49 protein-coding genes and 1 other RNA gene (1 of these 50 running past the window's edge) are annotated in these 57,671 nt (G+C 48.0%); 39 read left to right on the top strand and 11 right to left on the bottom strand.

The genetic code is table 11. The features are described from left to right. The 10 genes from FC20_RS01750 to FC20_RS01705 all read left to right on the top strand — a co-directional run. A protein-coding gene (locus FC20_RS01750) for a 3-oxoacyl-ACP reductase family protein (RefSeq protein ID WP_008463028.1) crosses the window boundary here: on the top strand, positions 1 to 415 show its 3' portion. The gene continues 317 nt to the left of window position 1, outside the view; the window shows 415 of its 732 coding nt (coding positions 318-732); its start codon lies off the left edge, out of view; its stop codon occupies positions 413 to 415. 13 nt (positions 416 to 428) lie between these two features. Beyond that, positions 429 to 1,658: a beta-ketoacyl-ACP synthase II gene (gene fabF, locus FC20_RS01745; protein WP_008463029.1), complete on the top strand. Its 1,230-nt coding sequence runs from the start codon at positions 429 to 431 to the stop codon at positions 1,656 to 1,658. Between the two features lie 2 nt (positions 1,659 to 1,660). After that, complete coding sequence (gene accB, locus FC20_RS01740; protein WP_008463030.1) at positions 1,661 to 2,128, top strand: acetyl-CoA carboxylase biotin carboxyl carrier protein; 468 nt, start codon at positions 1,661 to 1,663, stop codon at positions 2,126 to 2,128. Further along, on the top strand, positions 2,129 to 2,554 hold the full coding sequence (gene fabZ, locus FC20_RS01735; RefSeq protein ID WP_008463031.1) for a 3-hydroxyacyl-ACP dehydratase FabZ: 426 nt from the start codon (positions 2,129 to 2,131) through the stop codon (positions 2,552 to 2,554). It begins immediately after the preceding gene. 9 nt (positions 2,555 to 2,563) lie between these two features. Further along, complete coding sequence (gene accC, locus FC20_RS01730; protein WP_008463032.1) at positions 2,564 to 3,940, top strand: acetyl-CoA carboxylase biotin carboxylase subunit; 1,377 nt, start codon at positions 2,564 to 2,566, stop codon at positions 3,938 to 3,940. After that, positions 3,927 to 4,781, top strand: a complete 855-nt coding sequence (locus FC20_RS01725; protein ID WP_008463033.1) for an acetyl-CoA carboxylase carboxyltransferase subunit beta — start codon at positions 3,927 to 3,929, stop codon at positions 4,779 to 4,781. Before accC ends, FC20_RS01725 begins: the two co-directional genes overlap by 14 nt. After that, positions 4,765 to 5,532 carry an acetyl-CoA carboxylase carboxyltransferase subunit alpha gene (gene accA, locus FC20_RS01720; protein ID WP_056945286.1) on the top strand — a complete coding sequence of 256 codons (768 nt, stop codon included), beginning with the start codon at positions 4,765 to 4,767 and terminating at the stop codon, positions 5,530 to 5,532. Before FC20_RS01725 ends, accA begins: the two co-directional genes overlap by 17 nt. Positions 5,533 to 5,540: 8 nt before the next feature. Then, entirely contained in the window at positions 5,541 to 6,305 is a 765-nt protein-coding gene (fabI, locus tag FC20_RS01715) for an enoyl-ACP reductase FabI (protein WP_008463035.1), read from the top strand. Beyond that, on the top strand, positions 6,305 to 6,997 hold the full coding sequence (locus FC20_RS01710) for a biotin--[acetyl-CoA-carboxylase] ligase (RefSeq protein WP_008463037.1): 693 nt from the start codon (positions 6,305 to 6,307) through the stop codon (positions 6,995 to 6,997). Before fabI ends, FC20_RS01710 begins: the two co-directional genes overlap by 1 nt. 291 nt (positions 6,998 to 7,288) lie before the next feature. After that, the gene (locus tag FC20_RS01705; RefSeq protein ID WP_008463039.1) at positions 7,289 to 7,639 is read left to right on the top strand and encodes a hypothetical protein; all 351 of its coding nucleotides are present in this window, start codon (positions 7,289 to 7,291) and stop codon (positions 7,637 to 7,639) included. A gap of 80 nt (positions 7,640 to 7,719) precedes the next feature. Here the strand turns inward: FC20_RS01705 and fni are convergent, their stop codons facing one another. From fni to mvk, 4 genes are read right to left on the bottom strand one after another with little or no spacing between them, the layout of a single operon-like run. Then, positions 7,720 to 8,742 (bottom strand): type 2 isopentenyl-diphosphate Delta-isomerase, encoded by a 1,023-nt coding sequence (gene fni, locus FC20_RS01700; protein ID WP_008463041.1) that lies wholly within the window; start codon positions 8,740 to 8,742, stop codon positions 7,720 to 7,722. 10 nt (positions 8,743 to 8,752) lie between these two features. Next, complete coding sequence (locus tag FC20_RS01695; protein WP_008463043.1) at positions 8,753 to 9,835, bottom strand: phosphomevalonate kinase; 1,083 nt, start codon at positions 9,833 to 9,835, stop codon at positions 8,753 to 8,755. Between the two features lie 57 nt (positions 9,836 to 9,892). Continuing rightward, positions 9,893 to 10,852 carry a diphosphomevalonate decarboxylase gene (gene mvaD, locus FC20_RS01690; protein WP_008463045.1) on the bottom strand — a complete coding sequence of 320 codons (960 nt, stop codon included), beginning with the start codon at positions 10,850 to 10,852 and terminating at the stop codon, positions 9,893 to 9,895. A gap of 36 nt (positions 10,853 to 10,888) precedes the next feature. After that, the gene (mvk, locus tag FC20_RS01685; RefSeq protein ID WP_008463046.1) at positions 10,889 to 11,797 is read right to left on the bottom strand and encodes a mevalonate kinase; all 909 of its coding nucleotides are present in this window, start codon (positions 11,795 to 11,797) and stop codon (positions 10,889 to 10,891) included. Positions 11,798 to 11,930: 133 nt separating this feature from the next. Between mvk and FC20_RS01680 the strand changes: the two genes are divergently transcribed. From FC20_RS01680 to nth, 7 genes are all read left to right on the top strand, one after another. After that, positions 11,931 to 15,452, top strand: coding sequence for a PD-(D/E)XK nuclease family protein (locus FC20_RS01680; protein ID WP_008463049.1), 3,522 nt, complete (start codon positions 11,931 to 11,933; stop codon positions 15,450 to 15,452). Between the two features lie 2 nt (positions 15,453 to 15,454). Next, positions 15,455 to 19,192 (top strand): helicase-exonuclease AddAB subunit AddA, encoded by a 3,738-nt coding sequence (addA, locus tag FC20_RS01675; protein WP_008463050.1) that lies wholly within the window; start codon positions 15,455 to 15,457, stop codon positions 19,190 to 19,192. A gap of 14 nt (positions 19,193 to 19,206) precedes the next feature. Then, positions 19,207 to 21,990: a helicase C-terminal domain-containing protein gene (locus FC20_RS01670; RefSeq protein WP_008463052.1), complete on the top strand. Its 2,784-nt coding sequence runs from the start codon at positions 19,207 to 19,209 to the stop codon at positions 21,988 to 21,990. A 6-nt stretch (positions 21,991 to 21,996) separates the two neighbouring features. Further along, complete coding sequence (locus tag FC20_RS01665) at positions 21,997 to 22,494, top strand: hypothetical protein (protein WP_008463054.1); 498 nt, start codon at positions 21,997 to 21,999, stop codon at positions 22,492 to 22,494. Positions 22,495 to 22,547: 53 nt separating this feature from the next. Then, the gene (gene asnS / locus FC20_RS01660) at positions 22,548 to 23,846 is read left to right on the top strand and encodes an asparagine--tRNA ligase (RefSeq protein WP_008463055.1); all 1,299 of its coding nucleotides are present in this window, start codon (positions 22,548 to 22,550) and stop codon (positions 23,844 to 23,846) included. Positions 23,847 to 23,965: 119 nt separating this feature from the next. After that, the gene (locus tag FC20_RS01655) at positions 23,966 to 24,610 is read left to right on the top strand and encodes a DnaD domain protein (protein WP_008463057.1); all 645 of its coding nucleotides are present in this window, start codon (positions 23,966 to 23,968) and stop codon (positions 24,608 to 24,610) included. Positions 24,611 to 24,634: 24 nt separating this feature from the next. Then, complete coding sequence (nth, locus tag FC20_RS01650) at positions 24,635 to 25,312, top strand: endonuclease III (RefSeq protein ID WP_008463058.1); 678 nt, start codon at positions 24,635 to 24,637, stop codon at positions 25,310 to 25,312. A gap of 66 nt (positions 25,313 to 25,378) precedes the next feature. Here the strand turns inward: nth and FC20_RS01645 are convergent, their stop codons facing one another. Both FC20_RS01645 and recU read right to left on the bottom strand, forming a co-directional pair. After that, on the bottom strand, positions 25,379 to 27,682 hold the full coding sequence (locus FC20_RS01645; RefSeq protein ID WP_008463060.1) for a PBP1A family penicillin-binding protein: 2,304 nt from the start codon (positions 27,680 to 27,682) through the stop codon (positions 25,379 to 25,381). Between the two features lie 2 nt (positions 27,683 to 27,684). Further along, a complete protein-coding gene (gene recU, locus FC20_RS01640; protein WP_008463061.1) occupies positions 27,685 to 28,296 on the bottom strand; it encodes a Holliday junction resolvase RecU in 612 nt (203 codons plus the stop codon). 127 nt (positions 28,297 to 28,423) lie between these two features. On the opposite strand from recU, the gene FC20_RS01635 reads away from it, so the two are divergent. The 13 genes from FC20_RS01635 to FC20_RS01580 all read left to right on the top strand — a co-directional run bounded on the left by FC20_RS01635 (position 28,424) and on the right by FC20_RS01580 (position 42,001). Further along, a complete protein-coding gene (locus tag FC20_RS01635) occupies positions 28,424 to 28,987 on the top strand; it encodes an SLOG family protein (protein ID WP_008463063.1) in 564 nt (187 codons plus the stop codon). Positions 28,988 to 29,062: 75 nt separating this feature from the next. Further along, on the top strand, positions 29,063 to 29,542 hold the full coding sequence (locus FC20_RS01630) for a DivIVA domain-containing protein (RefSeq protein ID WP_008463065.1): 480 nt from the start codon (positions 29,063 to 29,065) through the stop codon (positions 29,540 to 29,542). Between the two features lie 29 nt (positions 29,543 to 29,571). After that, positions 29,572 to 29,931, top strand: an RNA gene (gene rnpB / locus FC20_RS09945) — RNase P RNA component class B. Between the two features lie 127 nt (positions 29,932 to 30,058). Then, entirely contained in the window at positions 30,059 to 31,183 is a 1,125-nt protein-coding gene (locus tag FC20_RS01625) for a THUMP domain-containing class I SAM-dependent RNA methyltransferase (RefSeq protein ID WP_008463068.1), read from the top strand. Between the two features lie 28 nt (positions 31,184 to 31,211). Then, positions 31,212 to 32,438: a metallophosphoesterase family protein gene (locus FC20_RS01620; protein ID WP_008463070.1), complete on the top strand. Its 1,227-nt coding sequence runs from the start codon at positions 31,212 to 31,214 to the stop codon at positions 32,436 to 32,438. A 154-nt stretch (positions 32,439 to 32,592) separates the two neighbouring features. Next, positions 32,593 to 32,949, top strand: coding sequence for a hypothetical protein (locus FC20_RS01615; protein WP_008463072.1), 357 nt, complete (start codon positions 32,593 to 32,595; stop codon positions 32,947 to 32,949). Beyond that, positions 32,942 to 34,621: a formate--tetrahydrofolate ligase gene (locus FC20_RS01610; RefSeq protein ID WP_008463074.1), complete on the top strand. Its 1,680-nt coding sequence runs from the start codon at positions 32,942 to 32,944 to the stop codon at positions 34,619 to 34,621. The genes FC20_RS01615 and FC20_RS01610 overlap by 8 nt, the downstream gene beginning before the upstream one ends. Before the next feature lie 11 nt (positions 34,622 to 34,632). Beyond that, entirely contained in the window at positions 34,633 to 35,085 is a 453-nt protein-coding gene (lspA, locus tag FC20_RS01605) for a signal peptidase II (protein ID WP_008463075.1), read from the top strand. A gap of 2 nt (positions 35,086 to 35,087) precedes the next feature. After that, entirely contained in the window at positions 35,088 to 35,996 is a 909-nt protein-coding gene (locus FC20_RS01600) for an RluA family pseudouridine synthase (RefSeq protein ID WP_008463077.1), read from the top strand. 3 nt (positions 35,997 to 35,999) lie between these two features. Then, positions 36,000 to 37,055, top strand: coding sequence for a carbamoyl phosphate synthase small subunit (locus FC20_RS01595; protein WP_056945285.1), 1,056 nt, complete (start codon positions 36,000 to 36,002; stop codon positions 37,053 to 37,055). After that, a complete protein-coding gene (locus FC20_RS01590; protein ID WP_008463087.1) occupies positions 37,055 to 40,240 on the top strand; it encodes a carbamoyl phosphate synthase large subunit in 3,186 nt (1,061 codons plus the stop codon). Before FC20_RS01595 ends, FC20_RS01590 begins: the two co-directional genes overlap by 1 nt. A 136-nt stretch (positions 40,241 to 40,376) precedes the next feature. After that, positions 40,377 to 40,658, top strand: a complete 282-nt coding sequence (locus tag FC20_RS01585) for an ACT domain-containing protein (protein ID WP_008463089.1) — start codon at positions 40,377 to 40,379, stop codon at positions 40,656 to 40,658. After that, positions 40,658 to 42,001 (top strand): PFL family protein, encoded by a 1,344-nt coding sequence (locus FC20_RS01580; protein WP_008463091.1) that lies wholly within the window; start codon positions 40,658 to 40,660, stop codon positions 41,999 to 42,001. The genes FC20_RS01585 and FC20_RS01580 overlap by 1 nt, the downstream gene beginning before the upstream one ends. A gap of 91 nt (positions 42,002 to 42,092) precedes the next feature. On the opposite strand, the gene FC20_RS01575 is transcribed toward FC20_RS01580, so the two are convergent. Beyond that, positions 42,093 to 43,781, bottom strand: a complete 1,689-nt coding sequence (locus FC20_RS01575) for an Rqc2 family fibronectin-binding protein (RefSeq protein ID WP_008463092.1) — start codon at positions 43,779 to 43,781, stop codon at positions 42,093 to 42,095. Between the two features lie 188 nt (positions 43,782 to 43,969). Between FC20_RS01575 and FC20_RS01570 the strand changes: the two genes are divergently transcribed. Further along, positions 43,970 to 44,848 (top strand): DegV family protein, encoded by an 879-nt coding sequence (locus FC20_RS01570; protein WP_008463094.1) that lies wholly within the window; start codon positions 43,970 to 43,972, stop codon positions 44,846 to 44,848. 91 nt (positions 44,849 to 44,939) lie between these two features. Here FC20_RS01570 and FC20_RS01565 read toward each other — a convergent pair whose 3' ends face one another. Further along, the gene (locus tag FC20_RS01565; protein WP_008463095.1) at positions 44,940 to 46,112 is read right to left on the bottom strand and encodes a phosphoglycerate dehydrogenase; all 1,173 of its coding nucleotides are present in this window, start codon (positions 46,110 to 46,112) and stop codon (positions 44,940 to 44,942) included. A 79-nt stretch (positions 46,113 to 46,191) separates the two neighbouring features. Then, positions 46,192 to 47,274 (bottom strand): 3-phosphoserine/phosphohydroxythreonine transaminase, encoded by a 1,083-nt coding sequence (serC, locus tag FC20_RS01560; RefSeq protein WP_008463098.1) that lies wholly within the window; start codon positions 47,272 to 47,274, stop codon positions 46,192 to 46,194. A gap of 329 nt (positions 47,275 to 47,603) precedes the next feature. Here serC and FC20_RS01555 point away from each other — a divergent pair, with 329 nt between their 5' ends. Continuing rightward, positions 47,604 to 48,224 (top strand): histidine phosphatase family protein, encoded by a 621-nt coding sequence (locus FC20_RS01555; protein ID WP_008463100.1) that lies wholly within the window; start codon positions 47,604 to 47,606, stop codon positions 48,222 to 48,224. Between the two features lie 122 nt (positions 48,225 to 48,346). Here the strand turns inward: FC20_RS01555 and FC20_RS01550 are convergent, their stop codons facing one another. Beyond that, positions 48,347 to 48,802 carry a nitroreductase family protein gene (locus FC20_RS01550; RefSeq protein ID WP_236697617.1) on the bottom strand — a complete coding sequence of 152 codons (456 nt, stop codon included), beginning with the start codon at positions 48,800 to 48,802 and terminating at the stop codon, positions 48,347 to 48,349. 451 nt (positions 48,803 to 49,253) lie between these two features. Here FC20_RS01550 and FC20_RS01545 point away from each other — a divergent pair, with 451 nt between their 5' ends. Both FC20_RS01545 and FC20_RS01540 read left to right on the top strand, forming a co-directional pair. Further along, the gene (locus FC20_RS01545) at positions 49,254 to 50,261 is read left to right on the top strand and encodes an aspartate carbamoyltransferase catalytic subunit (protein ID WP_008463107.1); all 1,008 of its coding nucleotides are present in this window, start codon (positions 49,254 to 49,256) and stop codon (positions 50,259 to 50,261) included. After that, positions 50,261 to 51,538, top strand: a complete 1,278-nt coding sequence (locus FC20_RS01540; RefSeq protein ID WP_008463109.1) for a dihydroorotase — start codon at positions 50,261 to 50,263, stop codon at positions 51,536 to 51,538. The genes FC20_RS01545 and FC20_RS01540 overlap by 1 nt, the downstream gene beginning before the upstream one ends. A gap of 71 nt (positions 51,539 to 51,609) precedes the next feature. Here FC20_RS01540 and xerS read toward each other — a convergent pair whose 3' ends face one another. After that, positions 51,610 to 52,692 (bottom strand): tyrosine recombinase XerS, encoded by a 1,083-nt coding sequence (gene xerS, locus FC20_RS01535; protein ID WP_008463111.1) that lies wholly within the window; start codon positions 52,690 to 52,692, stop codon positions 51,610 to 51,612. A 162-nt stretch (positions 52,693 to 52,854) separates the two neighbouring features. Here xerS and FC20_RS01530 point away from each other — a divergent pair, with 162 nt between their 5' ends. The 5 genes from FC20_RS01530 to FC20_RS01510 all read left to right on the top strand — a co-directional run bounded on the left by FC20_RS01530 (position 52,855) and on the right by FC20_RS01510 (position 57,387). Beyond that, on the top strand, positions 52,855 to 54,000 hold the full coding sequence (locus tag FC20_RS01530; RefSeq protein WP_056945287.1) for a glycerate kinase family protein: 1,146 nt from the start codon (positions 52,855 to 52,857) through the stop codon (positions 53,998 to 54,000). A gap of 27 nt (positions 54,001 to 54,027) precedes the next feature. Continuing rightward, positions 54,028 to 54,621 (top strand): tetratricopeptide repeat protein, encoded by a 594-nt coding sequence (locus FC20_RS01525; protein ID WP_008463123.1) that lies wholly within the window; start codon positions 54,028 to 54,030, stop codon positions 54,619 to 54,621. A 388-nt stretch (positions 54,622 to 55,009) separates the two neighbouring features. Beyond that, on the top strand, positions 55,010 to 55,744 hold the full coding sequence (locus tag FC20_RS01520) for a helix-turn-helix domain-containing protein (RefSeq protein ID WP_236697616.1): 735 nt from the start codon (positions 55,010 to 55,012) through the stop codon (positions 55,742 to 55,744). Positions 55,745 to 55,771: 27 nt separating this feature from the next. Beyond that, complete coding sequence (locus FC20_RS01515; protein WP_008463127.1) at positions 55,772 to 56,368, top strand: hypothetical protein; 597 nt, start codon at positions 55,772 to 55,774, stop codon at positions 56,366 to 56,368. Positions 56,369 to 56,745: 377 nt separating this feature from the next. After that, a complete protein-coding gene (locus tag FC20_RS01510) occupies positions 56,746 to 57,387 on the top strand; it encodes a tyrosine-type recombinase/integrase (RefSeq protein WP_008463129.1) in 642 nt (213 codons plus the stop codon). The last annotated feature ends 284 nt before the right edge of the window (positions 57,388 to 57,671 follow it).

Genomic DNA, 57,671 nt, shown 5'->3' with positions numbered 1-57,671 from the left:
CGAGGTGATCAATGTCAACCTCCGCGGAAGCTTTTTAATCAACAAGTATGCCATGAAAAAAATGCTGAAGCAAAGGTCCGGGGCGATCATCAACCTGTCCAGCGTAGTAGGGATGCACGGCAACCAAGGGCAAGCCAACTATGCCGCAGCTAAAGCCGGCGCAATCGCCTTGACCAAGACCGCTGCTAAAGAAGGCGCTGCTCGCGGCGTGCGGGTGAACGCGATTGCCCCCGGCATGATTGAGACCCGGATGACTGAGGCAGTGAGCGACGAAGCTGCGGAAGCTGCCCTAGCAGCGATTCCCCTTGGCCGCTACGGTCAGGCTGGTGAAATCGCCCACGCGGCAGTCTTTTTGGCAGAAAACGACTACATTACGGGTCAAGCCCTAGTAGTTGACGGCGGAATGACAATTTAGAAAAGAGATTAGGATGAACAGAGTAGTGATTACGGGCCTGGGCGCCCTCAGCCCCAACGGCAATGGCTACGAGGCTTTTGTCAAAAATACCCTAGAAGGGCAAATCGGGATCAAGCCGATTACCAAGTTTGACGCAGCAGACACTGGCATCAGCGTGGCTGGCCAGATCGACGACTTTAATGTTGACCAAGCTGGCGGGAAAAAATTGGCCAAGAGAATGGACCTATTTTCCCAGTATGCCTTGGCCGTTTGCCAGGAAGCCTATGACATGGCGGGCCTTGACGGAGCCGTTGATCCTGAAGACTTCGGCGTCATCTGGGGCAGCGGGATTGGAGGGCTAACCACTATCCAAGACCAGGTCATCAAGATGCACGACAAGGGGCCCAAGCGCGTGTCACCGCTCTTCATCCCCATGGCCATCGCCAACATGGCGGCCGGCAACATCTCCATTCGCTTCAATGCCCAAAATATTTCAACCACTGTCGTCACCGCTTGCGCCTCAGCCACCAATGCCATCGGCGAAGCCTACCGCTACGTTAAAGAAGGCCGGGCCAGCATAGTCATAACCGGGGGGAGTGAAGCGAGCTTAAACAAAACGGCGATTTCCGGCTTTGCGGCCCTGACCGCCTTGTCGGCCGCAACTGATCCACTGGCAGCTTCTCTGCCTTTTGACAAAAAGCGTAACGGCTTCGTTTTAGGCGAAGGCGCGGGCGCTCTGGTTTTGGAAGAATTAAGCCACGCCCAAGCCCGGGGCGCCAAGATCTACGGTGAAATCGTGGGCTACGGTGTCTCTAGTGACGCCTACCACATCACCAGCCCTGATCCGGCAGGCCAGGGAGCTGCCAGGGCCATGAAGCTGGCGCTGAAAGACGCTCAGATTAGCCCAGACCAGGTCGGCTACATCAACGCCCACGGCACGGCCACCCACGCTAACGACGAAGGTGAGTCGCGTGCGATCCGGGAACTTTTTGGCAAAAATAACAAGGTCCTCGTGTCTTCAACCAAGGGGATGACCGGGCATCTGCTGGGCGCTGCTGGCGCAGTCGAAGCCGTGATCACGGCCGCAAGTCTTGCAAAAGGCATCTTGCCGGTTAACGTGGGCGCAAGCGAGCAAGATCCTGCATGCGACGTGACTTTGGTAAGGGAAGACAACCGCCGCCAGGATGTGAAATATGCCTTGAGCAATTCTTTTGGCTTTGGCGGCCACAACGCGGTTTTAGCTTTGAAAAAATGGGAGGGCTAAGCGTGGAATTAAAAGATGTTGAACGCCTGATGGACAAGTTTGAAACTTCTTCTATCAGGGAAATGCAAGTGGACGCAAATGGCGGACACTTATTTTTAAGCAAAAATACGAATGCAGCTGCCCTAAATAAGCAAGAAGCAGCTAATCCGGAAAAGACTGCTGAAGCTGTAGCCGAAAAGGTACAGGAAAAAGCTGTAGAAGATGGCTCGGAAGAGAAGAATGAAGCAGCTGGTACTGCCATCAAGTCCCCCTTAGTTGGGACGGTTTACCTGCAAAGCAAGCCAGGCGCAGCTCCTTACGTGAAAGTGGGCGACCGGGTTGAAAATGGCCAAGTCGTCTGCATCGTGGAAGCCATGAAGATGCTGACCGAGATCAAGAGCGACGTGGCCGGCACCGTGAGCCAGGTCTGCGTTGAAAACGGCGACCTGATTGAGTGTGACCAGGAACTCTTCTTGGTCAAGGAGGATTAGATGGAATTAGATAGTACTGCCATTCAAAAAATCATTCCTCACCGCTACCCCATGCTCTTGATCGACAAGGTGGTGGAGCTTGCGCCAGGCGAGCGGGCGGTCGCCATCCGCAACGTAACGATCCACGAAGAAATTTTTCAAGGCCACTTCCCAGGCAATCCCGTCATGCCGGGCGTTTTGATCATCGAATCCCTGGCGCAAACGGGAGCAGTGGCCCTGCTCAGTCAACCGGAATTTGCCGGCAAGACCGCCTATTTTGGCGGCATCAACAAGGCTCGTTTTCGCAAGATGGTCAAGCCTGGCGACACCATGCGCTTAGAAGTAACTCTGGAAAAGGTGAAGGGGCACATCGGCAAGGGAATCGGCGTTGCCAGCGTTGACGGGGAAAAAGCTGCTACGGCGGAATTGACTTTTATGATTGGCTAGGTGAGTTGCATGTTTAAGAAAATTCTAGTCGCCAACCGGGGCGAAGCCGCAGTCCGGGTGATCCGGACTTTAAAAGAAATGGGGATCCAGTCAGTCGCCATTTATTCAAGCGCTGACCGGGAGAGCCTGCACGTGCAGCTGGCCGATGAAGCCGTCTGCGTGGGCGGTCCCCGGGTTGGGGATTCTTACTTGAATATGAAAAATATTATCGCCGCTGCTGTCGGGACAGGCGCCGAAGCCATCCACCCAGGATATGGCTTTTTGTCAGAAAACAGCGAGTTTGCTCGTTTATGTGAATCTTGCGGGATCACTTTTATCGGCCCGAGCGCTGACACCATTGACGCCATGGGCAACAAGGAGCATGCAAGACAATTAATGGCCCAAAATGGCGTGCCCGTGACCCCAGGCAGTCCCGGCTTTATTCATGACAGCCAAGAGGCTAAAAAGATCGCGGCCGAAGTGGGCTACCCAGTTCTTTTAAAAGCTGCGGCTGGTGGCGGCGGCAAGGGGATCCGGCAGGTGGCTAGCGAAAGCGAGATGGACGAATCCCTGTCGGTAGCCCAAACCGAAGCCCGGCAGGTTTTTGGCGACGATTCCATGTATCTGGAAAAAGCGCTCCTCAATGTTAAGCACATCGAAGTCCAGATTTTCCGGGATGCCTTTGGCCATACCGTCTACTTCCCTGAAAGAGACTGTTCTCTGCAAAGACGCAAGCAAAAGGTGATCGAAGAAAGCCCCTGCGAGCTTTTATCTGACGAAGAACGGGAAAAACTTGGCCAAATCGCGGTCAAGGCGGCCAAAGCAGCTGACTACGTCAACACCGGGACCATCGAGTTCTTGATGGATCAAGACCATAATTGCTACTTCATGGAAATGAATACGCGGCTCCAGGTTGAGCACACGGTAACCGAAATGGTGACCGGGATCGACCTGGTCAAGGCCCAGATCTTGGTGGCAGCTGGAGAGGAGCTGCCTTTTAAGCAAGAGGATCTAGCGCCTAGAGGCCACGCTATCGAATGCCGGATCAACGCTGAAGACGCCAAAAACGGCTTCATGCCAAGCACTGGCAAGGTTGACTACCTCTTTTTGCCAGTGGGCAATCCGGGAATGCGGATCGACTCGGCCCTCTACCAGGGCATGACCGTTTCGCCCTTTTACGATTCCATGCTGGCCAAGGTGGTGGCTTTGGGCGAAAACCGGGAGGCGGCGATTGCCCGGATGGAGCGGCTCTTAAGCGAGCTGGTCTTGCGCGGCGTCACCACCAACCAGAACCTGCACCTGGCCATCCTGGCTGATCCGATTTTTGGCAAGGAAACTTTTACCAATACCTATCTAGAGAGCGAATTTTTACCGAAGTGGAAGGAGGACTGCGATGCAGCTGTTTGAAAAAAATAATACCCTGTCAGGCCGGCATGTAAAAACTGATCAGTCCACCTGGGACCAGGTGCCAGACGACTTCCTCCTGCGCTGTCCTAAGTGTCAGCGGGTGATCTTCCGCGACCAACTGGATGAGTATATGACTTGTCCCTCTTGTGACTATGGCTCTCGCATTTCTGCCAAAAAGCGTCTAGAATGGCTGGTCGACGATTATGAAGAATGGGATGTAGGGATTAGTCCAGCAGACCCACTTCATTTCCCAGGTTATGAGCAAACAATTGCCAAGGGCGAGAAACATTCGGGCCTAAAGGAAAGCGTCTGGACCGGCATAGCCGACTTTGGCGGGCAAAAGGCTGCCTTAGGCATCATGGATCCCACCTTCATCATGGGGTCTCTGGGCCAGGCAACTGGTGAAAAAATCACACGGATGTTTGAACGGGCCATTGCTGGGAAATTGCCGGTGGTGCTGTTTACCGCCTCCGGCGGGGCGAGGATGCAGGAAGGAATTTTTTCCCTGATGCAGATGGCCAAGGTGTCAAACGCGGTGGCCCAGCTGAAAAAAGCAGGTCTAGCCTACATCGTGGTCTTGACTGACCCGACAACGGGTGGGGTGACCGCCAGCTTTGCCAGCGAGGGCGACTACACCTTTGCTGAGCCCCGGGCCATGGCAGCCTTTGCTGGCCGCCGGGTGATTGAGCAGACCATCCATGAAAAATTGGCTAAAGACGCCCAGGATGCCGAAACGGTCATGCGGCATGGTTTTATCGATGCGATTGTTAGCCGGCAGGAAGAAAAAGCTACGATTTCGTGGTTCTTAAAGAATGGAGGTCGTTATGAATCAGGCAATTGAAACGGTTAGAGCTGCCCGGTCTAGCAACAAGATCACGGACCAGGAAATTCGCGAATACCTTTTTCCTGACTTTTTCGAGCTGCATGGCGATGGCGCCTACGGAGACGACCCAGCCATTGTCGGCGGGATCGCGACATTTCACGGTCAGCCGGTAACGGCGATCATGACCAGTCGGGGGAAAAATCTAGAAGAGCGGATGAAGAAGCACTTTGGTCAGCCGTCTCCTTCTGGCTACCGCAAGGCCTTGCGCCTGGCCAAGCAGTCGGCCCATTTTGGCCGGCCGGTTCTGCTTTTTGTCGATACGGCTGGTGCTTATCCTGGCAAAAAGGCAGAGCGTTACGGGCAGGGGCAGGCTATTGCCAGGAACCTTTTAGAGCTGGGCCAGTTGCCAACGCCAATTATCACCGTCATCTACGGCGAAGGTGGCAGCGGCGGGGCGCTGGCTCTAGCTTGCGGGGACGAGGTCTTCATGCTGAAGTACTCCATGTATTCGGTTCTGTCGCCTGAAGGCTTTGCCTCCATTTTGTGGAAGGATGCTGGCCGGAGCGCTGAAGCCGCTGAGCTATTGGGGCTGACGCCAGACAAGCTGCTGGAAGACGGCGTGGTTGAAGGAGTAATTCCTTTTGCCCAAGACAAGCAAGTGCAGTGCCGAGAAATTGATCAAGTTTTAAGTCAGGAAATAAAAAAGCTTCAGGCCTTGTCTAGTGAGGAACTACTCGCCAGACGGCATGAACGCTTTAGGAAATTTTAGGTGAGAAAATGTCAGGATTTTTAACAGGTAAAAAAATCGTTGTGATGGGCGTGGCCAACCAGCGCTCCATTGCTTGGGGCTGTGCCAAGCAGATGTCAGCGCAAGGGGCAGAGGTCATTTACACCTACCAAAATGACCGGCTGAAAAAGGGCCTGGAAAAGCTGGGATTGACCGAAGATAAACTAATTGAGTGTGACGTGGCTAGCAATGAGAGCATTGAGGCGGCTTTTAGCCAGATTAAGAGCCGCTTTGGTCAGGTGGACGGGATCGTTCACGCTATTGCGTTTGCGCCGAAAGGGGAACTAGAAGGGTCAATTCTCAATTCTACCCGGGATGGCTACTTGACCGCCCAAAACGTGTCCAGCTATTCTCTTTTAGCGGTTGCTAAAGAAGCTGAAAAGCAAGATTTGTTAAAAAATCCTGCTGCCCTTGTTACCTTAACCTTTATGGGCTCAACCCGTGCTGTGCCCAACTACAACACCATGGGCATTGCCAAGGCGGCTCTAGAAAGCAGTGTTCGTTATTTGGCCCGCGACCTTGGTGAACAAGGCGTCCGCGTTAACGCCATTTCAGCTGGGGCGATGAAAACCTTAGCAGTAACCGGGATTGGCGGCCACAAAGAGCTGCTAAAAGAAGCCCAAAGCCGGACGGTTGATGGCGTCAACGTTACCTTAGAAGAACTGGGTAACGCCTGCGCCTTTTTGGTCAGCGACTTGTCAACCGGCTTAACTGGCGACGTAATCTATGTTGACAAGGGAGTGCACCTGTCCTAATGAAGATCGCCTTTTTAGATGAGGTCACGTCGACTCAGGACTTGGTCAAAGAGCGGATTAAGCGCGGGGAGAGCATGGAAGCTTTTGCCATTTGCGCTAAGCGGCAAACTGCCGGCTATGGCAAGCAAGGACGGGCCTTTTATTCACCTGCCCGGGGGCTTTACTTGACGGTGGCCCTGCCAGAAAAAATGGTGCAGGATTCGCAAATTTTGACCCTGGCCGTCGGGGTTAAAGCGGCAGAACTCTTGATGGATTGGTCCGGTAATTCGCGCTTGCGCCTCAAGTGGGTCAATGACCTTTATTTGGATGGTCATAAGATTGGCGGCATCTTGACGGAAAAAGTCTTGGGCTACTATGTCGTTGGCGTTGGCGTCAATATTGGGATTGAGCTCTTTCCTGAAGAGCTTGCTGAAAAAGCAGCAAGCCTCTTGCCTGGTGCCGACTTTGATCGTGACTTTGTTGTCCAGATGGGGCAGGCGGTATTAGCTGCGGCCAAAGCAGATTCGCAGATTTTGGCAGACTACCGCCGCCTGTCTTATTTGACCGGTAAGCAGGTGACCCTGCAGCTGGGGCACGGGAGCATGTCTGGGATCGTTCAAGATATCGACGACCAGGGATGCCTCCTTTTGGCTAGTGACGGGAAAATTTTGCATATTAATAGCGGTGAAGTGACCAAGGTCAACTTTGCTTGATAGGTTTTGAAAAAATAAACGTAAAAAGATCTAGGATTCTGTTTGTTGCAGAAGTCTGGATCTTTTGTTTTAGGTAAATTATTTGAGGACTGCTTTTTAGGTGGATCTATTGGTCCTTTTGCTGATGATTAATTTAAAAAGCTTACCATTAAACAATAGTTTTTTTACTTAGTGAATTAAAAAATCAATTTTTTGTTCGCATTGCATTCGACATGCGAACGGTGCTACTATTTGAGTTGAAGAAACAGAACACAGGTTCAAGTTTGAATAGAAAGGATAGAAGGGAAGACGATGAACAATCAAGAAATATGCATTCACTTTACTTGTCCCTCGGATGAATGGGAATATCATATTACGACTCGGCTAAAAGAAGATGAGAGCCTGGCTGAGTTCTTGCAGCTCTACTTTGATGACTTTATCATTTTTGATACCGAAAATCCGGAGTACGAGGTGATGGTTCCAGATAGCGGTTTTGAGGTCTTAACTTATATTACGGAAATTACTGATGTTGCGGGTCTACCAACCATCAATACCGATCTCTTTTCCTTTTTTGGCTTCGAACGGCCAAATGATTCTGACCCAGGGCTATTCGGCGACGGCAGCATCTGGAGCGGGGACGATCAAAATGACGATGATAGTTAAATATACAAACAAGCCTAAGTGTTACTACAATGTTTATTAAAATAAAAAAAGCGCTTCGCGCTTTAAAATTAAAAACTTAGTTAACAAATCTGGTCCTTGAGTTGATCGTATTGGCTCTTTAACTCTAGATCAAGGTAATATGGCACCTTAACCGGTTGAACCTTTTGACCATAAAGAGCAAAAAGCATGGTTAGGTCGCTCTTCCACTTGGCAATTTCCTCGTCCAGACTATCTTTACCTTCGCTGAGCAAGGTGTGCAAGAAGTGGTTGGCCACACCGACGTACTTGCCGCCTAGAGCTAAACTCTTCATCACGTCCATCGGCTCTCTGACGCCACCTGACACGATTAAATTGTCGGTCAAAGGAGCAGCTAATAAAGCGGCCAGGGCAGTTGGCAAGCCAACGTAGTCTAAAGCATGAAGCGGGGAGGCGTTTCTTGAGTTCTCAATCTGAGCAAAGTTGGTGCCGCCGGCCCCGCCCAGGTCGAACCATTCAAAGCCGGCTTTTTGCAGGGTCTTGATGGATGTTGGGTCTAGGCCATTGCCAACTTCTTTAACAATGATCGGTACATCGACGGCATCCTTGATTGCCTTCATCCGGTCGAGCCAGATAAAGTCTCGGTCGCCTTCCGGCATGGCTGCTTCTTGAGCGACGTTTAGGTGAATTTGTAAGGCATCAGCCTTGAGGTCATTCACGATTTTTACCGTGGCCTCAACCGGCGTCAAAGGGTTGACATTAGCAAATAAGAGCCCATCAGGGTTGGCTTCGCGTGCAACGTAGAAAGATTCCAGTTGATCTGCTTCTTTGGCGAGGATGCTGGCTGACCCTAAGGCAAGTGCCAGGTGGTGCTTAGCTGCTAATCTACCAAGATTCTGGTTGACTTCTTTGGACTTTTCAGAACCGCCCGTCATGGCGTTGATGAAGAAGGGGGCGTCTAACTCTTTGCCGAACCAGTTGGTCTTGATGACCGCTGGATCCACCTTGCTTTCTGGCAAGGCTGGCCGCAAGAGCTGGACTTGGTCAAAGGAATTCGTTTTCTTTGCATTAAAAAACATCTGCGTTAACGCCAGATGTTCTTCTTTTCTGATTGATCGTTGTGACATGGCGATCCTCTTAAAATGTTAGTTCGGAATGGTGGATATGAAATTCCAAAGGCAGGATGTTGTTCTTAAGCCATTCTCTTCTTAAGAGGTCAACATTGGTATCCTGGTTGACGATGACAATCCCGCAGTCGCCGTTACCGGCACCACTAGTCTTAGCTGCACCGCCAAACTTGTTGGCGATTTCGATTAACTCAGTCAACCGCGGAATTTCAATTGCAATATTGTTGATGGCTGCAAAATGCTGCAAAAGACGTCTGTTAACTGCGATCTGCTTTTGAATCAGCTTGATGTTGTTTTCTTCAAAGCCCTTGATCATCTTCAAGACGCAGTTTCTGGAATCTTCCAGGAATTTAGCATATTCAGCCTTAAGATTCTTCTTGTTGGCATTGGTCTTGTCAACTAAACGTGAGGTAGAAGCGGGTTGCTGGCTCCAACCAACCAAGAGATCCATGCCTTCTGGCGGAACCAATTCTTGGATCTTCAGCCCTGGCCAAGCTTCACTGACCACGTCTGAGAGACGCTTAGCAGCTAATTCTTCAGCCAGCCAAGTCTTATTAAAGGTTTGGTAGGCAATCCAGCCGCCATAAACGCTAGCCGCAATGTCGCCAGCGCTCCCGTTGCCTTGAACAGAATAGTGAGAAATTGTAGAAAGCTTGTAAACTAGGTCCTTGGTGGCCTTAACGCCGTAAAAGTGTAAGATGGCCTTAACCGTGGCTACCGTTACCGCAGCAGAGGAACCTAAACCGTACTTCTTGCCGTCGGCGGAGTCCAGATCGGAGTTGACGAACAAATCGTAGACGTCCATCTTTACGTTCTTTTCCAAGCAGTATCTTTCAGTGAATGAAATAGCGGACAGGATGTATTCGAAGGGATTGTCACGATTGTCAATCACCATCTTTGATCCTTGCCGTACCCAGTGAATTGAATCTTGTGAATACTGCTTTGAATGGATTAAACCAGTGTCGCTAGCGCTCCTCTTAATGGAGACCCTAACGTACTGGTCTAAAGCGACTAAGATTGCTGGGCAATCTTGTTCCAAAACAGCATATTCACCTGCAATATAAAGCTTCCCTGGTGCTTTTTCAGTAATCAAAAAACTCTTCCTCTTATTCTTTTAAGTTTCTTTGTCTATTATATAACTAAACAAGTTTTAGTCTAGTAGAGTTACTCCTGGACCAAAACCTGCCTCAATAATCTTAACACTATCAAAGGCCAAGGCAAAATTATTAACGATATCTTTAGAATTCTTTTCCTGGCAGAGGATCTTGATATTTGGACCAGCATCAATGGTGTAGTAGCATTCAAGGCCTTTTTCCCGCAGTTCTTGCACTAGCTTAATGGCCTCAATGGTCTTAGGCTCAAAATAGGTAAAGCCAGGCTGAGCGGTGAAGGTCAAAGAGTGCATCTCACTAGCATTTAATTCTGCTAAAGAACCCAGTTTAGTGAAGTCCTGAGCCTTGATGGCAGCTTCCATGTCGGCAATTTCTTGGTCATTGCGGTCAAGCCACAGCTGGTAAAAAGGAGAGGTCTTGCTCAGTTCCATGCCCTTGGTTGAGGAAACCTTCTTTGGCTGGTCATTTAATTCAACGGCTAAGAGCTTTAAATCCATTTGTGGGTGCTCGTCAAGGGCATAGGCATATGAACTTTCATCGCTGTCGCCTTTTTGCCAAACGGCGAAGCCACCAAAGATAGATCTAGAGGCTGATCCTGACCCCATCCGGGCCATACGAGAGAGCTCGCGCTTATCGACATCTAAGTGGTAGTGGTCAGCAAAGGCCGCAGCTAGAGCCGCAAAGGCCGAGCTAGAAGAGGCCAAACCGGCTGCCGTTGGCACGTGGTTGTCAGACTTGATGGCCAAGTTGCCAGAGACGCCATAGCGGTCCTGCATCAACTTAATGTAGGAAAAAACGCGGTCTGCTGATTTATCAGCAATCTGTTTGCCGTTTAATGAAAAAGACATTTGGTCACTATCTTCGATTTGAGTATCACTGTAAAAGGCATCCAAGGTCATGGACAGGCTAGACATTAAAGGAAGGCGCAACTTGGCATCTTTTTTGCCCCAATATTTAATGAGGGCAATATTGGTGTGGGCGCGAGAAGTCTTACTCATAATTTTTTACGCTTTCTATTGTTTTAAGCTGATATTTTAGATCTTTTCGATCCAATAGTCACTGATTAAGTCTTGGCATTGGCTAGCAATTTTGTTGGCAGTGGCAGAGTCATCGCACAGGGCAATGACGATCCCGCCCAGACCGCCACCTGACAGCTTGCAGCCAAGAGCACCATTGCTTTTAGCAATTTGGCACATTTGGTCAATCTTTGGGGTCGAAATCCCGAAAGAGGCTAGGATGTTTTGAGCTTCGTTAAAGTAGCTGCCGATGGCTTGTCGGTCTTGCTTGAACCAGGCTGCTTTGACCAGGTCAGCTAATTGGCCTAGTCGAGCCATGTTCTTTTTAGCTGCTGGATCCTTTTCTAAGAGGTCATGCACCATGGTGACGGCTTCTCTCGTATTGCCCAGGTTACCTGTGTCCATGATCAAGAGGGTGGCGCCAAGACTGGCGGTCAGTTTGCGGATTCCGTCTTTCTTATTGAAGAAAACCAGGTAGTCTGAATTGACTGTGGCTGCGTCTAGGCCTGAGGCCTTGCCATGGTTGATGGTTTCGGCTTGGTTGGTGATGTCCATGATTTCTTGCTCAGTCAAGTCTAGGCCCAGGTACTTGCTTAGGGCCACGGTCGTGCCTAAGGCAACGGTAGCAGAAGAACCAAAGCCGCGTTCCATTGGAATTTCGCCTTTGTAAGTCACCTTTACTTTAGCTTCCTTGCCACTTTTGGCAAAAAGAGTCTTTAGCACGTACTTTAAGCCGTTATAATCGTCAGGTGCGGCAAAAAAAGGACCATGATAGAGCTTGGTATCCATGTAAAGCTCATCAAAGTCTTCCACACTCGTCTTGATGTGGAGGGCCTTGATGGGCATGGCCAAGGCATCATAGCCGTAAACAACAGAATGTTCCCCAATTAAAATAACTTTCCCATGAGCAGTACATGATGTCTGCACAGATAATCACCTCAAAAGATAATAAATATTGAATAGTTAGTATTTTGTCAAAAATTTCCCAAAAAGAGAAGAGATTGCTAAAATTTAATTGACTGAATTACTACTTGTCTAGTGCATCTAAGGAGTGGAAGTAATGATTAACATCTTAACTGGAAGACAAGCAGATCCTTTGCAAGAAGAGCTTCTGGACCAAGCAGCTAAAACATATTTAGCTGGCCAAGAAGTCTTCATTCTTGTTCCAAACCATATCAAGTTTAACACAGAAGTGCGGGCAATAGCTAAAGTTGCGGAATTGCAAGGAAGAAGTGAGACTAGCGTCAAGAATCTTCATGTCTTGTCGTTTTCTCGTTTAGCCTGGTTCTTCTTTAAAAAAGCTGACATTTCCTTGCCGCAGAGTCTGGATGACGCGGCAGCTTCCATGATCTTGGAGCAAATCATCAATAAACGGAAAAAAGAGCTTAACCTGTTCAAGAATACTCAACCTAATTCAGGGATGATCCAGCAGGTATACCAAACGATTTTGCAGGTTCATACTGGACAGCTGGATTTAGACGAGCTGCTGGAAAATGCAGCCAATCCTGCGGTTGAAGCCAGTCTGGATACTGAAACGTCCAGCAAGCTGCACGACTTGAAGATCATCTATCAAGACTTTTTGGACCTGATCCAGGAAAAGAACTTTGTGACTAAAGATGAACTGAATATCCAGCTAAATGAAGTTTTGGCCAGTCACCCAGAATACGTGCAAAAGGCCGCCTTTTATGTCACTGATTTTGCCCATTTTTCTTTGCAGGAAAAGCAGACGATTCAATTATTGGCTGCTTTTTGCCAGGACTTGACCTTGGGCTTTAAGACGGAATTTGGCGATATCCATGCGCCACTTGCCGGTGAATATGACTATGTTGTTCAAAAAACGATTAACGACTTGACCGGCTATTTTGGCGCCCATGGCTTAGACTATCAAAGCGATCAGCTGGTAGAAAAGGCAACGTCAGCAACTAAGCTAAATTCTGCCTGGATTGCCAATGAAGATGCGGACTTAACTAACTTGCAACTAGTAAAGGCCGATTCACGGTATGCAGAAGCCTATTTTGCGGCGCGGACTATTTACAGCCAAGTGGCTACTAAGCAGTACCAGTACCGCGACTTTTTGATCCTGGCGCCGAACTTGGCAGAATATGAAACTTACCTTGCTCCAATCTTCCGGCAGAATCAGATACCATTTTTTGACGACTTGCAGCAGATGATGAAATATCACCCCTTGGTCATCTTGATTGAAGATTTGGCTAAGCTGGCTGAAAAAACTGGGGATACGGCGGCCATGATTGGGCTGATGAAGACGCGGCTGATCATTCCCGCCTGGTATCAAGAGCAAGAAGACCCAGAAGCAGCTTATTTAAGAGACGTGGACCAGCTGGAAAACTTTGTTTTGGCACACGGCATCAAGTATAAGCTCTGGGAAAAGTCATTTAGCGACTTTACCAAGGCCAGTGTGATTTACCTTGACCAAGAAAAGTATCAAAGGCGGCTGGAACGCCTAGATAAGCTGCGAGACTTTTTCGTCAGCCAGGTAAATTCACTCGTGAAAAAATTGAAGGATGAACAAGATAGCTTAACTGGGATCAAGACTTTCTTTAGCTTCTTAGTTAAAACCGGCGTCAGCAGCCAGCTTGAGTCCTGGCGGAAAAAGGCTAGCGACGATGGCCAATTGCAAGAAGCCAAGCAGCCTGAAGAAGTCTGGAATTCCATGCTGGGCTTGCTCCAAGACTACCTTTTGGTCAATCCGGAAAAGTTTGACTGGCAGTCTTTCTTTAGCATGCTGACGGCCGGCTTTAGCCAAGCAGCCTTCGCCACGATTCCAGCAACTTTGGATGCGGTGACTATTTCAGAATATGGGATGGTGCAAAGTGGTTCCTATAAACAGGTGATTATTATCGGGGCCAATAACGGCAGCCTGCCGCAGATTAGTGACATGAAGAATTTCCTGACTCCTGAAAACCTTAAGGTCCTTGAAGACTTTTTCACCGAAGATGCCTACCTGGAAGACCATCAAGAATTAAACAACATGGACCAGGATTACCAGTTTGGCGCGGCTTTGGCTTTAGCCAGTGAACGGGTTTACGTGTCATACCCAGTAATTAATTCTGATAACGAGCGGCTTGAGCCATCCGTCTACTACCAGCGCTTGCTAAAGCTGGTTAATGGCAGAGAATACCGCCAAAGGGACTTGCCAAGCTTGGATGAAAGTGAAGTTACCCCAGATCTGCTCTTGTTCATGACCACGCCGGCGGCTAGTCTAGGTTATCTGACTTATGCCGCTAAAGGGATGCCGCAGTCGCTGTTAGTCAAAAAGCTTCTTGATCTTTGCCGGCAGGACTTGCCAGCAAAGACCAAGGCAGTGGAAGAGGGGATTGACTACGACAATAACCCAGAAAACATTTCTGAGGAATTGGCAGAAAAGCTCTACGGGAAAGACTTGCTCAGCTCAGTTTCCCAGTTGGAAACTTTTTACCAAAATTCCTTTGAATACTTTGTCAAGTATGGTCTCCGCTTAAGCCCGCGTGCCGAAAACGAACTAAATGCCATCCAGTCAGGGAACTACTTCCACCGGACTTTTGAGCTTCTGGTGAAGGAGATGCAAAAGCGAGGACTGGAAATCGAAAAGATGTCTGAACTGGAGCTAGAGCTGCTCTTGAAAGAGGTTCGGCAAGAAATCTGGCAAGAGCCAATCTACCAGCAATTTTTGCGGGATCCATTTAATCAGTACCTCTTCAAGACCTTTGACCAGACGACCAGCAAGGTGGCTCAGACCTACCGGGTCAAGCAGCAGGAAAATCGCTTCAAGGCTACCTTTGCGGAATTGCCTTTTGGCCCGGCTGAAAAAGTTGCCGGCTTGATCCTGCCACTGAAGAAATTAGCGGGCAAGCGGAAGATTTCCTTGCGCGGGAAGATTGACCGGGTGGACCTCTTCAAAGGAGATAAGCATGTCTTGGCCCAGCTGATTGACTACAAGTCTTCTAGTCACTCCTTCAACCCAGCCCGCTTTGCTAGTGGGATCGACCTGCAAATGATTGCTTACCTGGATGTGTTGGTAAAAAATCAAAGCCAGCTAACCGGGACGGCGGAACTGGATTTACTAGGGGCCTTTTACCAATACGTGACGAGAAAATTGAACCCTTTAAATGGGTCAGGCTCTAACAGCATTTTTGATGCCAATTTTGACCTTAAACAGGCATATTTAGGTGGACAAGACAAACTGCGCTTGAATGGGGTAGCTGTCAATGATCCTGTTTTGTTTAGTGAAGTTGACCAAAGCCTGAAAACGGGCAGCTCAAGCTACTATCGGGGCGCTTCAGTTACTAAGAAGGGGACTTTTAAGTCTAGCGACAGCTTCTACAGTAAAGAAGAAATGAACCTGCTCTTGGAATATGTAGAGTACCTGATCGAAAATGCGGCTGAAGGTATTTTGGAAGGGCAGATTGCCCTCAATCCTTTCCGGCAAGGTGGACAAAACGGTTTAACCTATACCGACTACAAGGATATTTACTACTTTGACGAGCAATTGCCGACTAATCACTACCATGACCTAGGAACCATGCACAAGGCTGATTTGCTGGCGCAAGTGAGAAGTGCGCTGAACATGAGCAAGGAGGAATAAGAATGGGAAAAGTTAAATATACGCCCGCTCAAGCGGATGCGATCGAGACGCGGGGACAAGACTTGCTAATATCAGCTTCAGCTGGGTCTGGTAAAACCAGCGTATTGGTTGAACGGGTCGTCAAGGAAATTGCCGAAGATGGCTTAAGCGTTGACCAACTGCTGGTGATCACCTTTACCCGGCTAGCTGCCAGCGAAATGAAGCAGCGGATTAAAAAGCGTCTCCAAGACCGGGTGCGGGAGCTGCCTAAAACCGATCCCAAGGCCGACTTTTTGCGCCAGCAATTAGCTCAGCTTGATACGGCGCTCATTTCAACCATTGACTCCTTCTGTTTGGACGTCATCAGACGCTTTTACTTTGTCATTGACTTGGACCCAGATTTTTCCATTCTGACCGATAGCACACAGATTGAGCTTTTGAAAGAAAGAGCAATCAGCGATGTGGAGTCGGCTTATTTGGAGAGCCCTGATCCAGCCAAAAAGGCTGCTTTTGAGGAATTTTATGATGCCTTTACCGGCGACAGCAATGCCAATTCACCCTGCGATATCCTGCTAAGTTTGTACAATTTTGCCATGGCCAAGCCAGACTACCAAAAGTGGCTACGAGAATTGCCAAAGGCTTACCAAGTTCTAGGCAGCGACCTGGCGGACTCCAACTTGTGGCAGGAAAAGATCAAGCCCTACCTGCTAGAAGAAGTAAAGACGGTTATTTCTAAGCTGGTACATTTTATTTCTGAAGCAGATTTTGAGCATGAAAAATTTGCCAAGTATCAAGTCCAATTTTTGAACTGTCAAAATAATTTGACAAATTTCCAAGAAGCCTTAGAAATCGATGCGCCTTTTGACCAGCAGCGAGATCTCTTAAAAGCCAGCTTGATCCGGGAGAAAAAGCCAGCAAAGAATAAGTCGATTCCTGAATTTATTGATGAATCAAAAAAAGTCCAAGAAACAATTAATGACTTTGTCACAAAGGCTTTTACCAGCTTTTACGCCAGTTCCAATGAAGAACAAAAGGCCTTGATGGCCAAAGGCGAAAAAATTAGTCAAACGATTGCGGAATTAGAGCAAGCCTTTATTGACCGCTTCCGCGAGCTCAAGCGCGGCGAGCGCATGCTGGACTTTACCGACATGGAACAGTATGCCTATGACATCTTGAATCAGGATACTTCAAATGGCGCTTTGGCCCGGGAGTACTATCAAAATCGCTTTAAGGAGATCATGGTGGACGAATACCAGGACACCAATGCTCTACAGGATGGTCTGATTGCCCGCCTAAAAAAGAGCGGTGAAAACAACCTCTTCATGTTTGGGGACGTCAAGCAGTCCATTTACGGCTTCCGGCAAGCGGAGCCAAGCCTGTTTATTGCCAAATATCGCCAATATGGGGCAGACGATAGTGGCACGAAAAAGCGGATTGTTTTCCCAGAAAACTTCCGGTCAAGTCAGCCAGTAACTAGTGCCGTTAACTTGATTTTTAACAGCATCTTAACGGCAGACTTTGGCGGGATCGATTATGAAGCAGAAGGGCAGTTGAAGTTTGCGGCTGCCTATGATCCAAAGATGGATCTGGCAACAGGGACCGAAGTTATTTATCAGGAAAAAGAAAAAAAGGGCAAGCAGGGGTATAATTCTGGTGCTGATAGTGACAGCGGTCAAGATGGCGATGATTCAGCCTTAGATGCCGGCGAAATTTCCATGATTATTGCCCGCATCCAGCAGCTGGTGAAGAGCGGCTACCAGATTTTTGACCCAAAGACTGGTGACAAGCGTCCAGTTGGCTACGGGGATATTGCCATTTTGACTCGGTCCAAGACCAACAACTTAGAGATTAAGCAAGAATTTGACAAGTACCAGATTCCGCTATTTGTGTCAGACGTTCCTAACTATTTCCAGACTTTTGAACTGACGGTGATCATGTCCTTCCTTAAAATCATCGATAACCCTGACCAAGACATCCCGCTCGTCGCGGTCTTGAGGTCACCGATCTTTAACTTCACGACCACTGACCTAGCCAAGATTCGCTTGGTTAACAAGAGTATCAGCTTCTATGCGGCCTTAAGAACCTATAGCAAGATCGATGATGAGTTGGGTCAGCGCTGCCGGGAATTTTTGGCCATGCTGCAGGAATTCCGTGATTTTGCAGTGAATCACCGGATCAGTGAGCTGCTTTGGACTATCTATGAAAAGACCAGCTTTTTGGAAATTGTGACCGCCATGCCTAATGGCCGCCAGCGGCGTCTAAACTTGACGGCTCTTTATGAAAGAGCCAGTGCCTATGAAAGTGCCGGCTTTAAGGATTTGTACCAGTTCATCAACTTCATTGCCCGCATGCGGAAAAATCAAAAGGACCTGGCTCAGCCAGTCTTAAGCGACAATGCCGAAGGCTCGGTCAACCTGATGACCATCCATGCTTCTAAAGGGCTGGAATTTCCAATCGTCTTTTTGGCCGGGATTGGCCGCCAATACAACTTTAAGCAAGATATCTCTGGCAGCTACCTATTAGACTCAGCTGGTCTAGGCCTGGCTTTTGCCTACCCAGATGACGAGCCAGAATATCAGGCTGATACCTTGTGCAAGGCCTGGCTCAAAATCGAGAAAAAGCAGAAGCTGCTGGAAGAAGAAGCCCGGCTCCTTTATGTAGCCTTAACCCGAGCCAAGCAAAAGCTGATCATGGTGATGGATATTACTCCTGGCAAAGAGGGCCTTGAAGGCTTGGAGCAAAAGTGGCTAGGAACCTTAGACCGGCAGAAGATGACCTTGATGGATAAGATGAAGGTCAACAAGCCCCTGGACTTTTTGGCACCGTCGCTTTACCAGGCTAAGAGCCTGCAGAAGCTGTCAGATAAGACCATTGGCGGTCTTACCGCTGGCAAGGAAGATCCGCTTTTATTCGTCAAGTTCGATTCAAAAAACGACAGCCCTGTTTTACCAGAAGCCAAAGAGGCACAGTCAGAAAACACCGAATTAACTGCTGAAGAGCAGCAAGTCTTGGATGCGACTGAAAGGCTTTTTGCTTTTAGCGACCAGCAATACCCATACCTGGATGCCAGCCAAACGACGGCCTACCAGTCGGTTTCTGAAATTAAGAAGGCTTTTGCGGATCCGATTGAAACAGAACTGGAAGACAGCCACGTGACCGAGCTGAGGTCTGCTAACCGCTATATGCAGCCAATTGATACTGAGCCTGACTTTTTGAACCAAAATACCGGCAATGCTGCGGAAATTGGGACGGCCAGCCACTTGATCTTGCAGTATTATGATTACCAAGCAGGCACTGACTTAGCTAACCTCGAAACTGGCATGGACCACTTGATCAAGAAGGGGCGGCTGTCTAAAGAGATCGCTAGCCAAGTGGATCAAGAAGCATTGCAATGGTTTGTGACTAGCGATTTTGCCCAGCAATTTAGAGAAAATCCGGGCAACTTGTACCGAGAAGAAAACTTTGCCTCAATCATTGAACCAGGAACCTTGTTTAATGATTTCAGTGATTTTTCCGGAAAAATTTTGGTTCATGGGACAATTGATGGCTATTATGTAACAGAAAATGGTATCATTTTGTTTGACTACAAGACTGACCACGTGAATCCAAATAAACTGGATCAAAGCATTGCTGACTTAAAGAATAAGTACCAGGGCCAGCTCCGCCTTTACCAAAGAGCGCTTGAGCAAGCGACTGGCCAAAAGGTGCTGAAGAAATATTTGATATTACTGTCTTGTCAGCAAATCGTAGAAGTGGTCTAAGAAAGGAAGATAGCATGTCACCCTTTTTTGCCGGGGAAACCTTTGCCGTCGTGGACTTAGAAACGACGGGAACCAGGAAAGAAGATGGCGAGCACATCATTCAGTTTGGCTGCGTCTTGGTGAAAGACCTGAAGGTGGTCAAGAGCTACTCATTCTTGATGAATCCCCATAAGGAAATCCCGCAGGCTGTTACCAACTTAACTGGGATCAGCAACCAGATGGTTAAGGGACAGCCGGATTTTAAGCACTTTGCGCCGAAGATCAGCAAAATTCTCAAAGACACGATTTTTGTGGCGCACAATGTCAATTTTGACTTTCCCTTTTTAAACTATGAATTGACCAATGCCGGCTTTGATGCCTTGCCCCTCAAGGCAGTCGATACGGTGGAATTAGCCAAGATTGCTTTTCCGACTTTGCCATCTTACAAGCTGCGGGATTTGACGGCAAGCCTGGAAATTGAGCACGACAACCCCCACCAAGCGGATTCTGATGCATATGGAACGGCAATCCTCTTAATCAAGATCATTGAAAAATTGGCAAGTCTGCCGCAAGCGACCCTGAATGTGCTAGGCTCACTATCAGGTGGCTTGATCCGGGAGACGGACTACATCATCAAGGAAATCGCCAACCAGTCCCGCCAAGTGCGCCGCAAGCTCGACAAGGACAGGATTCAGGTTCGCAATCTAGTTTTAAAAAGGCAAAACGTCAATGCCGTGATTCAGGGACAAGAAGCCGACTTTCCAAGCAGCCAGGATACTAAGCGGGAACTTTTTAAGGGCAAGATCAATTATCGGCAAGAGCAGGTTAATTTAATTGATCATTTGCACAAGTTCATCGTTAACCCTGACCAGCGGATCATGATAGCTGAAGCGCCTAACGGAACGGGGAAGACCTTTGCCTACCTCTTTGCCTATGCCTACCAGCTCTACACAGGTAGAAAGCTGGTGATTGCGACCTCCACCAAGGTCTTGCAAGAGCAGCTTCTGAAGCAGGAAATTCCCCAGTTGCTAAAAGTTACGGGATTAGCGATTAATGCCGAAATGGTTAAGGCTTCGAGCCACTACTTAGACCTAGATGGTTTTGCCCAAAGCCTTTACCAAAATTCTCCAAACAAGACGACCTTGATCCTGCAGATGGGGATCCTGGTCTGGCTGACGGAAACGACCAGCGGGGATCTGGACGAGCTGCAGCTGACCAGTGAGCAATTGCCAATCTTCAACCAGATCAAGCACCCAGGCGATGCCAGAGTTGGGACGCCGTTTGCAGAAGTGGACTTTTGGAACTTAGCTAGAAGAAGACAGGAATCAGCCAATATCTTGGTCACTAACCACGCCTACCTGGTCAATCACTACATGGATTCCATCTGGGGACAAAATCCTTATCTGGTGATTGATGAAGCTCACCGCTTTGCGGGCAACCTGCAAACCTCCAGAACCGATTCTTTGCGCTTTGAATCGATCTGGGGCAGCTTGAGTCACCTGCGCAATTTGCTCTTTTTCACCGACAACAGCCTGGTCAATCAGGGCGAAGAAAACGTGCAGCTGCAGTTTATGCTGGACCTGCTTGACACGGAAAGCATGGATTTGATCCATGTCTTAAACCGGATGCAGAAGTATCTCTACCAGTGCCGGAACCTAGCGATCGGTCAAACGACCCTGCCTAACAAGACGGTGCAGTATACCATTCAAGGCAGCGACCTGTTCCCAGAGCAGTCGTCTTTTAGAAAAAAGCTAAAAGACTTCCAGCAAAAGCTAGAGGAGGTCCGGATCCACACCAACCAGGTGATTGACCAGCTCTACATCGAGAAAGATCGCTTCTTAACAGGGGAAGAGTCCTTGATTGATGACCTGGTTGACCAGGTAGACAAGCTGGACTACTATGCTGAAAAAAGCTACCAGCTTTCAGACCTCTTGAATCAGCCCTTGCTGGATCACCTGGGCTTTGTCATGGCGGTGACTAACCCTGAAGACGCCTTGAGTTCTAACCTCCACTGGCTGAGCATCGATAGTTCTGAAGAATTGCATAAGATTTACCAGCGATTTGATCACATCGCCTTGATCAGTGCGACAATAACTGATAATGACAGCTTTGACTTCGCCAAAGAGGCATTGGCTTTGCCAGCTACAGGCGTAATTTCCTACCAAGGCGGGTCTAGCTTCCCAATGAGCGAGCACCTGGAGATTTTGGCACTTGACGAAAATCAGCCAGAACCAGACAGTCCAGCCTTTTTGAGCCAGCTCAAAGAAATTTTGACCAAGGACCTTTCAGGGCAAAAGCACGTATTGGTGCTTTTTACCAACCTGGAGCTGGTTAAGCAGCTTTACCTGGAGCTCTTGAATGATCCAGCGGTCAAAGACTATGAGCTCTTAGCTCAAGGTCTGACTGGATCCAATGAACGGATCAGCCGCCGCTTTGTCATTGCCCAGCAGTCAATTCTGCTTGGCGCTGACAGCTTCTGGGAAGGGGTGGACTTTCATAACTGCGGGATCGACTTGGTAATTGCGACCCGCCTGCCTTTTGAATCACCAGACCTGCCAGAAGTTGCCTTGAGGCAGCATTACCTGAAAGACCAAGGTAAAGATGTCTTTAACGAAGATTCCTTGCCAAGGGCCATCTTGCGCCTGCGGCAGGGATGCGGGCGACTCATCCGCGGCGAAGACGACCATGGACAATTTTTGATCTTGGACCCGCGGATCTGGACCAAGAGCTATGGACCAGAATTTAGAGCTAGTCTGCCAGTGGTCGTCCAAAAGGTGAAGTTCGGTGAACTAAAGAAGAGATTAAGGATGAAGAGGTAAGTTTCATTGTTATTGAATGACAAGGTAAAAACGGTATTGCAGTACTTGGCTTGGTTGGTCTTTTTCCTAGCAATTGCTTATTTTGGCTTAGTGATGCTAGTCAAAAATGCGACCCAGCCGTACGTGAAAGCCGACGCCAAGGTAGCCAAACTGGTCAAGCAGACCTCAATGAGCAAGGTCACCAAGTATTACCACTTGAACCGGGGCACTAAGTCCCTATCAGCAGCTGGTAAGACGGCGAGCGGCAAGGAGGCCTATTTTGTCTACCTGCCGGGGACAAAAAAGGCCTACTACTACTCAGCCAGTGAAGGGGTCAGTGAAAGTACGGTTAAGCAGAACTTCCAAAAGAAGTACCCCAAAAAGACTGTGAAGGAGATCAACCTTGGCTGGCATAAGGGGCAGGCAGTCTGGGAAGTGACGGCAACCAACTCTGATGGCAGCTATTGCTACGCAATTTATCAGTTTAAAGACGGAAAACTGCTTTCTCTTGTCGATAAATTGTAAAAAATTTGTTATCATGGAGAGAGTTAAAAGATTTTTAAGGTGGAATTTAAAGAATGACAGAATTGATTTCAATTAGAGAATCAGCTAAGCACGTCGACGAAGAAGTCCATATGCACGTATGGCTGACTGACAAGCGTTCAAGCGGGAAGATCGTCTTCTTGCAATTGCGGGATGGTACTGCCTTTTTCCAAGGCGTAGTCCGCAAGAACAATGTTAGTGAAGAAGTTTTCGAAGCAGCAAAGGGCTTGCGGCAAGAAGCCAGCTTCTACATCACTGGGACCATCCATGAAGATGCCCGGTCACACTTTGGCTACGAAATCCAAATCACTGACTTGGAAGTTGTTTCCAACAATGAAGGCTACCCAATTACCAACAAGGAACACGGGGTTGACTTCTTGCTCGACCACCGTCACTTGTGGCTGAGAAGCCGTCGTCCGTTTGCCATTATGCAAATCAGAAACCGCATCTTCAAAGCAACGGTTGACTTCTTTGAAAACGAAGGCTTCGTTAAGTTTGACGCGCCACTGTTGATGCACTCTGCTCCAGAAGGCACCACCGAACTCTTCCATATCGAATACTTTGACCACGATGCTTACCTGTCACAATCAGGCCAATTGTACGGCGAAGTTGGGGCAGAAGCCTTTGGCAAGATCTTTACCTTTGGTCCAACCTTCCGGGCAGAAGAATCAAAGACTCGTCGGCACTTGACTGAATTCTGGATGATGGAACCAGAAATGGCTTGGATGCACCAAGATGAATCCCTGGACCTCCAAGAACGCTTCTTGTCATACGTTGTTGGCCAAGTTTTGGAACACTGTGAATACGAACTCAGCATTCTGGGCCGGGACGTTGATAAGCTGAAGCCAGCTGCCGAAGGCAACTACACTCGTTTGTCATACGATGATGCCATTAAGATGCTGCAAGAAGGCGGCCGCGACATCAAATGGGGCGATGACTTTGGGGCACCTGACGAAGCTTACCTGTCAGAAAAATTTGACCGTCCATTCTTTATCGTCAACTACCCAGTTGCCATTAAGCCTTTCTACATGAAGAAGAACCCAGAAAACCCATTGACTTGCCTCTGTGCTGACGTAGAAGCACCAGAAGGCTACGGTGAAATCATGGGTGGGTCAGAACGTGAAGCTGACTACGACACTTTGAAGGCTCAAATCGAAGAAGCTGGCCTGAGCTTAGACGACTACAGCTGGTACTTAGACTTGCGCAAGTACGGTTCAGTTCCTCACTCTGGCTTTGGCATGGGCTTTGAACGGGTAATCGCTTGGATCTGCAAGCTGGACCACGTTCGTGAAGCTATTCCATTCCCAAGAATGATCAACAGAATGCAACCATAAGCCTTTTTCTGTTAATGAAAAGGCAAAAAAGCTAAAATAAAAGAGTGAGCAATCACTCTTTTATTTTTTTGACAATTTTTAAGAGAGAAAATCGATAGAAAAAGAAAGAGGGCAAAGAGGTGCCGAGCTACAACTACTACCGTCGGCTGGGGCAGACAACGCTGATGAATGGCTTGATTGCCTACTACGCAAAACTTGGTTTAACCGAGTCAGAACTGGTCCTGGTGATCCAACTAGAGGCCTTTTTCCAAAGGGGCAACTTTTTTCCAAGCAACGAGAAAATTGCCGCTAATACCAACTTTTCGATAAATGACGTGTCGCTTTTAGTTCAGAGCCTGCTTGAGAAGGATTGCCTGACTATTTTGCAGGCCAAAGACCAAGAGGGGAAAATATCCAGCTCCTACAATCTGGATCCCTTGTATGACAAACTGGACCAGTACCTGAACGATCATGTGACCATCAAGCCAGACAGCCAGGAAGTCAAGCTGCAAGAAGATACCTTAGACAATGATCCGGTCAACGATTTAGCGAGAGAGTTTGAGATCGAATTTGGCCGCTACCTGACCCCGATTGAGCGCGAAGAAGTGCAAGACTGGCTGAACTTAGACCATTATTCACCAGATGTGGTTCGTCTAGCCTTAAGAGAGGCTGTATTATCTCGGGCGATGAGCTTTAAGTACGTCGACCGGATCTTGCTCAACTGGCAGCGGATGAATTTGAAGACCAGCAGCGAAGTCCAGCAGTATCTTGAAAGAAACCGGTAGTTTTTTGATAAAATGGAGGAGAATATGAGCGATAAGGCAAAAACGAAAAGTAAAGAAGCAACAAAAATTGCTAAAGTGACAACAGAAGAACTGCTCAGCGATGAGGAAGCCCGGAAGGTTCTAAGACGGATCGACGCCATGTACCCCGACGCCAAGGGGGAGCTCAACTGGAACAATAAATTCCAATTGCTCTGCGCCGTCATGATCAGTGCCCAAACCACCGACAAGATGGTTAACCAAGTAACGCCACAGCTCTTTGCGGATTTTCCGACCCCAGAAGCCATGGCCAAGGCCCCAATTCAGGCGATTGAGGGCGATATTTCTAGGCTCGGCTTATACCGGACCAAGGCCAAGCACTTAAAAGAAACTGCCCAAATCTTGGTCGATGACTTTGGCGGGGAGGTCCCCGGCACCAAGGCCGAACTGGTGACCCTGCCCGGCGTTGGCGGCAAGACTGCTAATGTCGTTTTAGCCGAAGGCTGGGGGATCCCAGCGATTGCGGTTGACACTCACGTTTCCCGCATTGCTAAAAAGTTCAAGATCGTGCCGGAAAAGGCGACCCCAGAGCAGGTGGAAAAGCGGTTGGAGGAGCTTTTGCCAAAAGACGAATGGATCCACACCCACCACGCTATGATCTTCTTTGGCCGCTACACCATGCCGGCTCGGGCCAAGAATCAGGATCCTTACAGTTATCTCAAGTAGTAAAAAGAGCATGAAAAAAGTCCGCAAAAGCGGACTTTTCTTTTTGTCTAAATTTTTAAACAAAGACTATTGTGTCTTCTTCTCATCAGTATCCTCGTTATTGCCATTATTCTCAGTGGTCTTCTGACTGGAAGAGGCCGCTGATGACCTTGAAGCTTGACTAGATGAAGCCTGTGAACTGGAACTAGCTGAGCTCGAACTTGAAGACGATGAGCTCTTTGATGAGGATGAAGACTTAGATGAGCTTGACGACTTGCTGGAACTAGTCGTTACCATGCTGGTTGACTTCGAAGTTGAAGTGCTGGATGAAACATAGTCAGCATCCGTTGGAGCGTGGCCCTTAACGAAGAGTTCCCAAGTGTAGGATTGGCCAGGGGAGGCTACTTCATCTTCGGTATTCTTCACGATCCGCTTCTTCACAACGGTTGAAGGCATGGTCCAGTCACTGCTGGTCTTGTCCTGCATCAGGTACTGCATCATGTACTTGTAGAGGAGCTGGGCCGAATATTGGCCAACGCCGGTGATTGTCCCGTCCTTCAGGTTGTCATAACCCGTCCACACCCCGATGGAGTACTGCTTGGTGTAGCCAACGAACCAGGAATCCTTAGGCGTTGAACTGTAGCTTGGGTACTTAACCAGTTCATCGTCTGAATATTTAACCGTACCAGTCTTGCCGGCTGCGTAAATGCCAGAGATCTTGGCGCTAGTCCCAGTACCGCTGGACAAAACGCCCTTCAGCATGTCGGTAATCATGTAAGCCGTGGACTTCTTCATCACCCTGGTGCCAGTTGAGCCGTATCTGCGGACTTGACCATCGGCCGTTTCGATCTTAGAAACAAAGTGCGGCTTGTGGTAGACGCCCATTGTCGCAAAGGTCCCGTAAGCGGAGGCCATCTGCAAGCTAGAGGCATTGGCCCCGATTGCTGTTGACAGGCCCGCATTGGCGCTGACCTTCACGCCCATTTTTCTAGCAAAAAGGGAAGCACGGGAAATGCCGACTTCGTTTAAGGTCCGAACAGCTGGCACGTTCCGTGATTGAACCAAGGCATAGCGCATGCTCATTGATCCCATGTAGGTGTTGTCCCAGTCGTAGAGCTGGACATTGGTGCCAGGGTAGGTGTACTTGGTATCTTCCACGATGTGGCTTGTGCCCCAGTTGAGGTATTCAATAGCAGGGGCATAGTCCAGAACCGGTTTGATGGTTGAACCAGTCGACCGGCCAGTTTGGACAGCTCGGTCAAGTCCCAGCTGGACCGACGGCAGCTTGCGTCCACCTAGGATCGCAATTACCTTACCGGTACTTGGCTCAATGACCGTAGCCCCAACCTGCATCTTTTTGCTTGAAAAGGCAACTGAGTCTGAATTTGCCAAAGAGTAGAGCTTGTTTTGAGCCTTTTGGTTGATATTCAAGGTGATCTTCAGGTTGTCGTTATAAGGATCATAGCCATCAGCCTGCACTTCAGCGATTGCTTCCTTGATATAGGCGTCATCGATCTTGCGCAGCTTTGATTCGGTTGAAGTGGTGTGCTTCTTCAAGCCCTTTTGCACGTTTTCAGCCTTGGCCTTCAGGTACTGGGCCTTGGTGATCTTCTTGTCGTTGTACATGGCCTTCAAGACCAGGTTCCGCCGGTAGGTTGCCTTCTTTGGGTAAAGGTAAGGGTTGTAGGCAACAGGGGCGTTAGGCATCCCCGCCATTAAAGCCAGCTGGGCCAAGTCAAGCTGCTTCAAAGACTTGCCGTAGTAGTAGCTGGCAGCCGTTCCCATCCCGTAGGTCCCATAGTTCATGTAGACCTTGTTGATATAGAACTCTAAGATTTGATCCTTAGTGTATTCTCTTTCAACCTTCATGGCCAGCCAGGCTTCTTGAGCCTTTCTGGACAGGGTTCTTTGGGAAGCTGCCGTTGAGAAGACGGTCAATTTGACCAGCTGCTGGGTGATGGTGGAACCACCGGCCACGGTGCTGGAACTCTTCACGTTGGTCAAGAATGAAGACAAGATTCTGGCCGGGTCAATCCCCAGGCCTTCAGAGTAAAAGCGCTTGTCTTCGATGGAGACTACCGCATCTTTCAGCTCTTGAGGAATGTTCTTGCTTTTGACATAAACTCTGGTTTCTGACCCCAAGGACATGAGGAACTTGCCATCGCTGGTGTAAAAACTGGAAGAACCCCCGCTTTGCAGCTGGGAGGTGCTGATGCTTGGCGCATCTTTAGCGTAGTAGGCAAAGACGCCAACGCCGGTAACGATCAGCAAGAAGACGATCAAAAAGCACCATTTAATGATCTTGATCACCGGTCTGGACTTGCTTTGCTTCTCGCTGGCACGGCGCCGTGCCATGCGAGTATTCTTTTGCTTTGAATTGTTTGTTGCCATAGTTACTTCCTATCTGCAATTAGTTGGTCAACCGCTTCAAGGTAAGGCAGGGTTGGCCGATAGCCGGTTTTGATTTCGATGGAGCTCTTGACAATGTCGCTTAAAGCCATGGAGCTTTTAGCGCCATTTTTCCATTCATGCCAAGCATCGATGACAAAAGAGGCTGGGGTAACAAAGTAGCGTCTCAAGGTCATAAAGCCAATAATGGCAAAACAGATGCCGCCTTGGTCGAGGCAATTAGCAAGGTGAACGAGTTGGTGCTCATGGAAGTTCTTCAAAGGAAAAGACTTCTTGTTTTTCGTTTCCTTAGCCTCAAAATCCAGGTAGTAGCCGCGGTAGACGCCATTGTAGTCGGTCGTTGAAGCCTGCCGGAAGTAGGCTTCGCGGATGACGGCCCGTGAACGCTTGGGATAATCGACTTTGACGATTTGAATCGGGGTCGGCTTTTTATGGACGACAGCCATCTTTTGCGCCAGGTAGAACTGGTTGGATTCATTGATCTGCTGCTCTAAAGTCATCCCCCGGTCAGAAAAACTGATCTCCTTGGGCGAAACTGGCTGATTTTTCTGAAAGTCAGCCAAAGACGCTCCGGAGCCAGTTGGGTATTTAATCATAATTGATCACTCCTGAATGTCATTATAACAATAATGGGCGCATAAAACTAATTCTTTTGTTTCCAGAATGATACAATTATCTAGTTAGAGAAAAAGTGGAGCATGCTGCTAGCTAAGAGGTGAAAAAATGCAAAGACTATGGATTACTGGCTACCGGAGCTATGAACTGGGAACTTTTGGCGATAAGGACCCGAAAATCACCGTGATTAAGTATGCACTTAAGCAGCGCCTGACCGCCATGCTAGAAGAAGACCAGCTGGACTGGGTTATTACGGGCGGACAGCTGGGCACCGAGCAGTGGAGCGCGGAAGTTGCCATTGAACTGAGGGAGAAATACAACCTGCGCGTGGCCGTCATGCTGCCTTACATGGATTTTGGCTCTCGCTGGAGCGAAAACAACCAGGCCAAGCTCAACAACTTGAAGGCCAACGCCGATTTTTGCTCGGCGACGTCAATGGGCGGCTATAGCGGAGCAGGGCAGCTTAGGGAGTACCAGCACTTTATGTTTAACCATACTGACCAGGCCCTGATGATCTATGATCCGGAATATCCTGGCAAGTCCAAATACGATTATGAAATGGTTCAGCACTATTTAGATCAGGGTAAAAGCGACTACCAGCTTGATTTAATTGACTACTATGACCTGGAGCAAGCCGGGAGAGATTATGAAGAATCCTTGCGAGAATGGTAATTTTTATACTTTCTTTCTTTTCTACCAGGCCCCTTTTTGGTAAAATTACTTTAGTACAAAGGAGTCTAGAAGTTAATGGCAGATTTAAACGATATTAAGCTATCCGCACAGGATATTTTAAAGAAAAAATTCAGAAGCAAGGTTAAGGGTTATGATCCAGATGAGGTTGATTCTTATCTTGATCAAATCATTGCCGACTACGAGACCTTCCAAGACATTATCGAAGATCTCTATGGCCGGATTGGCGAATTGCAAGGTGAAGTAATCAAGGCAAAGAAGGAAGTTAAAGAGCAGCCTGCTGAAAAGACGGTTGAAATTCCGGCACCAGCCGCTCCTGCAGTTCCGGCTTCTGCAACGACTGAGCCTAAAGAAGAAGACGTAAAGACTTACGTTCCAAGCTCACAAAGGCAAAAAGCGGAATTTTCACTTGATTCCAGCACCAGCAGCGGTGAAATTTCCACCAACATGGCGATTATTCAAAGATTGTCTACTCTGGAGCGCAAAGTCTACAACCTGGAACAAAGAGTTTATGGAATTCAGGACTTACAAAAGTAGAAAAGTTTGCTATAATAGATAACGTTGCAGATTTTGAGCAGTCGCGGCTAGCTATTGCTAGCTGAGGAAAGTCCACGCACGCACGGGCTGCGATGCCCGTAGTGATCGTATTCAGCCCAATAAGCTGGAGGAAGCTTAGCTTCACGGCGGAGAAAACGCTAAAGCCTTTGGCCATGCGCGAATATCCTGGAAGTGCCACAGTGACGAAGCAGGCGGGAAACCGACCTGGTGGAACGAGGTAAACCCTGCGAGCGTGCAACCCAAAAATTTGGTAGGGGCGTCTCAACTTAGGTAAATGAACTAAAAGTTGGACTACATCTGTAGAGATAGATGGCTGCTGAAGCTGTCGCTTAGCCGGGCGCCAGCGGAACAGAACGTGGCTTATAGAAATTTGCATGGCTAGAGTTGGACTTCTTTGGAAGCCCAACTTTTTTTATTTATTTGACAAAGAAGCCATTCTGTAAAACAACAAAACTGAAGTAAGAAGTTAGTAAAAGAAAGACGAAAGAAATCAACATGGAAAAATACCAATTATACGCAACCATGGGGTCAGGCTTTGAAGATGTCGTAGCCAAAGAGCTCCACGCCTTGGGTTATGAAACCAGAACTGAAAAAGGGCGGGTCTTTTTTGAAGGGACGCAAGAAGACATTGCCCGCTGCAACTTGTGGCTGAGAACGGCTGACCGGATCAAGATCCTCTTAAAGGAATTTAAGGCAACCGACTTTACCACCCTTTATGATGAAACCTATGCCTATGACTGGGCCATGCTCTTGCCGCCTGACGCTGCTTTCCCTGTCAAGGGTCGCAGCGTCCGCAGCAAATTGCACTCTGAGCCAGACGTACAGCGGATCGTGAAGAAGGCGATCGTCGACAAGATGTCTAAGCAGTACAGAAGACGGGGCGTCTTGCCAGAAAATGGGACGCTCTACCAGCTGGACATCCACATCTACCAAGACAAGGCTAGACTGTCCCTTGATACGACTGGCGACAGTTTGTTTAAGCGCGGCTACCGGATTGAGCACGGCGGGGCGCCACTGAAGGAAAACTTTGCGGCTTCCTTGATCAAGCTAACCATCTACGATGGCACCCACCCCTTCGTTGACCCCATGTGCGGGTCCGGCACCTTGCCAATTGAAGCGGCAATGATTGCTAAAAATATTGCGCCAGGTCTTAAGCGGGACTTTTCTTTTGACAAGTTTGACTGGTTTGACCAAAAGCTGCACCAAAACTTGATTGAAGAAGCCAAGTCAATGCAAACACCGGCGCAAGCCCCAATCTGGGCCAGCGACATCGACCAGTCCATCTTGGAAGTGGCCAAGCTGAACGCCCACAATGCCGGCGTTTTGCAAGACATCCGCTTTAAACAAGTTGCCGTAAAGGACTTTAAGACTGACCTGACTAACGGCGTCATCGTGTCCAACCCGCCATACGGTAAGCGGCTGAAGGACCGGCAGGGCGCCGAAGCCCTCTATGAGCAGATGGGGGAAGTTTTAAAGCCGCTGTCTAGCTTTAGCCAGTACTACCTGACGGCGGACCAAAAGTTTGAAGATTTTTACGGGAAAAAGGCCAACAAGAAGCGGAAGTTCTTCAACGGTAACTTGCCGGTAATCTTCTACCAATACTGGGCTAAGTGGAACTAAAAATAGATATTACAATAATTACAAGACTATGAAAGTAATCACAGATAAGGCCAATCCTGAATTCTGGCTATTGTCAGATCCTCATTTAATCGTAGACAGCCTGCACGACTTTGGCCCCCGCTTTGAGCAGATGCAGGCTACCAGTGCGGGTAAGGACATCACCTACCAGGAAACGGCGCTGAGGGCTTTTGTTAAAAAAGTTGTTGAAGAAAAGCCGGATGCCGTCGTGATCACGGGTGATTTAACCTTTAACGGTGCTAAAGCATCTGCCAAAAAGTTTGCCGAGCTTTTTGCCCCTTTGAAAAAAGCTGGCGTGGCGCTGATTGCCATCCCCGGCAACCATGATATCTTCGATGGCTGGGCCAGGCGGTTTGAGGCTGACCAGGAATACCGGGTGGATCAACTTAGCCCCAGGGACTGGCGGGAGATTTTTTCGGCTACTTATGATCTGGCTGAAAGCCTTGATCCAAATTCCCTGTCTTTTGCGGTCAACTTAAACCCGCACTGGCGCCTAATTTGCCTTGATTCCAACATCTATGGCCACCAAGAATCCTATGGTCACCCCATTACTAGCGGCAATTTAACCGACAGTGAGCGGGCGTGGCTGACGCAAGAGCTGGAGACTGGGCAAAAAGCAGACCAGGAAATGCTCTTTTTCATGCACCACAACCTTTATGACCATAATTCGGTGGTTCATGACGGCTTTAGGCTGAACAATGCCGCTGAACTGCTGGCCCTCTTAAAAAAGTACCCAGTTCGCTGCGCTTTTTCCGGCCACATTCACGCCCAGCACATTATGGCAAAAAACGTAGCAATACCGGAAATTGTCAGCTCCTGCTTTGCCGAAACTGACCAGGGATACGGCGTTGTGAAATTGGGCAATAACCAGCTTGACTATCGGCGCAAAACTTTTGACATCGATCGTTACCTGACCGAGCAAGAGAAAAAAGCCTATCCCTTTAACGATTTTCATTCCTATTTGGTCAAAGTTTTTGATGGAGCTAACGACCAGCTGATGGAGCACTTTTTGACTTTTGACGGCACTGCTGAAGGGCAAGAGGCAATTTCTTTACTGAAAAAGCTACACTGGAACTATTTCACTGGCCAGGGGAATCTGACACCAGCAGAATTGGCTACTTTAAAAAAGTCTGCCACGTATCAAAAATTGCTGCAGATGGGGCCAAATCTGCGCTGGTACCTGAATTCTTTGACTGAAAGCCAGGAATCAAGTCAAGAGCTAACGCTCGCTTGGTAAAAAAACGATCTATTTTTTGATTTTTTTTTACAAAAGTCAGAATCTGTTAAAATAGCCGAACAATTTAAAGATAATTAAAGAATATTTTTCGTAATTGTCGGAATTCGCCTCGGTATTTGTTATAATCAGTCATATCTAGTACAAGGAGTTTTTCATGAAGAAGCATTTGGTTTTTTTGGGGAATTTGGGAGTAATCTATTACAGTTGGTTCTTCTGCCTTTTGTTCTTGGCAATCATTTTTTGCCTGGAAGGGAGCCAGTTCGTCAACCCACCAATGGTCGTTACTTTCTTCCTCTTTGGGCTCTTTCTGATTTATACATGGCTGACTTCTTTTGTCTCTTTAGGCGAGAAAATGGAGCTCCATTTGCCATTTAGAAGGGCGATTGTTCTAGAAAAGAAACCTAGCCTGGTCGGCAGCTGGAAGTGCTTTGCTGTTTACCGGGCCAAGATTTCGCGGCATCACAGTTTAGATTATCTGGTTATCAGTAGAAAGCGTGACAAGAATGGTTAAGACTGACATTGAAATTGCACAAGAAGCTAAGGAATTGCCAATTACCGATATCGCGGCTAAGCTTGGCCTTCATTCAGAAGATTTAGAAGAATACGGCAAGGATAAGGCCAAAGTCAACTGGCAAGCCATCAAGAGAAGCGAAGGAAACGGCCACTTGGGCAAGCTGATCTTGGTAACTTCCATTTCTCCAACTCCAGCCGGTGAAGGCAAGTCTACCATGACCATCGGGATCGGGGATGCCATCAACAACCAGCTCGGCAAGAAGACTGTGATTGCCTTAAGAGAACCATCCATGGGCCCAGTCTTTGGCATGAAGGGTGGGGCTGCTGGCGGCGGCTACGCTCAAGTGATCCCAATGGAGGACATCAACCTCCACTTTACTGGCGACATGCACGCCTTGACTTCTGCAATCGACAACTTGTCAGCCTTAGTTGACAACTACATTTACCAAGGAAACGAACTTGGCTTAGACCCAGAAAAGATCGTGATCAAGCGCGGTTTGGACGTTAACGATCGGACTTTGCGGAAGATCACCATTGGCCAAGGCTCCAAGTTTAATGGGGTTGAGCGCCCAGCCAGCTTCCAATTGACGGTTGGTCACGAATTGATGGCTATCCTTTGCCTGTCCAAGGACATCCTGGACCTCAAGGAGCGAATCAGCAAGATCTTAGTTGGCTACACTTACGACGATGAACCAGTTTATGTCAAGGACCTGGGCTTCCAAGGCGCTATTGCGGCCCTTTTGTCAACAGCCTTGAAGCCAAACCTGGTGCAAACCCTGGAACACACTCCAGCCTTCGTTCACGGCGGTCCTTTTGCCAACATCGCTCACGGCAACAACTCCATTATCTCAACCAACCTGGCTTTGCACCTCAGCGACTACGTATTGAGTGAAGCCGGCTTTGGTTCAGATCTTGGCGGGCAAAAGTTCCTTGACTTTGTGTCAACTAAGCTGGAAAAGAAGCCGGATGCAGCCGTTGTGGTGGCTACTGTCCGGGCCCTCAAGTACCAAGCTGAAAAGTCAACTGACCACTTGAAGGAAGAAAACTTGGACTCTCTTAAGGAAGGCTTTGCCAACCTTGACCGCCACATGAACAACGTTCGCTCATACCAAATCCCAGTTTTGGTTGTCATCAACAAGTTCCCAACTGACACCGAAGCTGAACTGGACCTGCTCAAGTCCATGATCGAAGCTCAAGGCTTCCCAGTAGAAATCGTAACTGCCCACGACGACGGTTCCAAGGGCGCCAAGGCAGCTGCAGAAAAAATCGTCGAATTGGCAGACAATAGCGACTACGAGCTCGTTTCAAGCTATAATGAAGATGATGACTTAGTAACTAAGATTGAAAAAGTTGCTAAGCGGATTTACCATGCTGCCGATGTTGAATACAGCGACAAGGCCAAGCGGGACTTAGAAAAGCTGCAAAAGCTGGGTAAGGACCGTTTGCCAGTCATTATCGCCAAGACCCAATACAGCTTCAGCGACAACGCTAAGGAACTTGGCGCCCCAACTGACTTCACCTTGCACGTAAAGGGCTTGAGCCTCCGCAATGGTGCAGGCTTTGTTGTCATTTCAACCGGCCATATTTTAGACATGCCAGGCTTGCCAAAACACCCAGCAGCCCTGGATATTGATGTGGACGAAACCGGGAAGATCAGCGGTTTGTTCTAGAAAAGAGGAATATGCAAGTAATTGGATTAGTAATTGCGGCGCTAATTGCGGCGGCCGACCAAGGGTTAAAGTATTATATTGCCACTAACTACAAGGTTGGCGAAGTGCATGATGTGATGCCGGGACTTTTTTCCTTCACCTACGTGAAAAATAACGGTGCGGCTTGGAACGTCTTGTCTGGCCAGATGTGGCTCTTTTACGTGATTAGCCTGATCGCCATTGGCGTGGTTTTGTATTTTTACTTTAATAAAAAATACAGCCACTGGATGTTTAAGACTGGCTTGATCTTTACCTTGGGCGGCATCATCGGCAACTTAATCGACCGCCTGCACCTGAAGTATGTGATCGACATGATCCAGCTGGACTTCGTGCAGTTCAACATTTTTAACCTGGCCGATTCTGCCATTACCGTGGGCGTTGTACTGATCTTTTGTTATTTGCTATTTATTGAAAGGGAGGATTAGGGATGGCAGAAAAAGTTGAGCTGATCGTTGACCAGGCTGGCTTGCGCCTAGACAAGTATCTGGCAGAGCGGATTGATCTGTCTCGCAGCCGGATCAAAGACCTGGCTCAAGCTGGGCAAGTCTTGGTCAATGGCAAAAAGACCAAGGTTTCTTATAAGGTGGAAGCTGGCGACCAAATTGAAGTCAACATTTTGCCTCTCGAACCCCTAGACCTGGAACCCGAAAATATTCCCTTAGATATCGTATATGAGGACGACGACGTCATTGTGGTCAACAAGCCCCAAGGCATGGTCGTCCACCCCGCAGCAGGACATCCTAACCACACACTGGTGAATGCCCTGCTTTACCATACCCGGGATTTGGCAGATAGCCCGGAAGGCTTTCGGCCAGGCATCGTCCACCGGATTGACAAGGACACGTCGGGCCTACTTATGGTAGCTAAAAATGCCAAGGCTAGAGAGTCCCTAGAAGCTCAGCTGGCACAAAAGTCCAACAAGCGGATCTACCTGGCGATTGTTCACGGCAATTTTGCGGAAAAATCTGGTACGGTCGATGCCCCAATTGCCCGCAACCCGCGGGATCGCAAGCAAATGGCCGTAGTCGAAAATGGCAAAAATGCGGTGACTCACTTTAAGGTCTTAGAACAATACCCAGGTTACAGCTTGATCGAATGTCAGCTGGAAACCGGCCGGACCCACCAAATTAGAGTCCACATGGCCTATATCGGTCATCCTTTAGCAGGTGATCCCTTGTATGGTCCAAGGAAGACCCTGCCAGGACACGGCCAATTTTTGCACGCCCAAACCCTGGGCTTTGAGCAGCCGACCACCGGCCAGTGGCTGGAATTTTCAGTTGAGCCGCCGGAAATTTTTCAAAAAACAGTGGCCAGCTTGCGGGAGAAGATGAAGTAAAGAATGAAACGCTACTTAATTTTGGAGGACGGTTCCTCTTATAAGGGTGACGGCATCGGAGCCGCCATTACGGCCACCGGAGAATTAGCCGTTCAAACCAGCAATTACGGCTACCAGGAAGTCCTGACTGATCCCGCCAATGCCGGCAAGATTATTGTTTTTACGACGCCCATGATCGGCTCAAACGGGATCAACGCCGTCGACTACGAAAGCATGCAACCTAGCGTTAAGGGCGTCATTGCTAACGATGTGGCCCTAAACATTACGGATAATGACAATTTCCAGTCTTTGGCGGACTTTTTAAAAGAAAAAGGCGTACCAGCGATTTTTAACGTGGACACCCGGGCCCTGGTCCGGAAGCTCCAAAAGCAGGGGACCATCAAGGCCTCGATCATGGATACCGATGATGCCCACGCCTTTGACCAGATTCGCGCACTGGTTTTGCCTAAAAATAAGAGCGCACTGGTTTCAACCAAAAATGCCTATGCGGCGCCAAACGTGGGCAAGACCATCGCGGTAATTGACTTAGGCCTCAAGCACACCATGCTACGGGAACTATCTTTAAGACAGATCAATGCCAACGTTTTGCCTTATAACGCAGAAGTGCGGGATTTAAAGAGTCTGCGGCCGGACGGGATTATCATCTCTAATGGTCCTGGCCAAACCAATGAGGTCATGCGCTATTTGAGCAAGATCCTAGATGCCTACCTGGGCCAATTGCCGATTTTGGGCGTGGGCCTGGGCTTTTTGGCGATCGCGGACTATCTGGACATGACCTTGGTCGATTTGCCACAATACCAAAATGGGACCAACTTCCCGGTGATCAGCCAAACGGAAGGGCAAGTTTGGCAAACGGCCATGAATATTGGTCAACTGGTCTTGCCTGATGATGCCCAGCTGACTTTTAACGAAGAATATTTTGACCTCCATACCGAGCTCTTAGCCGGCTTTACCAACGAAAAAATGAAGCTCATGGCGGTCGCCTTCAACCCCGAAGGGGCGCCAGGTGCTTTAGATGGTCGGCTGATTTTTGATGATTTTCTGAAACTGGTGAAGTAATGCCTCGCGAAAATGAATTAAACAAAATTTTGATAATTGGGTCAGGCTCTTCTCTTGCTGGCAACGTGGCCAATACCGACCTGTTGACGAAAAGCGCCATTAAGGCCCTGATTGAGGAAAACATCCAGGTGGTCTTGGTCAACCCTAATCCGGCCAGTGTTTCGACCGATCCAGTGCCCGGTCTCACGGTTTACCTAGAACCTATGACCTTGGACTTTTTGAAGCGGATCTTGCGGATGGAAGAGCCCGATGCCATCATGACGCCCTTTGGGTCGCTCACTGCCTTAAACGTGACTAAAAAGCTGCAAGCAGACGGAATCTTGCACCAGATGGGGATCCGGATTTTAGGGACCAATGATCTAGGCATCGCCATGGCCAACCCGCAAAAGCGGGCCCATTTTTTGGCTAACCACCACCTGCCGCTCAGCCAGAGCTGGACTCTGGACGGTTTAGCCTTAAAAAATGACGAGCACCTGCAAGAGCAGCTGGCTAACAAGCTGGACTTTCCAATTCTTTTAACCAAAAAGTTTCTGTTTGAGCGGAACCAGCACATCTCCTTTAAGACCAGCTTTGACTTGGCCAAGTACTTGCGCGGCGAATTTAAAGACAAGGACTTTCATTCAAGCGACTACCGCATGAGCGAAGACCTGTCTAGCTGCGAAGAAGTTATCATTGACTTGATCCGTGACGAAGCCGGCAACATTGCCTTTGTCGGCGCCACTGGCTCCTTAGAACCAGTGGGGATCGATTCCGGCGACTCAGTCTTGATCAAGCCGCTGTTAACTGTCAACAACGACCAAATGCAGGTTCTGCGCAAAGACTGCCGGCGGATTGCCGAAGCCTTGAAGCTAGTCGGCTTTTTAAGCGTGCATTTTGCCATTTCTCACCATGAAGGACTGATGCACCGCAAAGTCTTAGCGGTAAAAGCGCGAATCACCAAGACAGCGATTTTTGACCAAAAGACCAGTCTGTATTCAATCGGCTACATCTTGGCCAAGGTGGCGATTGGCTACCACTTAAATGAAATAACTGATCCGGCAACTGACCTCTGTGCGGCAATTGAGCCCGTCTGGGATGCCGTCAGCATCAAGATCCCTTACTGGTCCTTCTCCAAAACTGGCTATAACCACTACCAATTAGGCAAGAGAACTCAGTCAACTGGGGAAGCCGTAGGGATTGGGCGAAACTTTGAAAGTGCCTTTTTCAAGGCACTGATTTCGTCAAACGACCTGGAAGTGATGTGGAATGCCTTTATCAAAGAGCGGTCCAAGAGCGTAGAGGAAATCTTGGATGACCTGGCTCATCCAACTGAGCTCCACCTGATTCAGCTTTTGGCGGCTTTAAGTGAAGACATTGACTACCAGAAGATTTCAGCCGTCTTTAACATCCACCCAGTTTACTACCAAAAGCTGAAGTACCTAGTCAAGATCGGTCATGATATTGCCCATGCCAAAGAGCTCGACCACGACCTCTTGATGAAGGCCAAGATCCGCGGCTTTTCCAGCGACTTGCTGGCCAAGCTGACCCAGATGGACGTTCATGACATCTTCCCACTCTTAGCGGAAAAAGAGGTCCACCCAGGCTTTTTGGCCATTGACAACAGTGCCGGGGTCTACCAGCCCAAGGTCAAGGTCTACTACCAAGGCTACGGGACCGAAAACGAGCTGAAGCTGGACCAGGCTAAGAAAAAAGTCCTGGTCTTGGGAATGCCGCCATTTCAGGTGTCTGTCACCAGCGAATTTGACTACATGCTCTACCATGCCCTGCAAGCCTTGAAAGAAGAGGGCTACGAGACGGTGCTTTTGTCCAACAACGACGAGTCTGCCTCGATGGACTACTCCTTGGTCGACCGGGTCTACTTTGAACCGATCAACCTAGACTCCATCATCACCATCTGCGAAGAAGAGGGGATTACCGACGTGGTCACCCAATTCTCTGGCAAGCAGGTGTCAGCCTTAAGGGTGCCTTTGATGAGCCATGGGCTGAAGATTTTTGGCCAGCATGACATTTCCAAGCTGCTTCCAATCAGTCACCTGGATACTAGTAAGGTTTCCGATGTTAAAAGAGTGCCATATTTAGCAAGCAGCGACTACCAAGCTGTCTTGAATTTTGCGGAAAAAGTCGGCTATCCTGTTTTGGTTGGCGGTTACCACCAAAAGAATAAGCAAAAGGCCGCTGTTGTTTATGACCTGCCAGCCTTAGAAAAGTACTATCGGGAAAACCAGGTGGACCACTACACGATTTCCCAATTCATCACTGGGATCAAGTACGAAATTACGGCCATTACCGATGGGACCGACGTGACCATCCCGGGAATTGTCGAGCACCTGGAGCAGTCGGGGTCGCATGCTTCTGATTCTATCGCCGTTTTTGGCCCGCAATATCTGGCTAAAAAGCAGGCTCAGAAGCTGCAAGAAGAAACGATCAAGCTGATTCGCTCCTTCAAGATCCGGGGGATTTTTAACCTGCACTTCTTGATTAGGGATAACGAAATTTATCTCTTGCAGATTAAGACCTATGCTGGCCACAATTTGGCTTTCTTGTCCAAATCAATGAAAAAGGACTTGGTCAAGTATGCGGTGAAGGTTTTGGCGGGCCGGCAGATCAAGGACCTGGGCTATCCAAACGCGGTCTGGCCAGTCGACGAACTAATCCACGTCAAGATGCCGGTCTTCTCTTATCTTAACTATAGCTCTGACAACACTTTTGACTCCAAGATGAAGTCATTTGATGCCGTCATGGGCCGAGACAAGCAGCTGGCCAAGGCACTTTACAAGGGCTATGAAGCCAGCGACCTTCACATTCCCAGCTACGGGACGATTTTCTTCTCGGTTTCCGATGAGGAAAAGAGTGAGGTCGCCAATTTAGCCAAGCGCTTTGCCCGCCTAGGCTTTAAGATTACGGCGACGGAAGGGACGGCCAACATTTTGGCGGAAGCCGGCATTACCACGGGCGTCATTGCCAAGATCCAGGAAGGGTCGAGAAACCTTTTGGAAAGAATCAGATCCCACCGGATCGTGATGGTGGTTAACGTGGTCAACTTGTCAGATTCAGCGGTAGAAGACTCGATCAAGATCAAGGACCAGGCGCTGAATACGCACATTCCAGTCTTCTCCAGTCTAGAAACGGTCCAATTGATCCTGGATGTTCTGGAATCCTTGGCCCTGACTACTCAGCCTATCTAGAGTATGGTATACTGAATTTGTTAGATTAAGTTTTTATTATTAAAAACTTTATTATCTTATTAAAGATTAATAAAGGGCTTTTAAGAGTTATAATGCTAGTTTTTGATTAGTGAGATTTTTACTAGGAGGGCTCTAAATGAGAGCGATTTTGACAACGGTTGGCCAAGACAAGACTGGGATCGTGGCTGGCGTGAGCGGCTTTTTGGCAGAAAAGGAAATCAATATCCTGGACCTGTCCCAAACCATTTTGAACGGCTACTTCACCATGATGATGGTGGTGGACGTACCAGATGACGCCGACTTCACGGCTTTGAGCAGCGAATTAAAGGACCTCGGCAAGAAGCTGGGCGTTGAAATCAACATCCGGAACGAAAAGATGTACGCAGCCATGCACGAACTGAGCGGAGGCCTGGAATAATGGACTTACGGCGAATTATGGAAACGGTCAATATGATCGACAACGAAAACCTCGACTTGCGGACAACCACGATGGGGATTTCCTTGCTTGACTGTATTGACTCATACAGCGACAAGGCCTGCCAAAAGATTTATGACAAGATTACCACGAAGGCAGAAAAACTGGTCAAGGTGGCTAAGGACCTGGAAACTGAATACGGAATTCCGATTGCCAACAAGCGGATCACGGTAACGCCAATTTCCTTGATCGCAGCCGCTTCCGGTGACAGCGACTACGTCAAGTACGCCGTGACCCTGGACAAGGCAGCTAAGGCTGTAGGCGTAGACCTGATCGGTGGCTTTTCAGCTCTCGTTCACAAGGGCTACCAAAACGGCGACCGGGTCCTGATCAAGTCTATTCCTGAAGCCTTAAAGGCAACTGAACGGGTATGCTCCAGCGTCAACGTTGGCTCAACTCGGAGTGGGATCAACATGGATGCCGTTAAGGAAATGGGGCAAATCGTTATCGAAAACGAAAAGATCAACCCACTCAACAACGGCAACCTGGTCATCTTCTGCAACGCGGTTGAAGATAACCCATTTATGGCTGGTGGCTTCCACGGCGTTGGTGAATCCGACGTTGCTTTAAACGTCGGCGTTTCTGGCCCAGGTGTCGTTAAGAAGGCGCTAGAAAAGGTGAAGGGCGAATCCATGGACGTGGTTGCCGAAACCATCAAGCAGACGGCCTTCAAGGTGACCCGGATGGGGCAACTGGTCGGTCAAGAAGCTTCTAAGCGGCTTGGCGTTGACTTTGGGATTGTCGACCTGTCCTTGGCCCCAACCCCAGCTCAAGGCGACTCTGTGGCCAATATTTTGGAAGAAATCGGTCTGGAAAGCGTCGGGACTCACGGGACAACTGCCGCTTTGGCCATGCTCAACGATGCCGTTAAAAAGGGCGGGATCATGGCTTGCTCCCACGTTGGTGGCTTGTCTGGTGCTTTCATCCCTGAATCAGAAGATGCTGGCATGATTGCGGCAGCGGAAAAGGGCATCTTGACCGTTGACAAGCTGGAAGCCATGACCGCTGTCTGCTCAGTAGGCTTGGATATGATCGCTGTACCAGGTGATACGCCTGCGGAAACGATCAGCGCCATGATTGCCGACGAAGCTGCCATCGGGATGATCAACAACAAGACGACTGCCGTTCGGGTCATCCCAGTGCCAGGCAAGGGTGTGGGCGACTCCATCGAATTTGGTGGCCTCTTTGGCTACGCGCCAATCATGCCAGTCCACAAGGAATCAAGTGCTGCTATGATCAACCGCGGCGGCCGGATTCCGGCTCCAGTTCACAGCTTCAAGAACTAGTAGAAATCAGCGATATTTCAAAGATGCAAAAAAGTCTCAAGCAATGCTTGAGACTTTTTTATTAGTAAAAATCTGAATATTTAGTTTTGTCCTACGCCTTCTTCGCCATAATTTCTTCAGCTTCTGGCGTTACCTCAATTGACTTTTGCCCCGTGTAGATGACAAAGCCAGGCTTAGCCCCGTTAGGCTTTTTGATCCGCTTAACTTGGATATAGTCAACCGGCACGTGGGCTGAGTTCTTGGCCTTAGAGAAGTAAGCCGCAATCTCAGCCGCTTCTTGAATGTCACTTTCGGTTGGATGGGTATCTTCCAAAATGCAGTGAGAGCCTGGAATATTCTTAACGTGGAACCAGTAGTAGTTCTTGTCAGCCTTTTTTAAGGTCAGCCAGTCATTTTGCAGGTTGTTTTTCCCAACCAAAACCGTCTTGCCAGAGTTCAGCTTAAACTTGTGCAGGCTCTTTTCGGTCAATTTTGGCCGTCGACGCCGCTTTTGTTCCTGCTTCAGGTAGCCTTGGGCGATCAATTCTTCTTTGATGGCTTCAACGTCTTCTGGTTCAGCATTGTCGATTTCCGTTTGCACTGAGTCCAGGTAGTGTAAGGTTGATTCGGTGATTTCAATCTGCTCGGTGACGTGCTTGATGGAGTCCCTCATCTTCTTATAGCGCTTGAAGTATTTTTGGGCATTTCTTTGAGGCGACAGTGCAGGATCCAGCTTGATGGTCATCGGCCTATTTTCCTCGTAGTAGTTAGGCAGGTCGATTTTTTCCATCCCTGGCTTGACCTGGTTGAGGTAGGCCGTTAACAGCTCACCGCTGATCCGCAAGTCTTCTGAGTTTTCCGCACTGTCCAGCTGCGCCTCCAGCTTCTTCAGCTTTTTGGACAGCTTCTTGGTCTCATTTTTAACCACGCGCTCAACCTGCTGGGACCGCTGCTTGACCCAGTCCCGGTTAGCCTGGTAGGAGTAAAAGTCGTCCAGCGCCTTGTTTAAGTCGCTGTCAGAGCTCTCCAGGGTCATGTCCAGGTGGTAGGGGAGGTAGGTATAAATCCGCCGCTTATGTTTAGGCGTCAGGAGCACATATGCCTTCGGACGAGAGAAGTGGCTATAAAAAGTCTTAAAGGACTCATAAGAATAATCGTCTTTCAGGTAACCGGTAAGTTCCTTCCGGTCATCCCCGTCCAAACCATCCATCTCCTTAGCTAAATCGCTAGCTTCAGGGTACTTTTTCTGCAACTGGTCAAACTCGGTTTCTGTCAGGGTAAAACCGTTAATGCCAGGCGTCAGCGGCGGCAGTTCATAAGTTGCTTTTGGCAAAAGCAGCCTTGCCCGGTTTTCGTCAGGGTTGATCCGTTTTAAGAGGTCGATAATCTTGCCGCTGCCAGCGTCGTAGAGGATGACGTTGGAGTGCCGGCCCATCAATTCCACCGACAAGACCAAGTCCATTTCATCCCCTAGTTCGTTTCGATTAGAAAAAGAGAAGTTAACGATTCGGGAGAGACCTACTTGGCTGATCCCCTTTAAAACAGACCCTTCCAAGTACTTTCTTAGCACCATCACGAACAAAGGCGCTACGTCGGGATTTGAAAAAGATTCTTTGGTGAGGTAGAGGCGAGGGTATTCCGGATTAGCCGAGATCAGTAATTGCTGATTTTTGCGATTTTTTCTAAAAACTAAGACCAGGTCGCTGTTAAAAGGCTGGTAAATTTTGGAAAGTCTACCTTCTAGGAGCTGGTCTGATAAATCTGTCAATAAGCTATGAATAAATAAGCCGTCAAAGGCCATTTGAAGCACCTCACTTGCATAATTGTCTAAAGAATAATTTTAACAAAAATAATTGTAAGCGTCTAGAAATCCACTGCTTTCGTACATTCATTCCTATACGTGTATAGAGAACCTTAGTTTTGATTAGTTTCTTCTTGCCTCATATGTTATAATTTCCTTATTGACAATAAAAGACGGAAGGACTAGCAATGAAAATCGCTTTAGTTACTGATAGTACAGCTAACTTGTCTAAAGAAGAAATCGAAAAATATAACATTAACGTTTTACCAATTCCTATCTACATCGATGATCAAGAATACTTAGAAGGGATCGACATCGATTCAGAGAAGCTTTTTGAAACCCAGCGCAATGGTGCCGGCTTCCCATCAACTTCCCAGCCAAAGATGGGTGAATTGATCGCTACTTTTGATCGCTTGAAGGACGAGGGCTATGACGCAATCATTGACATCTGCCTCTCTAGCGGGATTTCTGGCTCTTACAGCACCTTGATGGGGATTGCCCAATCTAACCCTGAATACAAGCTGTACCCAATTGACTCCAAGATCACCATTCGCTTGATGGGCTACCTGGTCCTGGCAGTAGCCAAGATGATCGAAAAGGGGACTTACACGCCAGAAGAAATCGTGGCCAAGGTTGAAGAAATTCGAGACACGGTTGACGAACTCTTTGTTGTTGACGACTTAAACAACTTGAGCCGGGGCGGACGCTTGTCTAACGCAGCGGCTTTTATTGGCTCCATCTTGAATATCAAGCCCCTTTTAACCTTTGATGGGCCAAAGATCGTCGCATACGATAAGGTACGGTCCATGAAGCGGGCAACCAAGCGGATCGAAAGCGAAGCAATTGAAAAGATGAAGGCTTGTGGGATTCCGGAAGACAAGTTGCGCGTTTTGATCATTCAATCAAACGATGCCAAGCAAGCTGAAGATGCCATGGCTGATATCAAGGCTGAATTGCCTAACGCTGTTTATGAACTGGATGAATTTGATCCCGTGGTTGCAACCCACCTGGGTGAAAAGTCCCTGGGCATTACCTGGATGATTGACGTTGACCAAATGGAATTCTAATTATCTATTTTCCATTTCTTAAAAATCTGCAGATTAAAAGGAGCTCAATGAGCTCCTTTTTGCTTTTTATTAAAAAATTACTTATAGAAAACTACTTGTGAGTTAAGAAGCGGACCCGGGTTACAGCTGGGATCTTTTCCAGGTTTTCGACTACTTCTTCTTGCTTGTCATGACCAATCTCATCGATGTCAATCATGGTGTAGGCGTACTTGCCCTTGGCCTTGTTGACCAGGTTTTCGATGTTGATGTCTTGGCCGGCCAGGTAAGTTGAGATCTGCCCGATCATGTTAGGGATGTTTTGGTGGATCAGGGTAATGCGGTGGTCGCTGTCAAATGGGGCTTGAACGTCGGGCAGATTGACTGAATTCTTAATATTCCCAGTTTCCAAAAATTCGATCGTCTCTCTGGCTGCCATCCGGGCACAGTTGATTTCCGCTTCAACGGTTGAACCGCCAATGTGCGGCATAATGACCACGTCATCTCGGTTCAAGATCACGGCATCGCTGAAGTCAGTGTAGTACTTGCCAAGGCGGCCTTCGTCTAAGGCTTCAACCACGGCCTTGTTGTCAACGATCCCGAGGCGTGAGTAGTTCAGCAAGATGGTAGTTGGTTTCATTTGGGCGATCTTGGCGTCAGCGATTAACCCAGTCGTTTCATCATTCTTTGGGACGTGGACAGTCACAAAGTCAGCATCCTTCACCGCGTCAGCGATGCTGTCGGCCCGGACGATCTTGTCTGACAGTCTCCATGCCGCGTCAACGGTCAAATATGGGTCATAGCCCACAACCTTCATTCCAAGGTCTAGGCAGGCGTTGGCAACGAGGGAGCCAACGTGGCCCAGGCCAATTACTGCAACCGTCTTGCCCAACAGTTCAGTCCCGTTGAAGCTGGTCTTTTCCTTTTCCGTTCTCAAGGTAATGTCGGCACCAGGCGCTGCTTGAGCTGACCAGTTGGCCGCAGCGATAATGTTTCTGCTTGCAATAATCATGGTGGCAATTACCAGTTCCTTAACGGCATTGGCATTGCCGCCAGGAGTATTGAAGACAACCGTCCCGTTTTCTAGGGCCTTATGCAAGGGGATGTTGTTAAAGCCGGCCCCGCAGCGGGCAATGGCCTTCAAGGTCTTTGGGAATTCTTGGTCACGCAGGTTGACTGATCTAATCAAGTAGGCATCCGCATCGTCAGTTTGGTTGATGCGGTAATTGTCGCCGAATTCGGCTAAACCCTGCTTGGCAATGGCGTTGTAAGTCTTAATTTGGTACATGATCAATCCTCGTTTTTCTATCTATATTTTTGGTGCTTTTTTAAAAAATCTATCTAAATACTAACTAGGTGAATGCTGATTAATGCTTGGCATCAAAGTCCTTGATAAAGTCACACAAGGCCTGTACGCCCTCAAGCGGCATGGCGTTGTAGATACTTGCCCGCATCCCGCCAACCAGGCGGTGGCCCTTGAGGTTCAAGAGATGGTGTGCTTCAGCTTCCTTGACAAATTCTGCGTCCAGATCAGGGTTACCAGTCACAAATGGCACATTCATGATTGACCGGCTGTTTTCATCAACCTTGCTTTCAAAGTTCTTGGTCTCAGCCAAGGTGTTGTAAAGCAAATCTGCCTTTTCCTGGTTGACCTTGGCGATCCCAGCCACGCCGCCTTGCTTTTTCAGCCATTTGAGAGCCAGCCCGGCCACGTAGACTTGGAAAACGGGTGGAGTGTTCAAGGCTGACTTTTTGGCTGCTTCGGTCGCAAAGTCAAAGTAGCCAGGCAGGTCATCATGCTTGACCAAGAGGTCCTTCTTAATGATCAAGACGGTTAAGCCGGCAGGGGCCAGGTTCTTTTGCGCGCCAGCATAGATCAGGTCAAACTTGTTAAAGTCGTAGACTTGCCCCAGGAAGTTTGAGCTCATGTCCGCGACCAGGGGCAAGTCCAGGTCAGGCACTTGGTCATCACGGTAAGCCGTCCCCATGATAGTGTTGTTGGTCGTGATATGGACGTAGTCGTAATCCTTGGCGAAAACAGTTGGAATCTCTGGGACAGCAGTGTAGTTGTTGTCCTTAGCGCTTGCAACCGTGTCTACTTCCAAGTTTGGCAACTTTTGGGCATCCTCGCCGGCCCGCTGAGCCCAGTGACCACTGTCGACTAGGGCGATGCGGCGGTATTTTCTCGCGATGTTTAAAGGAATCGTGGTAAACTGTTGCGTGGCCCCGCCCGTTAAGAAGAGGACATCGTATTCAGCTGGATCGAGCTTCATCAAATCCAACATGTCCGCCTTGGTCTCTTCGTAGAGGTCTTGGTAAAGCTTTGACCGGTGCGAAATTTCCATCACGCTCATGCCGCTGTTTTTGTAAACTGGCAAGTCCTCTTTAATTTGGGCGATTACTTCTACGGGCAACATGGCTGGGCCCGCCGCAAAGTTATAATAGGTCATTGGGGTTAATTCCTTTCTGAGAAAAAACAAAAGGCACTCAAGAGTCGTGAGTGCCTTTTGCCATACAAATGTTATGTTGGAGTTGCTGTTGGCCTCACTGCTACTGTTAAATGTAAGGCCGTCACAAAATGCAGCCTTCTTAAGATGAAGACTGGGAGGAGGAGAGAACAAATGCATGATTCAACTGTAAACTAAAATTCAACATGTTCTTTCGCTCCTTTCGTGTGATTAATTTTATTATAAAACTCACATTAGAAATGTCAACCCTAATTTAATTTTGGTATAATATTTCTTATCAAAAGATTTTAATGTAAAAAGGAAAGATTAAAATGACAACATTCTTCTTCGTCCGCCACGGGCAAACCGCTGCCAACAAAGCTGGCCTCAAGCAGGGCACCATCAACACGCCTAACACCTACCTAACTGACCTTGGCAAGGAACAAGCCAGAGAACTTGCCGACCACTTTGACTTCAGCCAGCTTGACCGCCTTTTTGTGTCGCCACTGGTTAGAACCAAGCAAACGGCTGAAATCTTAAATAAAAAAAGCCAGCTGCCGGTGGAAATTGATGACCGGCTGCTTGAAATCTCATACGGTGATTGGGACGGGCAGGAAAATGCCAAATTAATGGCTGAGTATCCGCAATACTTTTCTGATTTAGTCAATGATGTAACTGAAGACTATGTACAAGCCGCGCCCCATGCCGAAAGCTTTGCCCATGTAGAAGCTCGCTGCCGCGACTTTGTGGCAGAAATTTCTAAAAAATACCCAGAAGGAAAGATTGGCGTAGTGACCCACGGCTTTACGGTGCGGTCTTTTGCCATTAATGCCGTCAAAGGGCAGGGGCTGGAGATCCTGGAGCCGGACAACTGCTCCGTCAGCAAGATTATCGTTGATCCTTTGACTCAAAAGCAGCACCTGGTTTACTACAACCGGGCTGCCAAGATATAATTAATCAAAAGCACAATCTAATAAAGCAGATAAAAGAAAAAGCTGACCGACTGGTCAGCTTTTTGCTGTCTTTAATCAATGAACTAGAACGACTACGATCTAATTTGATAGAAATAGGTCAACTAGATTTCGTTGACGCCAATGCGGTTAGTGTCAACGTCGCGCTTTTCAATTTCTTCTTCGGTTTGACCCACGCCTACGCCGGCAATTGGAATAAAGCCTTCTGGCAGGTTGAGCTTGGCAACCGTTTCTGGGTGGCTGGCCAAAGCAGCGGTTGCACCGTACAGGTAGCAAGCACCCAGGTCTTGGTTTTCCGCAGCCAAGACCATGTTGTGGGTGATTGCGCCGGCACTGGCATAAGCCATGTTGTTGTCTTTTTTACCAGAAACCAGGATGAAGGTTGGCACGCCGTAGAGTGGGTGAGAGTTAAGGTCACCAAACATCATAGCGGCTTCTTGGTCGATTTCTTTCAAGACTTTAGGATCGTTAACAATCGTCAAGTGGTAGTTTTCATATTCGCCCATGGCGATTGGAGAGAGTTCTGCCGCCTTGATGATCTTCTTCAGTTGCCTTTTCACCAGTATAGGTGCGGACTGACTTACGGGACTTCAATAATTTGGTAAACTTCATGTTTGACCTCCTATTTTTCTGAAAAAACACATTTCCATTCTTCTTATTAGTTAATTCCTTACTTTCCTTTGTGGTAATTATAACGCAAAATCCTGGAAGTGATTTCGAATTTACTTGAATTTGCCAAAAGTAAAAGAAAATCTTAAAAGCTCTTGACTTAAGAGGTAAAAGCCTATATAGTTAAGGAAACATCTGAAGAACCTTTAAATTTAGTCCCGTGAGGCTGAAAAGGCGACTCAAATTACAGACATAAATTAGAACTTGATGGTAATAGTCCGGATACTTTTTGGATAAGCCAGGTTCAAAATTACTGCTTTGAGAGACCATTTTAGACACGGGAGGCTAAGTGTTTAAGTGGTCTTTTTGTTTGAGTTAATTTTTGAAAGGAATATCCAAAGAATGAACACCGTTACTCAAAACCAAGTTACCGTAAATACTGAAAAGCAAGACAACTTGCTTCGCCTTCCTTATTTTGTCAGCGTTGAACAATTGTCAGCTGACGATGTTTTGCACCTGCTCCAAAGAGCTCAATACTTCAAAAACGGCGGTCAAGTGCCAACCTTGAGCCGGCCACTGTTCTGCACCAACATGTTCTTTGAAAACTCAACCAGAACTCACACTAGTTTTGAAGTTGCCGAAAGGCGCTTGGGCTTGACGGTAATTCCTTTTGACCCATCCCACTCATCAGTCAACAAGGGTGAAAACCTCTACGACACTGAATTGACCATGGCCAGCCTGGGCATTGAACTGAGCGTGATCCGTCACCCACAAGACGGCTACTACAACGAAATTATCCACCCACAAGAAGGTCAACATCTGAAGATGGGTCTGGTTAACGCCGGTGACGGTTCTGGTCAACACCCATCCCAATCCATGCTGGACATGATGACCATCTACAACGAATTTGGTCACTTTGACGGACTTAAGATCATGATCGTTGGTGACTTGACCAACTCTCGGGTTGCCCGCTCCAACATGGAAATCTTGAACACCTTGGGCGCTGAAGTTTACTTCTCAGGTCCAGAATACTGGTACGACGAAGCTGAATTCAGCAAGTACGGTACTTATGTCAAGAACATCGACGACATGATTCCTAACTTGGACGTTTTGATGCTCCTCCGGGTTCAACACGAACGCCACAACGGCGCTGAAGCCAAGACTGAAGAACTTTTTGACGCTCATACTTACAACGAAGCTTATGGCCTCAACCAACGCCGCTACGACATGCTGAAAGACGATGCCATTATCATGCACCCAGGTCCAATCAACCGCGGCGTTGAATGGGACGGCGAACTGGTTGAAGCACCTAAGTCACGCTACGCAGTGCAAATGGAAAACGGCGTCTTTGTCAGAATGGCCATGATCGAAGCGGTTTTGCGCGGCCGGAAATTGGCAGGTCTTGAATAATGGCAACTTTACTGAAAAACGGTCTGGTTTACCAAGACGGTGAACTGGTAAGAGAAGACGTCTTAATTAACGGTGATAAGATCCAAGCCTTGGGGACTGATTTAGAAAAAATCGCCCCTGACGCCGAAATTTTTGACCTAGACGGCAAGCTGGTCGCACCTGGTCTAGTAGACATCCACGAACACTACAGAGAACCTGGCTTCACCTACAAGGAAACCATTGAAACTGGGTCAAAGGCAGCAGCGCGCGGCGGCTTTACTACCGTCTGCACCATGCCTAATTTAAACCCGGTGCCTGATGACGTCGAGACTTTTAAGAAGCAAGTTGAATTAAACGAAGCTAACTCTTGCATCCACCTTTACCAATACGCCGCTATCACCAAGGATGAGACCAGTGAAGAAGTCGTTGACATGGAAGCCTTGAAAGAGGCTGGCGCCTTTGCCTTCAGCAATGATGGCCACGGCGTCCAAAGTGCGGGCGTCATGTACGAAGCCATGGAAAAGGCCGCTAAGGCGGGCCTGGCCATCTGCGAGCATGTGCAAGATGACTCCCTGTACCACCACGGCGTCATGAACGCCGGTAAAAAGGCTGACGAACTGGGCCTGCCTGGCATCTTGGGCGTCAGTGAATCGGCCCAATTAGCCCGGGACATCATGCTGGCAAAGGCCACTGGCGTTCACTACCACGTTTGCCATGTGTCAACCAAGGAAAGCGTAGAACTGGTACGCCTGGCCAAGGAATACGGGATCAACGTAACTGCTGAAGCAGCTCCGCACCATGTTCTACTGAGCGAAGAAGACATCGACGGCAATGACGGCTACTACAAGATGAACCCACCTTTGCGATCAAAGGAAGACCAATACGCAGTGATCGAAGGTCTGCTGGACGGAACCATTGACCTGATCGCCACGGACCACGCTCCTCACAGCCGGGAAGAAAAGGCCGGCGACATGAGAAAGGCTGCCTTTGGGATTATCGGCAACGAAACTGCCTTTGCCTGCATGTACACCGCCCTGGTCAAGAACGGGGAAATGGAATTGGCTCAGCTTTTGGACCTGATGAGCTACAACCCAGCCAAGCTCTTTGGCTTAGACGCTGGCGTGATCGCTCCAGGCAAGCAAGCTGACTTGGCAGTTCTGGACTTAGACCACCCAGAAGTGATTGAAGAGGCTGATTACCTGTCAAAGGCCGTTAATACGCCATTTACTGGCAACGAAGTTTACGGCATGACGACCATGACCTTTGTCAGCGGCAAGCTGGTTTATCGGCACAAGTAGTAAATTACGGTAAATACGAAAATTATCCTAACAACTTAACAATTAACTCAGATACTGAAAAAGACGCATCCCTATTCATCAGGGGACGCGTCTTTTTGCCTCTTGGCACTGGCATTGAGGGCTTCTCTTTGGACCGCCTGGTCCACGTGGGTGTAAAGGTCGGTGGCAGTAGTGCCTTTTTGCCCCAATTGCTGAGCCACCATGACCTGGTCCTTGGTAGCCTGGTAGAGTTCTGAGGCCACGGTGTGGCGGAGTTTGTGCGGCGTCAGGGGATGGCCAAAGGCGGTTGAATATTTCAGCACCATCTTTTCGATGGCGTTGCTGGTCATCCGCTTAACCTGGTGGTGGTAGTTGGTGAGAAAAAGGGCCTTGTCATTTTCAGATGCCTGATAGCGATCTTGCCGGACATCCAAGTAGCTATTGAGATAGGGCAGCGTCCAATCCGCAATCGGCACCGAATCTCTTTGCCCGCCCTTACGAATGACATCTAAAGTAGCGTCTTTGAGATTGAGATTTTTCAGGTCAACCCCAGCACATTCAGACACCCGGACCCCGGTACCCAGAATCAGGGCGATAATGGCCATGTCCCGTTCCTTGTTCTGCCGGAAAGAGGCTAGGGCTCGGCCAGAAATTTTTTTTGAATAGTCATGATCCAAAAAGTCGAGGAATTGGTACTTCAGGTTGCCGGTATACATGTGGGCGCGTAGGGAATTAGCCCGGTAGTTGAGGGTTTGAGCATAGGGGAGAGAGGAGATCTTGAGCATGACATTGCGCTCGAAGTAGGGCTGACCGTTCTTGTCTTCAGAGGTAATGGTCAAGAACTTGTAAAGAGACCGCAAAGCGTTGATCGACCGGTTGACGGTGGTCGGGGAGTTGAGCCGACCTTGGGCATTTTTGGTGTGCTCTAAGTGGTCGATATAGAGTATGATCTCGCCGCGGGTCAGTTTTTCCAGGTCACTTGGCTGAACGTCCGAATTATTTTTGGTATGGGTTATGCCTTCACTAATTAACCAGGTGAAAAAGCGGCGAATTTCCGTCAGATACTGGTAGCTGGTCGCCAAGGAATGGCGGGTATATAAGTGGTATTCTTTGACAAAGTCAGGCATGCCATCCAGTTCCTGCTGGATCAGCTTGAGGTAGTGGTTATTGTCCATAGAGATCTCCTTAACGAACATCAGTTGCTAAATCAAGAATAACGAAAAAAGCAAACGAATGCAAGTTCGGAATCAAGATTTTTTTAATTCGATTTCAGCTACATTTGCTAAAATAGAGTTAGTAATAATTATAATTTGAAGTAGATTGAAGTTGATATTTTGATAAGAAAGAAATTTGTGATTGCGGCGGATTCGTTCAAAGAATGCTTGACTGCACCGGAAGCCTGCCAAGCTATGGCCGAAGGGATTAAAAAGGGCTTCCCTGGCGCTGAAACAGTTCTCGCTCCGATGGCTGATGGCGGGGAAGGAACAGTTGAGGCTTTAGTAGCCGCTAAAGACGGCCGCATCGTAAAAGACACAGTCATGGGGCCCAGCGGCCACCAGGAAGTTGAGGCAATTTTTGGCTTGGTAGATAACGACCAAACTGCCGTCATTGAAACGGCCGAAGCCAGCGGGATTGCCTTGCTTGCTAAAGAGGAAAGAAAGCCGCTAACGACTACTAGCTACGGAACTGGGCAGCAGATTAAGCAGGCCTTAGATTTAGGTGCCAAGCGAATCATCATTGGCCTGGGCGGCAGCGTCACCAACGATGGTGGGGCTGGAATCTTCCAGGCCTTAGGCGCGAGATTTTTAGACGAAAATGGCGAAGAATTGCCCCTTGGTGGAGGCGCCTTAGCAAGGCTAGCCAAGATCGATATTGGTACTTTGGATTCCCGACTGAAAGATGTTCAGGTAATTGCGGCTAGTGACGTGACCAATCCCTTAACTGGAGAAAATGGGGCATCCGCTGTCTTTGGACCGCAAAAAAGGGCAAGTGAGACCGACGTAGAAAAGCTAGACAAAGCTTTACATAATTTTGCTAATGTAATCAAACAGGATCTGGGCAAAGATGTTGAGCATTTGCCGGGTGCCGGTGCTGCCGGCGGAATTGGTGCCGGGCTCATGGCTTTTAGCAACTGTGAGCTGAAAAACGGTGCGGAATTAGTAATTGACGAAATTGGCTTAAAAGACCAGGTCGCTGATGCTGATTACGTCATTACCGGTGAAGGCAAGATTGATTTCCAGACTAAGTTTGGTAAAACACCATTTGCTGTGGCGCAAGTTGCGCAGGCAGCAGGTAAGCCAACTTTTGCCATTGGCGGCAGTCTAGGAGATGGAATTGACAGTCTCTATGATGCAGGATTTACGGCAATATTTGGCACGATCAGCCAACCTGGCGACTTGAAAGAAGTCTTGGCTCACGGCAAGGAAAATGTGGAGAGAACCAGCGAGAACCTGGCGAGAGTTCTGTACGCTGGGCTGCAGTAGAATTTTTAGAGAGAAAAGGTGTGGGGAATGGACGAGCATAGCGACTATTCAGAGAGCGATGCTTTGCTAGACAATGGGGCTGAAGCATACGGAAATGGCGACTTCGAAAAGGCAAAACGCTATTATGAGCAAGCAGCTGAATTAGGCAACGACCAAGCCTTGTGCAATTTGGGTTACATCTATGAGTACGGCAGAATCGGGGAAAAGGATCCTGAGCAGGCTTTTTACTGTTACTCTGAAGCGGCACTCGGCGGGAATGCTAACGCCTTATATAAGGTCGGAGATGCTTACTACTACGGCGATTTTGTAAAAAAGAATCCGCGGCTGGCCTTCAAGTACTATATGATGGCCGGACAGAATCTAGAAACGGACAAAGATGACGACATCCGGTCGGATATCGACTATCGGCTTGCCAAGTGCTGTGCCTATGGGATTGGGGCTAAAAAGGACTTGATGTCAGCTTTGCATTTCATTAACGATGCAGAGGCAGAAATTTACTTAGACCAGGCCTATCATAAGCCTGGATGGCAAAAGTTGAAGTGGAAAATTGAAGATTTGCGGAAAGAGATTCTGGTGGAATTGGATGAGCTGTTAGATCATCCAAAGATTAGATACGAATAATTTTATGAGGTAGCAACGCTACCTCTTTTATTTTTTGTATTTACTTAACATAAATCGTATTATGTTACTCACTAACAGTCTAAGTCTTCCTGCTAGTCTAGATACCCGATTACGAACAATCTAGAAAGCATAATAGATAAATATGGCGACGCTACTATTATCTTTAAGTAAGAATTTTACTGTCTTGATGAAATCACATACTGCTCATAGGAGAATAAATCTATTGATCCGAATTTTTTAGAGAAATTTTTCCCGGAAAACAGGTCAACTGCACCTAGATAAGACAATACTCTTACGCTTTCATTAACCTGTAAAAGCCTTGATATGACTAAGTCCGTGCTTACTCACTTGCAATTTTTCAAAAAGATTTTTCTAGTGTACACTCAACATGAAACAAGTAACCAAGGAAAGCAAGGTGAAATCATTGCGTACTGAACTTAGAAAAATTGGCTCAAACGCGAGACACACTTTTACAGGTATTTTTGAAAAAACAGGGTGGAAGGACGGCTACCGGGGAAGCGTCCAAACCATCCTACTCTTGGACATCAAAGATGAGCACGGTCAGGTCGTGACTGATCATCTGTGGTTCAACTTTACGCGTGGCTTTGAAGTAGCAAACCCAATGAAAGGGGATGTCCTCCAGTTTGATGCACGCGTTAGCAAATATATCAAAGGCTACATGGGCTACCGAGATGATGTTTATGGTCACCCAATTGAAGAAGACTACAAACTTTCAAGACCAACTAAGGTGGTCAACCTCACTCATCCAGAAAGAATACTAGATCTGCCACCACTTGAGAAATCCCATAGCAAAGAGGAGAAGGACACAACTCCAACAGAGAAACAACTCGACTTCATTAAGACAATCGCTGAAGAATTGGAAGAAGAGCCACCAGAGATTAAAACTAGAGAAGAAGCATCTAGTTGGATTGATCGTCATATCAGGCTCTTTGACCGGGCTAAGCAGCACGATGCCTATCTGGACCGTGTTAATGAAGCTAAGGATAGCTATCTGTCTGGAAGAAGCTTAATTGAAGTTGCAGAAGAAATGGGTCTAACGGTATCAACGATCCGCAAATACAAGCGGGAGTGGGAAACTCCCAAAGTTACCCAAGCACAGTGATGTTGTTGAAGCATGGAGAAAACAGCAATGGAAAAAGATGAATTGAAGGAAATCTTTTTAGATTCCTGGAATGGCTCAGAAAAGCCAACAGATGAGAAGCTAAATCAAGTAGTAGATGCATATATCCACTTTATTGAAGTTGCACAGAAGTTGCCAAAGGATAAGATCTATGATGCTCAAGGCCATGAAATGATTAAAGCCGAGCAAAATTGCAACCGGGCAGAGAAAGGTAATGATGAAGATCTAGATCTGCTAGTCAGCGACCAAATCTACCAGGTAAGGGTAAAAGTAGCTCTACGTAAGCGCGACAAGGACTTAGATATCCTAGTCCATGACCCATCTGCCAATGTTCGCAAGGAAGTGGCGGAAGTCGGAAGAGATAAAGACTTGGACATCTTGGTTAACGATAAAGAGCCAAAGGTTCGTGCAGCCGTTGCACGGAAAGCCCGCCCGCAAGATTTGGATAAATTAGTAAATGACTCAAACTGTTTGGTGCGCGCCACTGTTGCTACTTACGGTAGAAAACAAGACCGTGAAGCCTTAAAAAATGATAAATACAAGGTGGTCCAAACTGGGATTAAGCAGGGGATGCTTAAGCATGGGGAATTAGGGCAGCAAGCGTAACAAAAAGCCGCTCATAACTTTGGAAGGTTTAACGGCTCTGCATTAAGGATCCAACTCGATATAGGCCCTTTTCTTTTCATATTACATAAGCAGTCTTATTATAAAAGCAATCTCATTTGAGAGTAAATAAAGCAGTTAATCCGCCCCTTTGGATAATTGTAAGTCTAAAATAGATTTCAGTGCCTCAGAATCGTCCTCTCAGCATCCCTCCCCCAAAATTTCTTCACCTTCCTCGAATGCGTAAAAATAGGTATTTTTACGCATTCAAAAGTTAATATTGCACTGAACCATTTTTGTCACTTTTTTGAATTGAATGCACCTTTATGTTAAAATTAAACATATTAGAGCATTAGAATTGCGAGAATTAGGGGGCAAAAATGGGTAGGAAATATAAGAAGACTGAAAGCAGTCATAACATCCAGCCGCTCCGCAGTCCTAAAGATATTCGGGACATGAAGCTGGCCTTGCGTTTTGGCACCGGCAGTGTCATGGGTAAGAATCCCAATGGCTTACGCAATTCCATGATCTTCATCTTCGGCATCAACACCGGTCTCCGGATTTCCGACATCATCAAGGCCAAGGTAAAGGATGTGGAAGACGGTACCTGGTACAACCTGGTTGAAACTAAGACGCACAAGAATCGCCACGTTTACATCGGCAATATCAAGAAGGACTTATTCGACTACATCGACGCTATGGGCTTGTCCGAAGACGATTGGCTTTTTCCATCCAGAAAAGGAAATGGACCGATCCAAGGGAAGTCTTTTTATAAAGACTTAAAGCGCGCAGCCCGTCAGTGCGAGATTGATCCAGATACGGTTGGTACCCACACCTTGAGAAAGACTTTCGGCTACCACTACATCAAGAATGCGACTACACCGAATGGCGATCCTGATCCCAGGGCTCTTTACAAACTACAAAAGATGCTCAACCACTCCAGTCCTTCGATCACTATGCGCTACATTGGATTAGAGGACGACTCAATCGAAGATGATTTGAAGGGATTCCGGCTTGGATAGTCACATGCTGAGAGGACGATTCTCTTGCGTTTAAAAAGTTTTGGCTAGATACTTGCCCATTTTTTGTAAATAAACCAACTTAACATATTTATGTTAATGTTTAGTAAAAAAGATCAAATAGAAAAGAGGAAGCAAACTTATGCTTCCTCTTTTCTATTTTCTAATAATTCAATGATTTTCAACGGCAGGCAAGCCCGGGATTCCACCTATTTCAATGGGTGGAGGAATAGGGCTTGCCTGCCGCCTTCCTTCTTTCTTACTTAAATTCGTACAGAGAAAGCTTT

It is taken from the genome of Lactobacillus equicursoris DSM 19284 = JCM 14600 = CIP 110162 (genome assembly GCF_001434815.1).
GTDB lineage: Bacteria > Bacillota > Bacilli > Lactobacillales > Lactobacillaceae > Lactobacillus > Lactobacillus equicursoris.
This window is presented reverse-complemented; position numbering and strand designations above follow the sequence as displayed.

Excerpts from the sequence above, each read along its gene's own strand:
- FC20_RS01570 (WP_008463094.1), top strand. The coding sequence starts at position 43,970 with ATGAAAATCGCTTTAGTTACTGATAGTACAGCTAACTTGTCTAAAGAA.
- FC20_RS01610 (WP_008463074.1), top strand. The coding sequence starts at position 32,942 with ATGGTTAAGACTGACATTGAAATTGCACAAGAAGCTAAGGAATTGCCA.
- FC20_RS01580 (WP_008463091.1), top strand. The coding sequence starts at position 40,658 with ATGGACTTACGGCGAATTATGGAAACGGTCAATATGATCGACAACGAA.
- FC20_RS01520 (WP_236697616.1), top strand. The coding sequence starts at position 55,010 with ATGAAACAAGTAACCAAGGAAAGCAAGGTGAAATCATTGCGTACTGAA.
- accA (WP_056945286.1), top strand. The coding sequence starts at position 4,765 with ATGAATCAGGCAATTGAAACGGTTAGAGCTGCCCGGTCTAGCAACAAG.
- FC20_RS01565 (WP_008463095.1), bottom strand. The coding sequence starts at position 46,112 with ATGTACCAAATTAAGACTTACAACGCCATTGCCAAGCAGGGTTTAGCC.
- FC20_RS01595 (WP_056945285.1), top strand. The coding sequence starts at position 36,000 with ATGAAACGCTACTTAATTTTGGAGGACGGTTCCTCTTATAAGGGTGAC.
- fabZ (WP_008463031.1), top strand. The coding sequence starts at position 2,129 with ATGGAATTAGATAGTACTGCCATTCAAAAAATCATTCCTCACCGCTAC.
- FC20_RS01615 (WP_008463072.1), top strand. The coding sequence starts at position 32,593 with ATGAAGAAGCATTTGGTTTTTTTGGGGAATTTGGGAGTAATCTATTAC.
- FC20_RS01710 (WP_008463037.1), top strand. The coding sequence starts at position 6,305 with ATGAAGATCGCCTTTTTAGATGAGGTCACGTCGACTCAGGACTTGGTC.
- FC20_RS01585 (WP_008463089.1), top strand. The coding sequence starts at position 40,377 with ATGAGAGCGATTTTGACAACGGTTGGCCAAGACAAGACTGGGATCGTG.
- FC20_RS01725 (WP_008463033.1), top strand. The coding sequence starts at position 3,927 with ATGCAGCTGTTTGAAAAAAATAATACCCTGTCAGGCCGGCATGTAAAA.
- FC20_RS01545 (WP_008463107.1), top strand. The coding sequence starts at position 49,254 with ATGAACACCGTTACTCAAAACCAAGTTACCGTAAATACTGAAAAGCAA.
- FC20_RS01680 (WP_008463049.1), top strand. The coding sequence starts at position 11,931 with ATGATTAACATCTTAACTGGAAGACAAGCAGATCCTTTGCAAGAAGAG.
- nth (WP_008463058.1), top strand. The coding sequence starts at position 24,635 with ATGAGCGATAAGGCAAAAACGAAAAGTAAAGAAGCAACAAAAATTGCT.
- FC20_RS01555 (WP_008463100.1), top strand. The coding sequence starts at position 47,604 with ATGACAACATTCTTCTTCGTCCGCCACGGGCAAACCGCTGCCAACAAA.
- lspA (WP_008463075.1), top strand. The coding sequence starts at position 34,633 with ATGCAAGTAATTGGATTAGTAATTGCGGCGCTAATTGCGGCGGCCGAC.
- addA (WP_008463050.1), top strand. The coding sequence starts at position 15,455 with ATGGGAAAAGTTAAATATACGCCCGCTCAAGCGGATGCGATCGAGACG.
- FC20_RS01635 (WP_008463063.1), top strand. The coding sequence starts at position 28,424 with ATGCAAAGACTATGGATTACTGGCTACCGGAGCTATGAACTGGGAACT.
- FC20_RS01625 (WP_008463068.1), top strand. The coding sequence starts at position 30,059 with ATGGAAAAATACCAATTATACGCAACCATGGGGTCAGGCTTTGAAGAT.
- FC20_RS01525 (WP_008463123.1), top strand. The coding sequence starts at position 54,028 with ATGGACGAGCATAGCGACTATTCAGAGAGCGATGCTTTGCTAGACAAT.
- mvaD (WP_008463045.1), bottom strand. The coding sequence starts at position 10,852 with ATGAGTAAGACTTCTCGCGCCCACACCAATATTGCCCTCATTAAATAT.
- FC20_RS01670 (WP_008463052.1), top strand. The coding sequence starts at position 19,207 with ATGTCACCCTTTTTTGCCGGGGAAACCTTTGCCGTCGTGGACTTAGAA.
- accC (WP_008463032.1), top strand. The coding sequence starts at position 2,564 with ATGTTTAAGAAAATTCTAGTCGCCAACCGGGGCGAAGCCGCAGTCCGG.
- xerS (WP_008463111.1), bottom strand. The coding sequence starts at position 52,692 with ATGGACAATAACCACTACCTCAAGCTGATCCAGCAGGAACTGGATGGC.
- fabF (WP_008463029.1), top strand. The coding sequence starts at position 429 with ATGAACAGAGTAGTGATTACGGGCCTGGGCGCCCTCAGCCCCAACGGC.
- FC20_RS01510 (WP_008463129.1), top strand. The coding sequence starts at position 56,746 with ATGGGTAGGAAATATAAGAAGACTGAAAGCAGTCATAACATCCAGCCG.
- fabI (WP_008463035.1), top strand. The coding sequence starts at position 5,541 with ATGTCAGGATTTTTAACAGGTAAAAAAATCGTTGTGATGGGCGTGGCC.
- serC (WP_008463098.1), bottom strand. The coding sequence starts at position 47,274 with ATGACCTATTATAACTTTGCGGCGGGCCCAGCCATGTTGCCCGTAGAA.
- recU (WP_008463061.1), bottom strand. The coding sequence starts at position 28,296 with ATGATTAAATACCCAACTGGCTCCGGAGCGTCTTTGGCTGACTTTCAG.
- FC20_RS01515 (WP_008463127.1), top strand. The coding sequence starts at position 55,772 with ATGGAAAAAGATGAATTGAAGGAAATCTTTTTAGATTCCTGGAATGGC.
- FC20_RS01630 (WP_008463065.1), top strand. The coding sequence starts at position 29,063 with ATGGCAGATTTAAACGATATTAAGCTATCCGCACAGGATATTTTAAAG.
- FC20_RS01540 (WP_008463109.1), top strand. The coding sequence starts at position 50,261 with ATGGCAACTTTACTGAAAAACGGTCTGGTTTACCAAGACGGTGAACTG.
- FC20_RS01600 (WP_008463077.1), top strand. The coding sequence starts at position 35,088 with ATGGCAGAAAAAGTTGAGCTGATCGTTGACCAGGCTGGCTTGCGCCTA.
- FC20_RS01620 (WP_008463070.1), top strand. The coding sequence starts at position 31,212 with ATGAAAGTAATCACAGATAAGGCCAATCCTGAATTCTGGCTATTGTCA.
- fni (WP_008463041.1), bottom strand. The coding sequence starts at position 8,742 with ATGTCACAACGATCAATCAGAAAAGAAGAACATCTGGCGTTAACGCAG.
- FC20_RS01705 (WP_008463039.1), top strand. The coding sequence starts at position 7,289 with ATGAACAATCAAGAAATATGCATTCACTTTACTTGTCCCTCGGATGAA.
- FC20_RS01645 (WP_008463060.1), bottom strand. The coding sequence starts at position 27,682 with ATGGCAACAAACAATTCAAAGCAAAAGAATACTCGCATGGCACGGCGC.
- FC20_RS01575 (WP_008463092.1), bottom strand. The coding sequence starts at position 43,781 with ATGGCCTTTGACGGCTTATTTATTCATAGCTTATTGACAGATTTATCA.
- asnS (WP_008463055.1), top strand. The coding sequence starts at position 22,548 with ATGACAGAATTGATTTCAATTAGAGAATCAGCTAAGCACGTCGACGAA.
- FC20_RS01590 (WP_008463087.1), top strand. The coding sequence starts at position 37,055 with ATGCCTCGCGAAAATGAATTAAACAAAATTTTGATAATTGGGTCAGGC.